Here is a 57,671-nt window from a genome sequence, read left to right on the forward strand (position 1 = left end):
CGTCGTAGTCGACGGTCAAGGTGGCGGAGGCCGGGAAGGACTGGCAGGTCAGGATGTAACCCGCGTCGACCTCGGCGGATTCGAGGGCGAAGTTGCGGCGCATGTCGGCCTCGCCCTCGGTGACGCGGGCGCGGCAGGTGCCGCAGACGCCGCCCTTGCAGGCGAAGGGGAGGTCGGGGCGGACGCGTTGGGCCGCGTCGAGGATCGTCGCGTCGGTGGGCAGGGCCGCGGTGGAGCTGCGGCCGTCGAGGGTGACGGTGACCTGGCTGACCGGGCCGTGGGTGGTCTCGTCGGGGTGGCGCAGCGGGGTGATCGGCTCGTCGTCGGCGAAGAACAGCTCGCGGTGGACCCGCTCTTCCGGGACGCCGAGGCCGGCCAGCACGCGCTGGGCGTCGGTGATCATGCCCTGCGGGCCGCACAGCCACCAGTGGTCCGCGCCGGGGACGTGGACCAGGCCGTCGATGAGTGCGGCGAGCCGGTCCGCGTCCAGCCGCCCGGACAGCAGTTCCGCCTCGCGCGGCTCGCGGGAGAGCACGTGGCCGATCTGGAAGCGGGCCGGATACGCGTCCTTGAGGTCGGCGAGGTCGTCGGCGAACATCACCGTGCCGGTGCGCCGGTTGCCGTAGAAGAGCGTGACGCGCGAGCGCGGGTCCGCGGCCAGTACGGACTCGGCGATGGACATCATCGGGGTGATCCCGGACCCGGCGGCGATCAGCACATGGTGGCCGGGGGTGCTGAGGTCCGGGGTGAAGGCACCGGTCGGCGGCAGCACCTCGACGGTGTCGCCGGGGCGCAGGCCGTGCACCAGCCAGTCGGAGAACAGCCCGCCTGGCACCACCCGCACGCCGATCCGCGGCGGTGAACCGGCGGGCGAGCAGATGGAGTACGAGCGCCGCTCGTCCCGCCCGTCGACGGTGCGGCGCAGGGTGAGCGACTGGCCGGGGCGGTGGGCGTACTCGGCTGCCAGCTCGCCGGGGATCTCGAAGCCGACGGAGACGGCGTCCTCGCACAGCGGGCGGACGTCGGCCACCCGCAGCGCGTGGAAGACCGGCCGGCGGCGCGGCCGTACGGCCCCGGCGGCGGCGGTGGTGGTCGGGGCCATCACAGCTCCTTGACGTGCTCGAAGGGTTCGCGGCAGGCGCGGCAGCGCCACAGGGACTTGCAGGCGGTGGCCGAGAAGCGGGACGTCTCCTCGGTGTCGGCCGAGCCGCAGCGCGGGCAGCCGACCGCGAGCCGGGGAGCGCCGAGCACCAGCGGGACGGGGCCCGGGGTCCGGCGGGGCGCGGGGCCGGGCGGCGCGATGCCGTACTCGCGCAGGGTGCGCCTGCCGTGCGCGGTGATCAGGTCGGTGGACCACGGCGGGTCGAGGACGGTGCGGATCTCCACCTTGGCGAAGCCGGCGCCGCGCAGCCTCGCGGCCACGTCGGCGCGCATCTCGGCCATCGCGGGGCACCCGGAGTAGGTGGGCGTGAGGCTGGCGACGACCGTGCCGTCGGACGCGAGCCGGACGTCCCTGAGCACCCCGAGGTCGGCGAGGGTGAGCATGGGCAGCTCGGGGTCGGGCACCTCGGCGGCGACCCGGCGGGCGGTGTGCAGCGACGGGGCGGTCACCACGTCGCCTCCGGGTGTGCGCGGGCCACGCTCTGCAACTCGGCCAGCAGCGGGGCCAGATGGCCGGTGTGCTCGCCGCGCCGCCCGGAGCCCGGCAGCGCGGGCACGGCGGGCAGGTCGAGCCCGGCGGCCGACAGCACCTGGCCGAGCACGTCCAGCGTCTCGCGCCGGACGGCGTCGGCGTCGCCGGTGTGACGGGCATCGCCGGAAGGGCCGGCCTGGTCGGCTCGCACCGCGAACGGCGGCTCGGCTTCCAGCACTTCGTCCAGGTAGGGCGCCACCTCGGCGAGCGCCGCACGCATCCTGCGGTGCGACTCCTCGGTGCCGTCGCCGAGCCGCAGCGCCCAGTCGGCGGCGTACTGCCGGTGGTAGGCCAGTTCCGCCACGCCCTTGGCCGCCACCGCGGCCAGCACCGGGTCCGCCGCGAGGGCCAGCCGGCCGAAGAGCGCGAGCCGCCAGCTGGAGAGCACCAGCAGCCGCACGACACAGAAGGCGAAGTCGGTGTCGGGCAGTTCGGCCAGCCGCACGTTGCGGAAGTCGGCGGCGTCACGGGTGTAGGCGTACGCGTCCTCGCCGCGCCCGCTGCCGTCGACCTGGCCGCAGCGGGCGTACAGCAGCCGGGCCTGGCCGAGCAGGTCGAGGCCGATGTTGGCGAGCGCGACCTCCTCCTCCAGCTCGGGGGCGCGGGTGCACCACTGGGCCAGCCGCTGCGCGCTGACGAGCGCGTCGTCGCCCAGCGCCAGGCACACGGCGGCGACTTCCGCGGGGTCCACGCCGTCGGGCACGGAGGTGTCGACGCCGTGCAGCGGGTCCTCGAAGCCGGTGCCGAACGCCCAGCGGGAGTCGCCGTCGTCGTGCCCCTCGGCGAGGGAGAGGTAGACGTGGTCGTCGGTGTCGTCGCTCATGGCGGCCGGCTCCTAGATGTGCGGGACGTCGTCGGGGATGTCGTAGAAGGTCGGGTGGCGGTAGACCTTGTCGGCGCTGGGCTTGAAGAAGGGGTCCTTCTCGTCGCGGGTCGAGGCGGCGATGAGGTCGGAGCGCACGACCCAGATGGACACGCCCTCGTTGCGGCGGGTGTAGAGGTCGCGGGCATGGGTGAGGGCCATGCGGTCGTCGGCGGCGTGCAGCGATCCGACGTGCACGTGGTTCAGCCCGCGCTTGCCGCGGACGAACACCTCGTACAGCGGCCAGTCCTGCCCGGCCGCGCCCTGGGTGTCACTCATACTCCGACGCCTTCCTGCTCGCGGGCCGCCTGCCCGGCCCTGGCCGCCTGCTTGGCCGCGTGGGCGGTAGCCGCCTCGCGGACCCAGGCGCCGTCCTCGTGTGCCGTACGGCGGCGGGCGACCCGCTCGGTGTTGAGCGGACCGTCGCCGCTGATCACCCGCTGCAGCTCCGACCAGTCGGGGGTGCCGAAGTCGTGCCGCCCGCGCTCCTCGTTCCAGCGCAGTTCGGGGTCGGGCAGGACGACGCCGAGCCGCTCCGCCTGCGGCACGGTCATGTCGACGAAGCGCTGCCGCAGCTCGTCGTTGCTGTGCCGTTTGATCTTCCACGCCATGGACCGGGCGGAGTTGGGCGAGTCGCCGTCGGGCGGGCCGAACATCATCAGCGACGGCCACCACCAGCGGTCCACCGCGTCCTGCACCATGGCGCGCTGGGCGTCGGTGCCGCGCATCATCGTCATCAGCAGTTCGTAGCCCTGCCGCTGGTGGAAGGACTCCTCCTTGCACACGCGCACCATGGCGCGGGCGTAGGGGCCGTACGAACTGCGGCACAGCGGCACCTGGTTGCAGATCGCGGCGCCGTCCACGAACCAGCCGATCACGCCGACGTCGGCGTAGCTGGCGGTGGGGTAGTTGAAGATGGACGAGTACTTCTGGCGACCCTCGATGAGCCGCTCGGTCAGGTCGGCGCGGTCGGCGCCCAGTGTCTCGGCGGCCGAGTAGAGATACAGGCCGTGGCCCGCCTCGTCCTGCACCTTGGCGAAGAGGATCGCCTTGCGGCGCAGCGAGGGCGCGCGGGTGATCCACTCCCCCTCGGGCTGCATGCCGATGATCTCCGAGTGGGCGTGCTGGGCGATCTGCCGGATCAGCGTCTTGCGGTAGCCGTCGGGCATCCAGTCGCGCGGCTCGATGCGCTGGTTGCCGGCGATGGTGGCGTCGAAGCGCTCCTGGAGCAGCGGGTCGGCGGGGGCGGCACCAGGGCCGTCCCCGGGGCGGCCGTCATCCCGGCCGCCACTCCCCCGGGCGGCGCCCGGCGAGCCTTCCACTGGCATGCCTGCCTCCTCGTCCCGGCCCGCAGCCCCTGCGGGCATCGCCAACCGACCGTTCGTTCGGTACCAAGTGTGCGGATCTTTCGCCGCCGAGGCAAGCCCCCGCGGCACCGGCCCGGCGAAGACCCGTGGTCAGACCCGCTCCACCAGCATCGCGACCCCCTGCCCGACGCCGACGCACAGCGTGGCCAGCCCGCGGCTGCCGCCCTCGCGCTCCAGCCGGCCCAGCAGGGTGAGCAGGATGCGCGCCCCGGAACAGCCCAGCGGATGGCCCAGCGCGATGGCGCCGCCGTCGGCGTTGACCCGCTCCTGGTCGAGGCCGAGGCGGCCGATCACGGCGAGCGCCTGGGCGGCGAAGGCCTCGTTCAGCTCGACCGCGTCCAGGTCCGAGGTCTTCCACCCGGCCCTGGCCAGCGCCTTCTCGGTGGCGGGCACCGGGCCGAGCCCCATCAGGTGCGGCTGCACCCCTGCGGATGCGGAGGTGACGACACGGGCGCGCGGCGTCAGCCCGTACCGCTCGACCGCGTCGGCGCCGGCCACCAGCAGGGCGGCGGCGCCGTCGGACAGCGGTGAGGAGGACCCGGCGGTGACGACACCGCCGTCGCGGAAGACCGTGCGCAGCGCGGCGAGCTTGTCCAGGGAGGTGCCCGGGCGCGGCCCCTCGTCGCGGGTGACCGAGCCGTCGCCGACCGGCACCGGGACGATCTCCCGGTCGAAGTGCCCGGCCTCCTGGGCGGCGACCGCCCGCCGGTGGCTGCGCAGCGCGAAGGCGTCGCTGTCGGCCCTGGTGATGCCGTCGAGCGCGGCGACCTCCTCGGCGGTCTCCCCCATCGACAGCGTCACCTTGCCCGCGTCGGCCCCCCTGCCGCCGGACGCGGCACGGTCGGCGGCGGTGAAGCGCGGGTTGGTGAAGCGCCAGCCCAGTGCCGTGTCGTGCACCTGGCCCGGCTTGGCCCAGGGGGTGCCGGGTTTGGCCATCACCCAGGGCGCCCTGGTCATGGACTCCACACCGCCGGCGACCACCACGTCGGCCTCGCCCGAGCGGATCGCCTGGGCGGCGGAGGCGACCGCGGTCAGGCCCGAGGCGCACAGCCGGTTGACGGTGTAGCCGGGGACGGTCTCGGGCAGGCCCGCGAGCAGCACGGCCATCCGGGCGACGTCGCGGTTGTCCTCGCCGGCCTGGTTCGCGGCGCCGAGCACGACCTCGTCCACCGCACCGGCCGGGACGCCGCCACGCCGCACCGCCTCGGCGACGACGAGCGCGGCCAGGTCGTCGGGCCGCACCGGGGCGAGCGCGCCGCCGTACCGCCCCTGCGGGGTGCGCGCGCCGTCCACCAGGTAGACCTCATCGGACATGGCTCTCCTCGGTGTCGGCGGGACGCGGGACGACGCTACCGCGGCACCAGTTCCTGCGGGGCGTACGGGACATGTACTCCTCCTCTTGACAGGCTGCGGCGGCCCTTGCTTACGTGGCGGCACGCTAACCGAATGGTCGGTCGGGAGACAAGGCAGGTGCATCCGTGGGCCAGCTGGACGACGCCGAGCGCATGACCCGCGAGGAACTGCACGCGCTGCAACTGGACCGGCTGCGGGCGACGCTGCGGCATGCGTACGCGCATGTGGAGCTCTACCGCCGCAAGTTCGACGCCGCCGGTGTGACGCCCGAGGACTGCCGCAGCCTCGCCGACCTCGCGCGCTTCCCCTTCACCACCAAGGCGGACCTGCGCGACAGCTACCCGTACGGCATGTTCGCCGTGCCCGTGGACCAGGTGCGGCGCATCCACGCCTCCAGCGGTACGACGGGCCGCCCCACGGTGGTGGGGTACACCGAGGGCGACCTGTCGGTGTGGGCCGACGTCGTGGCGCGCTCGATCAGGGCCGCGGGCGGCCGTCCCGGCCACAAGGTGCACATCGCCTACGGCTACGGGCTCTTCACCGGCGGCCTCGGGGCGCACTACGGCGCCGAGCGGGCCGGCTGCACGGTGATCCCCGCCTCCGGCGGCATGACGGCCCGGCAGGTGCGGCTCGTCCTGGACTTCCGGCCCGAGATCATCATGGTGACCCCGTCGTACATGCTCACCCTGCTGGACGAGTTCGAACGTCAGGGCGTCGACCCGCGGTCCACCTCGCTGAAGGTGGGCATCTTCGGGGCCGAGCCGTGGACGGAGGCGATGCGCGCGGAGATCGAGGAGCGGGCGGGCCTCGACGCGGTGGACATCTACGGTCTGTCCGAGGTCATGGGTCCCGGTGTGGCGCAGGAGTGCGTGGAGACCAAGGACGGCCTGCACGTGTGGGAGGACCACTTCCTGCCCGAGGTCGTCGACCCGCTCGGCGACGGCGTCCTGCCGGACGGCGAACGCGGGGAGCTGGTGTTCACCTCGCTGACCAAGGAAGCGCTGCCCGTCGTCCGCTACCGCACCCGCGACCTGACCCGGCTGCTGCCGGGCACCGCACGCCCGGCCTTCCGGCGGATGGAGAAGGTGACGGGGCGCAGCGACGACATGATCATCCTGCGCGGGGTGAACGTCTTCCCCACGCAGGTCGAGGAGATCGTCCTCGGCGTGCCCGGGGTGGCGCCGCACTTCCGCCTGGACCTGACCCGGCGCGGGCGTATGGACCACATGACCGTCGTCGTGGAGGCCAGGCCCGACGCGGCGCCCGCGGACCGCGACGAGGCGGCCCGCCGTATCGCGCAGGGCGTCAAGGACGGTGTCGGCGTCACCGTGGAGGTCACCGTCGTGGAGCCGGAGAGCCTGGAGCGCTCGGTCGGCAAGATCCAGCGCATCAGGGACCTGCGCCAGGCCTGACCTGGCGATCCGAAGCCGGGGCGGGCCGCCGGAAGCCGGGCCGGGGTCAGTCCAGGTGGCCGTGGTCGGCCAAAATGCGGTCGATGCGGGCGCGGTGCGCGGCCTCCCACGCGTCGAGGCTCTCGTCGGCCTCCTTGGCCAGCTTCCGCTGTGCGTCGGCCAGCACCTCGCCCGCGCGCCCGGCCGGGACGACGGCGACGCCCTCCTCGTCGGCGACCACGATGTCGCCGCTGCGGACCTCGACGCCGCCGCAGCGCACCGGCTCGCCGAGCGGCAGGACCGCCGACTTGCCGCCGGGGCAGGGGGCGATGCCGCGGGCCAGGACCGGGAAGCCCATCGCGCGGACCTCGCCGAGGTCGCGGATGACCCCGTCGATGACGAAGCCGGCGATGCCGCGCCGCTGGGCGACGGCGCAGACGTTGCCGCCGGCCACCGCGTAGTCCGTGTCGCCGGCCTCCATCACGATCACCGAGCCGGGCGCCGCCCGGTAGATGGCCGCGTGCAGCATCAGGTTGTCGCCGGGCGGGCAGCGTACGGTGAAGGCCGGTCCCCCGATCCGCGGCGCGGGTCCCCACAGCGGCCGCAGACCGGCATCCATGACCTGGCCGCGGCCCAGGACGTCGGCGAGTGTGGTCGGGGGGATCTGCTGGAATTCGCTCACGTTCGCACGCTACCGGACGGTACGGGTCCCGCCCCCGCCGGGCGCGAGCGGCGGGGACGGGACCGGCGGCCCGCCCGCACTGTCCGTACCCCTTGTTACATTGCAGGGGTGAGGGGATCGCGTCCCGGTGCCGAGGTCCGCGCCTGGCGACCGGCCGTGGCGGGGATCAGCGAGGTGCTGCACGCGAACTTCGCCGAGCACGCCTACCCGGTGCACACCCACGACACCTGGGACCTGATGCTGCTGGACGACGGTGTCGTCGACTTCGCCCTCGACCGCAGGCGGCACGACGCGACAGACGCCGGGCGGGTCGTGCTGCTGCCGCCGGGGGTGCCGCACGACGGGCGCTCCGTCGGCGGGCTCGGCTTCCGCAAGCGGGTGCTGTACCTGTCGACCGACGTGCTGCCGGAAAGGCTGGCGGGCACCGCGGTGGACGGGCCGATCCTGCTGGACCCCGCGCTGCACGACCGGGTGCACCTGCTGCACCAGGCACTGCGCCCGCCGGAGGACGGCGGTGACGTCCTGGAGGCCGAGTCGCGGCTGGCGTTCGTACGCGAGAGGCTGCTGACCCACCTGGACCGGCGCCGCCCTCCCCCGCGGGACCCGGCCGACCACCGGCTGGCGGCGCGGCTGCGCGAACTGCTGGACTCCCGCGTGCAGGCCGGCCTGTCGCTGGACGAGGCGACCCGGGTGCTCCATGCCCACCCGACGCATCTGATCCGCTGCTTCACCCGGGCCTACGGGCTGCCCCCGCACACCTACCTGACGGGGCGCCGGATCGACCGGGCCAGGGCGCTGCTGCTGGCCGGCGAGCGGCCGGTCGACGTGGCCGGTGCGGTCGGCTTCTACGACCAGGCGCATCTGAGCCGGCACTTCACCCGGCACATGGGGGTCCCACCGGCCCGCTTCGGGCGGCGCGGCGCGTAGTCGTACGGCACGTGGTCGTACGCGGGCGTGCGCCGCCCTCAGCGGACGGCGGGGCCGGCGCCCGTGCGGGGGTCAGCCGGTGGCGATGGCCGGGTCGCTCACCCCGGGCCTGCCGTTCTCCACGTGCCCGGCCAGCCGGCGCAGGTATGCGGGGTCGTGGTCGGCGGTCACGGTGATGTCGTACCAGCGCTTGCTGCGGGCGAGGTCGACAGTGTGGATCTCGCGGCGGCCGGCGCGGACGGTGTACGTGGCGTGGTGGCCGTCGTAGGCGTTGCGGACGGTCAGGCGTACGTCGTCGCGGCCCGAGTTGGTGAAGGTCAGCTCGATCCGCCCGGTGGCGTCGTGGCGGGCTGTCACCTCGGGGCCGGCGTGGGCCGCGGAGCCCTTGAAGGTGCGCAGGAAGCCGGCCGGGCCGTACGCCGTCAGGTCGTAGGACCCGCCCTGCTCGGCGGTGTCCCAGCTGCCGGAGAGCTTCTTGCCGGCCTCCGCGGTGTACGTCCACGGGCCGTCGGTGCGGCCGGCGGCGGTGACGTGGAAGCACACGCCGGCCGCGACCCCGCCGCCGAAGGTGAGGGTGACGCGCTCGCTGGAGGGTGTCACGGCCGCGTCGACCTGCGGGGCGTAGGGCAGCGGGCGGGTCGGGCGGCTGCCCTTCTCCTGCACCGGCAGCACCTGGTGGGCGGGCGGCACCGGCACATAGCTGTCGTGCCGGTCGCGGTCCTGCGGCCGGTAGCCGTCGGTGTCGGGCAGCGGCGCCGGCCTGCCGTGCGTCAGGCCGAAGTCGAAGGCCGACGTCAGGTCGCCGCACACGGCACGCCGCCAGGGCGAGATCTGCGGCTCGTGCACACCGAAGCGGCGCTCCATGAAGCGCACGATCGAGGTGTGGTCGAAGACCTCGGAGCAGACGTAGCCGCCGGTGCTCCACGGCGAGACCACCGTCATCGGCACCCGCTGGCCCAGCCCGTAGGGGCCGGCCGCGTAGGTGCTGTTGCCAGGGAAGACCTCGAGGCCGGTGTCGGCGGTCGAGGCTCCGCGGCCCGCCGCGGGCGGCGCGAAGGGCGGCACCACGTGGTCGAAGTAGCCGTCGTTCTCGTCGTAGGTGATGAACAGCGCGGTCCTGCTCCACACCTCGGGGTCGGCGGTCAGCGCGTCGAGGACCTGGGAGATGTACCAGGCGCCGTAGTTCGCGGGCCAGTTGGGGTGCTCGGAGAAGGCCTCGGGTGCGGCGATCCAGGAGATCTGCGGCAGCCTGCCGCCCAGCACGTCGGACGTGAGGATGTCGAAGAAGCCGTCGCCCGCCTTGGCGTCGGTGCCGGTGCGGGCCTTCTCGTACAGCGCGTCGCCGGGCTGCGCGTTGCGGTAGTTGTCGAAGTACAGCAGCGAGTTGTCGCCGTAGTTGCCGCGGTAGGCGTCCGGGATCCAGCCCCAGGAGTTGGCCGCGTCCAGGCCGTCGCCGACGTCCTGGTAGATCTTCCAGGAGATACCGGCCTTCTCCAGCCGCTCGGGGTAGGTGGTCCAGTCGTAGCCCTTCTCCGAGTTGTCCAGCACAGGGCCCGCGCCCTTGCCGTCGTTGCCCGTCCAGCCCGACCACATGTAGTAGCGGTTGGGGTCGGTGCCGCCGATGAAGGAGCAGTGGTAGGCGTCGCAGACCGTGAAGGCGTCGGCCAGCGCGTAGTGGAAGGGGATGTCCTCCCGGGTCAGGTACGCCATGGTGGCCGCGGACTTGGCCGGGATCCAGCGGTCGTAGCGGCCGTCGTTGAAGGCGGCGTGGCTGCCGGTCCACTCGTGGTTGAGGCCCTCGATGAACTGCATGCCCAGGTCGCCGGCGTCCGGGTGGTAGGGCAGCACGTCCTTGCCCGTGCCGTCGGGCTGGTACCAGACCGGCTTGCCGTTCCCGAGCAGCACCGGGCGGGGGTCGCCGAAGCCGCGCACTCCGCGCAGCGAGCCGAAGTAGTGGTCGAAGGAGCGGTTCTCCTGCATCAGGACGACGATGTGGTCGACGTCCTTGATGGTCCCGGTGCGGCGCCCGGCCGGGATGGCGGCGGCGCGGTTGATGCTGTTGGTCAGCGCGGTGAAGCCGGCAGTGGCGCCGGCGATCTGCAGGAAGCGCCGCCGGGTGGGTTCGGCCATGGCTCGGAGTACCTCTTCGCAGGTGGAGGGTGGCGGGGCGGGAAGACCCGCCCCAAGCGCAGCGACACCGGGCGACCTGCCCGTGTCGCCCGGGTGACGGGCCGCGGTACGCGTCGCGAACAGCGGAGTCCGGTGGGACGAAAGCGGAACGGGCCGCGGCCGGGACGGGCATGCGCTCGAACACCTTGCCGTCTCAGGCGACTTCCGACGCGATCAGGACAGGCACTGTTCAACTGGCCGTCGCCGGCGGGCGCGAGTCTTCACGCGTTCGCAGCCCATGCACCAAGCAGCCTTGCACCAAGGAGCAACGATGGTCGCACAGATGGACACACCGGAGCCGTCGGGAGACCGCCTCAGCCGGCGCACCGCGGTCGGCATGCTGGGGACCGCGGGAGTCGGCGCCGTCGCCGTACCGCTGCTGAGCGCGGGGACCGCCTCCGCCGCCGCGCCGGCCGGCGCACCCGCCTTCCACCCCACCCCCGACGCCGGGGGCGCCTCCCCGGTGCAGGGCCTGCACCTGACCTTCGGCCGGGACCCGTCCAGCCAGATGGTGGTCTCCTGGCTGACCGACGCGCCGGTCAAGCGGCCCCGCGTCCTGTACGGCACCCTGGAAGGGGGCCTGGGCTCCGGCGCGTCGGCGCAGACCCGGGTGTACGCCGACGGCAAGTCGGGCCGGAAGGTCTACGTCCACCACGCGCCGATCAGCGGGCTGCGCCCGGACACCGACTACTACTACCTGGTCTCGCACGACGGTGCCACGCCCGACAGCGGCACCTTCCGCACGGCGCCGCGCGGCCGCAGGCCGCTGACCTTCACCAGCTTCGGCGACCAGTCGGCGCCCCAGGTGACCTGGGCGAGCGACGGCACGGCGGCCTTCGACGCCAACTCCACCCCGGCGACCAAGGACATCGTCACCGGCATCGAGCAGGTCGCGCCGCTCTTCCACCTGCTCAACGGCGACCTGTGCTACGCCAACCTCGACGTGGACCGGGTGCGCACCTGGAACAACTTCTTCACCAACAACACGCGTTCCGCCCGCTTCCGCCCGTGGATGCCCGCCGCCGGCAACCATGAGATCGAGTCGGGCAACGGCCCGCTGGGCCTCGGCGCGTACCAGACGTACTTCGACCTGCCCTCGACCGAGACCGACGACGAACTCGCGGGCCTGTGGTACGCCTTCACCGCGGGGTCGGTGCGGGTGATCGTGCTGCAGAACGACGACATCGCGCTGCAGGACGGCGGCGACGTCTACGTCAACGGCTACTCCGGCGGGCGCCAGCTGGCCTTCCTGGAGCGGGAGCTGAAGGCCGCCCGGCGCGACACCGGCATCGACTGGGTCGTCGTGGCGATGCACCAGGTGATGATCAGCTCCTCCGACGCCAACGGCGCCGACCTCGGGCTGCGCGCGGCCTACGGGCCGCTGTTCGACCGCTACCAGGTCGACCTGGTGGTGTGCGGCCACGAGCACAACTACGAGCGGTCGCTCGCGGTGCGCGGCGTCGTCAGCGGCAGTGAGACGCTGACCCCGAACCCGGCCTCGGCCAGGACCGACGACATCGACACCGGCCTCGGCACGGTCCACATGGTGCTGGGCGGCGGCGGTGTCTCCGGCACCACCAACCAGGCCTTCTTCAAGGACGGCACCGCCAAGGTGATCACCGCGGTGGCCGCCACCCGCCCCGCGGGCGGCAAGCGGGCCGCGACCTACGTCAAGGAGGAGGCGGTCTGGACCGGGGTGCGCGACATCGAGCACCCCTACGGCTTCGCCGCCTTCACCGTGGACCCGGGGCGCTTCCCCGGGGACACCACCCGGATGCACGTCACGTATTACAACGTGAACAAGCCGAACGGCGAGCTGTCGGTCTTCGAGCGCTTCACGCTGCACCGCAAGCGGTCGGACGGCCGCGGCTGACCGGCCGGCTGCCGACAGGCCGGCTCTGACGGGCCTGCACCGGGCTGTATCTCCCGGAGGACGACCCGCGGGAATTCTCCCGCGGGTCGTCTTCCGCGTTCGTGTATACCGGGTATGATACCGGGTATACAGATGGACGGGGAGGTCGATCCGATGAGTGTGCGCCATGCTTTGCTCGCCCTGCTGAGCGAGGGACCCAAGTACGGACTGCAGCTGCGGCAGGAGTTCGAGGCGCGGACCGGAGAGGTGTGGCCGCTGAATGTCGGCCAGGTCTATTCCACGATGCAGCGCCTGGAGCGGGACGGGCTGGTGGAGTCCGACCAGGACGAGCCGGGCGAGGCCGGGCCGCAGAAGAGCTACCGCATCACACAGGCAGGCGGCGCGGAGCTGGCCACCTGGCTGCGCACACCGCCCACCGCCGACGCGCCGCCGCGCGACGAGCTGCTGATCAAGGTGCTGGTGGCACTGCGGCTGCCCGGGGTCGACGTGCCCGGGATCCTGCAGGCGCACCGCAGGGCCACCATCGAGCGGATGCAGCAGTACACCCGGCTCAAGGAGCATGCGCAGGACGACCTGTCGCTGCTGCTGGTCGCCGATGCCCAGCTGTACCGCCTGGAGTCGGTGGTCCGCTGGCTGGACGCGGCACAGGCCCGGCTCCGCCACCAGGACCCGGGGCAGCAGGCCGCCGCACCCGCCGTGCCGCAGGCCGCACCCGGGACCGCCGCGACCGCCCCGGCGTCCGCCGCACCGAGCGGAAGGGGGTCGGTCCGGTGACCGCGCCGCTGGAACTGCGCGGGGTGTCCAAGACCTACGGCGAGGGTCCCGCCGCCGTGCGGGCGCTGGCAGGCGCCGACCTGACCGTCACCGCGGGCGAGATGGTCGCCGTGATGGGGCCGAGCGGGTCGGGCAAGTCCACCCTGCTGACCATCGCGGGCAGCCTGGAGGAGCCCACCAGCGGCGAGGTCTTCATCGAGGGCACCGCGCTGTCCGGACTGAGCCGCGACGACCGGGCCAGACTGCGCCGCCGCCATATCGGCTACGTCTTCCAGGACTTCAACCTGCTCGCCGGGCTCACCGCGGTCGAGAACATCACGATGCCGCTGGAGCTGGACGGCGTCAGGACTCGGCAGGCCCGCCGCGCGGGGCTCGCCGCGCTGGAGGAGCTGGGTCTCGCCGACCGCGCCGACAGCTTCCCCGACGAGCTGTCCGGCGGGCAGCGGCAGCGGGTCGCGCTGGCCAGGGCGCTGGTCGGCGAGCGCAGGCTGCTGCTCGCGGACGAACCGACGGGCGCGCTGGACTCGCACAGCGGCGAGGGTGTGATGCGGCTGATCAGGTCCGCCTGCCGCGGTGGCGCCGCCGCCGTGCTGGTCACCCATGACGCCCAACTGGCCTCCTGGGCCGACCGGGTGGTCTTCGTGCGGGACGGCGAGATCGTCGACACCACCAGCCCGCTGGCCGGCCCCGAGTCGCTGCTGTCGGCCGGCGGGCCTGCGTCCGGCGAGGAGGCCCGCTGATGGCCGCCCCCCATCCGCAGGCAGTCCCTGCGGCGGACCGGCGCCCGGGGGTCCCGCTGCTGCCGAAGGGCGCGGGGACGGGCGGGCTGCCCGCCAGGCGTGCCGTGCTGCGCTGGTCGTGGCGGCTGCTGCGCCGCGAAAGGCGCCGTCAGGTGCTGCTGACCGCGCTGATCGCCCTCGTGGTGGGGGCCGCCGTGTGCGGGCTCGCCGCGATGCACGCCTATGTGCAGACGCCGGCCGGCATCTTCGGGTCCGCCGCGCAGCGGCTGCATGTGGACGGCGGTGCGCGCGGCGCCGCACTGCCGGCGGCGGTGGCCGAGGTGCGGGCGCGGCTGGCTCCCGCGGACGTCACCGCGCACCGGCAGGTGCCGGTGCCCGGGTCCGTGAACGGCCTGGACATCCGCGCCGAGGACCCGCACGGGCACTTCACCGCAGGCCGGTTGCGGCTGCTGTCCGGGCGCTATCCGGCCGGCAGCGGCGAAGTGGCCCTCACCCCGTCGGCGGCTGCGCTCTTCCACACCCGTACCGGCGCCGACGTCGTCCTCGGCGGCCAGCGGCTGACGGTGACCGGCATGGTGGAGAACCCCGGGCTGCTCGCCGACACCTTCGCCCTGGCCGCCCCGGGCACCGGAAGCGCCGCCGGGAGCACGGTCGCCGGGCTGCCCGCGGCCTCCGCCGACGTCCTGACCGACGCACCGGCGAGCGCGGTCGACGCGCTGCGCAGATCCTCGCCGGGCGGCGCGCCCGTGGTGAACCAGCAGCGGGACGACTACGGCAGGACCGCGTCCGACACCTTCGTCGTGGCCCTGGCCACGGTGGCCCTGCTGCTGGTCTCCCTGGTGGCCGCCGCGGGCTTCGCCGCCGCGGCCCACCGCAGGCTGCGGCAGATCGGGATGCTCGGCACGATCGGCGCCACCGACCGCCAGCTGCGGTGGGTGCTGCTCGGGCACGGGGCGCTGACCGGCGCCGTCGCGACGGCGTGCGGTGCGGTCCTGGGCGCCGCGGCGTGGATTCCGCTGGCCCCGCGTCTGGAGTCGGCCGCCGAGCACCGCATCGACCGCCTCGACCTGCCCTGGCCGATGCTGGCGCTGCTGCTGGTGATGGGGGTGGCCGCACCGACCGCCGCGGCCTGGTGGCCGGCGCGGGCGATGGCCCGCATCCCCACCGCCCGGGCGCTGTCCGCCCGGCCGCCGCGGCCGCTGCCCGCACGGCAGTCGGTGTGGGCAGCGGCCGCCCTGCTGGCGGCCGGGGCGGGCGCGCTGGTCCCCTCGCACCGCACCAACGGGCTGCTGGTGGTGCTCGGCATCGTCGGCGTGGTGCTGGGCATGCTGCTGCTCAGCGCGCCCGCGGTGCGGATGATGGCCGCGGCGGCAGGGCGTGCGCCCTTCACCACCCGGCTGGCGCTGCGGGACCTGGGCCGGCACCAGGCCCGGTCGGGCGCCGCGCTGGCCGCGATCACCCTGGCGATCGGTGTGCCGGTGGCGATCAGCGTGCTGGCCGCGGCCAGTGAGCACACCGCGGACGGCGGGAACCTGTCGGACCGCCAGGCGATGGTCCGGGTGGGTGCGCACGACACGGTCGTCCCGCTGCTGTCGGACGCCGCCAGGCGCGCCCAGCAGTCCGCCGTCGACCGGTGGGCGGCGTCCGTCGGGGGCAGGGCGACGCCGCTGGAGATGGCGTACGACCCCGCCGTCCCGCACACCACCGCCCGCGGCGGGCTCGAAGGGCAGCCGGTGGCCGAGACCGGCCGCAGGACCGGGGAGAACGTGTGGGCCAGCATCCCGCTCTACGTCGCCACGCCTGACGCGGTGCGGGAGTTCGGCCTCGGCCCGGCGCTCGCGGCGGCACCGGACGCCCGCATCCTGTCCTCGCTCCCCGGTTCCGACGCGCGGCCGCTGGACGTGCTGGGCACCACACGGCGTGGAGGGCCGGGCGAGGACCCGGTCGCGGTGCACGTGCCGGGCAGCGCGTACACCGCGGTGCCGCACGCCTTCCTCACCCAGGCCGCCGTCCGGGAGCAGGGCCTGCGCACCATCGCGGTGGGCTGGCTGGTCACCGCGGGGCAGGGGCTGACCGGTGAGGACCGGGCCGCTGCCCGGGACATGGCGGCGTCCGGCGGCATGTCCACGGAGTTCCGCGACCGGCAGGGCGGGCTGCGTACGGTGCGGCTGGTGTCGGTCGCCGCGGGGGCCGCGCTGGCGCTCGGCGTGCTGGCGATGACGGTGGGCACCCTGCGGGCGGAGTCCGCGGACGACCTGCGCACCCTCACCGCGACCGGCGCCACCTCGGGTGACCGGCGGGCGCTGACCGCCGCGACGGCCGGTGCGCTGGCGCTGGCCGGTACGGTTCTGGGCGCGCTCGGCGCGTATCTGGTGCTGCTGAGCGCCTACAGCGACGACCTCTCGCCGCTGGCCCATGTGCCCGTCGTGCCCTTGCTCATGGCCTTCCCCGGGATACCGCTGCTGGCGGCGGCCACCGGCTGGCTGTCGGCGGGCCGCGAACCGCCGGGGCTGGCGCGGCGGCTGCCGGAGTGAGCCGGCTGTGGCCGCGGCCGACACACCCGGTGCCGCCGCTGTGTCGGCCACGGCCATGCACCACGTGGCAGGGTGGCACCTAAGCTGCTCGGGCCGCACGGACGGCGTGCGGCCTGCGGGGCTGATGCGGGGCGGGGCGGCATGAGGGATTTCACGGACGTCGGTGTCGAGGTGCGGGGCGGCACCCTGGCGGTACGCCACTGGCCGGGGGCGCCGGGCGCCGGCACGGTGCTCGCGGTGCACGGTATCGCGAGCAACGGCCTGTCGTGGGCGGCGGTCGCCGAGGCCCTGGACGGGGTCGAGGTGATCGCGCCCGACCTGCGCGGGCGCGGGCGCAGCGGGGATGTCACCGGCGAGAGCAGCATGGCGGCGCACGCCGACGACCTGCTGGCGGTGCTCGACCACGTCGGGGTGGAGCAGGCGGTGCTCACCGGCCACTCGATGGGCGGCTTCGTCGGCTGCGTCGCCGCGCAGCGCGACCCGCACCGCTACCGGCACCTGGTGCTGGTCGACGGCGGCCTGGGCTTCCCTGTGCCCGCGGACATGGACATCGACCAGGTGCTGCACGCGGTGATCGGCCCGGCGATGGCCAAGCTGGACATGGAGTTCGCCGACCGGGCCGCCTACCACGCCTTCTGGGCGGCGCACCCGGCCTTCGCCGGGCTGGGCGGCGAGGTGGTGCGGGCGTATCTGGACCGTGACCTGGTCGGTGCGGAGCCGCATCTGCGCTCGGCGTGCCGGGCGGCGGCGATCCGCGAGGACGCCGAGGACGAGCTGCGCAATCCCGCGGTCTTCGCCGCGATCCACCACCTGCGGGTCCCCGCCGAGATGCTGTGGGCCGAGCGCGGACTGCGCGACGAGCCGACGGGCCTCTACCCGCCCGAGGTGATCGAGGCCGCCGCCCCCACCACGGTGGCGACGCACTTCGTCCCCGGGGTGAACCACTACTCGATCCTGCTGGGAGCCGCGGGTGCGGCCACCGTGGCGGGGCACCTGCGTGCCGCGGTGGCCTGCGGGTGAGGACGGCCGGTGAGCCGGCGCAGAGGGGCGGGGCGGTCCTGGCGGGCCGCCCCGCCGGCGCGTTCCGCGGCCGGGGTGCCGCCATGGTCCTCGCCGACATGGCGGTGTCCGGGGCTACGTGGTCCGGCCACATGTCCTGCGGGACGCCGCGATCCTACGGTGTGCGCAACCATCCACCGTTCCGGGAGCCGGTCACCATGCGTCGCAGCAGCACATCGAGCACGTCACGAAGCAGATCCGTCCCCGCGCTTGCGCTGCTGGCCTCCGCCGTCCTGCTGGCGGGGCTGACAGCATGCAGCAAGGCGGGGACCGCCGGGAGTTCGCCGGACGGCGGCAAGGGCGGCAGCGCGGCCGTCGACGTCGGCCTGGTCTACTCGCGCAGCGGCCCGCTCGCCGCCTACGGCAAGCAGTACCTGGAGGGCTTCAACGCCGGTCTGGCGTACGCGACCCACGGCACCGGCAAGGCGGCCGGGCACGAGATCCGCGTGACCGAGCAGGACGACGCGGGCGATCCGGCCAAGGCGGTCGCGGAGGCCAAGACGCTGATCGGCAAGGGCACCAAGATCATCGCGGGCACCACGGACTCGGGGGTGTCCCTGCAACTGGCGCCGCTGGCCGCGCAGAACCGCGTGCTGTACATCGCGGGACCCGCCGCGACCGACGCGCTGACCGGCCTGAACGCGTATACCTTCCGCTCGGGGCGGCAGTCGTACCAGGACATCATGACGGCGGGTTCGCTGCTCGGTGACTCGCACGGCAAGAAGGTCGTGGTGCTGACGCAGAACTCGGCCTTCGGCCAGGCCAACGTGGCCGCGGTCAAGGCGGTGCTGGGCGACGGGCAGGGCGCGGCGGTCGACTCGGTGCTGGCGCCGCCGAGCGCGGGCGACCTGACGCCGTTCGCACAGCAGGTCAAGTCCAAGAAACCGGACCTGGTGTTCGTGGCGTGGGCCGGGGCGAGTGCGCCGGCGCTGTGGACGGCGCTCGACCAGCAGGGCGTGGTCGGCTCGACCAAGGTCGTCACGGGCCTTGCCGGCATCGCCTCCTACCCGCTGTTCGGCGCGGCCGGCTCGAAGGTGTCGTTCCTGGCGCACTACTTCCCCGGTGCGGGCAACAACCCGGTGGAGAAGGCGATGCTGGACGGCATCACCAAGGCCGGCGGCACCCCCGACCTGTTCAGCCCTGACGGTTTCACCGCGGCCCAGATGATCGTGCACGCGGTGGAGGCCGGCAGCGCGACCGACCCCACGGCGATGGCCAAGGCGCTGGAGGGCTGGTCTTTCCAGGGTCCCAAGGGCGACGACCAGATCCGCGCGGTGGACCACGCGCTGCTGCAGCCGATGTTCACCGCGACGCTGACCGGGACCGGGGCCGCCGCCAAGCCGCAGCTGGACAGCCGGCTGCCGAAGGACGCGGTCACCCCGCCGTCGAAGCAGATGGCAGGCTGATCCGTGACCCCCGTACTGCGGCTGCGCGGCCTGGGCTGGTCGGTGGGCGGCGCGACCATCGTGGACGAGGTGTCCTTCGATGTGCACGAGGGCGAGTTCCTGGCCTTCATCGGCCCCAACGGCGCGGGCAAGACGTCGCTGTTCAACCTGATCAGCGGGCTCGTGCCGGCCACCCGGGGGTCGATCGGTCTGGACGGCGCCGACGTGACGGCCGAGAGCGTGCCCGCCAGGGCGCGGCGCGGGCTCGGCCGCACCTTCCAGACCTCCAGCCTGTGGCCGGCGATCACGGTCGCAGGGCATGTGCGGCTGGCCGCGCAGGCGGCGGCCGGCGGCTCCTACCGGATCTGGCGGCGGGCCGGCGACCACCGGGAGCGCGTCGGGCGGGTGCTGGAGCGCACCGGTCTTGCGCACCGGGCCGACGTGCCCTCCGCGGAGCTGTCGCACGGCGAGAAGCGGAAGCTGGAGCTGGCGGTGCTGCTGGTGGGCGAGCCGCGGCTGATGCTGCTCGACGAGCCGATGGCCGGGGTGAGCGCGGAGGAGGTGCCCGCGCTGACCGAGCTGATCCGCTCGCTGCACCGCGACGAGGGCAGGACGGTGCTGATGGTGGAGCACCACATGGACGTACTGCTGGGCCTGGCCGACCGGTTGGCGGTGATGCACCACGGCACGCTGCTGGCGCTGGACACACCGCGGGCGGTCACCGCGGACCCGGTGGTGCAGCAGGCCTATCTCGGGGAGGCGCTGTGAGCACGGAACCGCTGCTTGCCGTGCGGGACCTGGCGGTCGTCATCGGCGGCCGGCACATCCTGCACGGCGTGGACCTGGACGTGGCGCCGTCGGGTGTGACCGCGCTGCTGGGCCGCAACGGCGCGGGCAAGACCACGACGGTGCGCGGGGTGCTGGGCCTGGTGCCGCGCACCGGGAGCGTGCGCTTCCTCGGCGAGGAGACCGTACGGCTGCCCACCCATGCGCTGGTGCGCCGCGGTATCGGCTACGCGCCGGAGGACCGCGGGGTCTTCTCGGCGCTGACCGTCGCGGAGAACCTGCGGCTGGCCGAGCGCCCGGGCGCAGGCGAGCCCGCCTATGCGCTGGTGCACGAACTCTTCCCCGAACTGAAGACCCGCGCCCGGCAGTTGGCGGGCACCCTGTCGGGCGGTCAGCAGCAGATGGTGGCCATCGGCCGCACCCTGCTGAACGGCAACCGGCTGATCATCGCCGACGAGCCGACCAAGGGCCTGGCGCCCAAGGTGGTCACCGAGGTGGCGCAGGTGCTGGAGCGGGCCGCGCAGGCCGTGCCGGTGCTGCTGGTCGAGCAGAACCTGGCGATGGTGCGCAGGCTCGCCGAGCACTGCGTGGTCCTCGCCGACGGCCGCACCGCGCACCGCGGCCCCGCAGCGGGCCTGCTCGCCGACCCCGAGGCCACCCGGCGGCTGCTGGGCGTGGGCCGCCGTACCGACGCCGTACCCGAGGAGCACCCGATGGCCCCGCACGACCCCGGGGCTGCCGCAGCGGCAGCCGACAGCGCGAAGGGCGGTGCGTGATGTCGACCGTCGTGCTGCTGGCCGTCACGGGACTGGGCCTGGGCGCCCTGTACTTCCTGGTGGCGGCGGGGCTCTCGCTGATCTTCGGGCTGATGGACGTGCTCAACTTCGCCCACGGGGCGCTGCTGTCGGTCGGAGCGTACGGCACCTGGTGGGCGGCGGACGGGCATCTGCCGGGTGCGGGCTCCGGCGGTCTCGGCTTCGTGCTCGCGGTGTGCTTCGGCACGGCCGTCGGCACGGTGGCCGCCGTGCTGCTCGAACTGGCCCTGATCCGCCCGCTGTACGACCGGCCGCGCGAGCAGGTGCTGGCGACCGTCGGGGTGGGGCTCGCCGTCCCGGCGCTGCTGTCGGCGATCTGGGGACCCGACGCGCGGCCCTTCCCCGGGCCTGCCGCACTGTCGGGCACCTTCGGGCTGCTGGGCGCGCACATCCCGGTGAACCGGCTGGTGCTGATCGGCGCCGCCGCCGCGGTGCTGGTGGCGCTGCGGCTCTTCCTGGGCGGCACCCGGCACGGCCTGGTGGTGCGGGCCGGGGTGGAGGACCGGGCGATGGTCACCGCGCTGGGCATCGACGTGCGCAGGGCCTTCACGCTGGTCTTCGCGATCGGCGGGGCCGCGGCGGCCCTGGGCGGGGCGCTCGGCGGGCTGTACTACGGCTCGGTCGACCCGGGCCAGGGCACCTCGCTGCTGATCTTCGCCTTCGTGGTGGTGGTCATGGGCGGTATGGGCTCGGTTGCCGGTGCCGCGCTGGCCGCGGTCGGGGTGGGCCTGGTCCAGCAGTTCGCCAACTACTACACCGCGTCGGGCCTCGGCGACCTCGCCGTCGTCGTGCTGCTCGCCGCCCTGCTGCTGCTCAAGCCGCGCGGCATCACCGGGAGGCTCGCATGACCACCGCCACGCCCGCCCGCGAGGCGGCCACGGCCGCCGACGCGGCCGCGCCCGCCGGGTCGTTGCAGCGCTACGGCCGCTGGTGGCCGGCCGCGGGGCTGGCCGCGCTGCTCGCCGCGCCCTACAGCTCGCTGCCGCTGCCGGGGCTGCTCGACGGCCCGATCGGCAGTGCGGGCAATCTGCAACTGCTGGCGCTGTGCCTGGTCTTCGGGGCGCTGGCCACCGGGTACGACCTGCTGCTCGGGCGTACGGGGCTGCTCTCCTTCGGGCATGCGCTGTACTTCGCCGCGGGCAGCTACGCCACCGAACTGATCATGGTGGAGGCCGGGCTGCCCTTCGCGGTGGCCGCGGTGCTCGGCCTGTGCTGCGGGATCGCGCTGGCCGCCGCGCTCGGCTCGGTGGCGCTGCGCGTCGGCGGCATCGCCTTCTCGATGGTCACCCTGGCCTTCGCGCAGGCCGGTTCGATCCTGGTGGAGCGCGACCCGGGCGGTGTCACCGGCGGCGAGGAGGGCCGGGCCATCCCGGCGGACAAGCTGCCCGGCTCGCTCGCCGGTATCGGCAACACCGTCAACCTCTACTGGATCGCACTGGCCTACCTGGTGCTGACCCTGGCGGTCGTGCACTGGGCGGTGAACTCCCCCACCGGGCGGGTCTGGGAGGGCATCAAGGAGAACGAGCGCCGGGTGGAGGTGCTGGGCCTGCGGCCCTACGGCTTCAAACTGGTCGCCTTCGTGCTGGCCGGTGCGCTGGCCGCGGTCGGCGGGATCGTGCACCTGCTGCTGACCGGCGGGGCGACCCCGCAGACCACGACGTCGGACTTCACCTTGTCGCTGCTGGTGATGGTGGTCCTCGGCGGTTCCGGTTCGCGCTGGGGGCCGCTGATCGGCGGTGTCCTCTACACCTGGGCCGACCACCGGCTCGGCGACCTGGCGGGCTCGCAGACCGTCTCGGGGCTGCCGTCGGTGCTGCGGGTGCCGCTGTCGCAGCCGCTGTTCCTGCTCGGCGCGCTCTTCGTGGTCACCGTCGTCGCGCTGCCGGGCGGCCTGACCCGGCTGCCGGCCCGGCTGCGCCCCGCCCTGACGGCGCGTCAGCGCAAGACGGCGGTCAGGCTGCGCCCGTAGAGCCGACCGGTGTCCGCGACCACGCTCGTGCCACCGGGTGCGGGCACGATACGCAGCCCGGGGTCCGCGGTCACCGGGCGCAGGCGGCGCCCGCCCAGGTGGACGGTCACGGTGCCGCGTGCGGTCGTCGGGTCGGCGAGCGCCAGCGACGCGGTGCCGTCGCGGGCCTCCCGCAGCAGCACGGAGGCCGGTCCTTCGACGGTGAGGCGGCCGGCCCTGTGGGTGCCCGCGGTGAAGGTGTTGGCCGCGAGCAGGCCGAGCCCGCGGTGGCTGACGGCCTGCACGGAGGTGGTGTTGGCGAGGACCTCCAGCGGGCCGCGGGCGTAGCGGCGCAGTGCCTGCTCGGTGGCGCCGGGGACGATGGCGTAGGCCAGTGCGGTGTGCCGGGCGCCCGGCTCCTGGTGGAAGGCCAGGGTGAAGACCTGCTTGGTGACGGGCGTGTCGGGGTTGGTCAGCCGGACCGCGCGGCGGCTGCGGGTGACGGTGTCGAGTGCGACGGTCGGCTGCGGCTGGTGCGGGTCGAGCAGGACGTAGCCGACCGCGGTGCCCTGCGCCGGGTCGGCATAGCGCAGCCAGGCCAGCGGGGCGGTGCCGGTCCCCGACCAGGGGGCGCCGCCCAGCAGTTGGCCGGTGAGGTCCACCGGGTCGGCGGCGCCGGCGATCCTGGCGTCGGCGGTGGTGGTGACCGCGCGCCCCGCGGAGTCGCCGACGCCGGCCGCGAGCACCACGACCTCGTCGTCGAGCATGAACCAGGACTTCGTGGCGTCGGCGCTGCGGTAGGCGACGAAGTCGGCGGGGAGCTGCCCGGCCTGCTTGGCGGCCCAGGCCGCGTCGGGGGCCAGCACCATCGCCGCGGCGCCGTACGTGCCGAGGACCGCGCCGCCTGACAGGGTGTTGGTGCCCAGCGGGAAGTAGACGTACGCGTTCTGCGACACCGAGGAGGAGGTGAAGCCCGCGGCCGGGTTGTCGTACCACTGGGTGCCGTACAGCTCGGGGACGCTCAGCCTTGTCTCGACGGGGGCGGTGACGCCGGCCAGCCGGTCGGGGGGCACCGCGGTGAAGTAGTCGACGCCGAAGGCCTGCGTCTGGTCCTGCCCCGCGAGGTAGAGGTAGTGGGCGCCGGCGCCCTGGAACCAGGGTGTGAGGTTCTCGCCGCTCATGTACTCGTAGCCGCTGATCCGGGTGGAGCTGCGGGCCAGCGCGAAGGTCCAGCCCGGGCGGCGGTGGACGCTGCGGTCCATGGCGGGGTAGGCGCTGTGCAGGGCCTCGGGGTTGATGTCGCGGGCCGGGACCGCGGGGTCGGCGAGGAGGTCGGCGTAGCGGGCGACGCTGACCGGGGAGACGAAGGCCGCCGGGTCCGGCGGGGTCCTGGTCACCTGCCGCAGGTGCTTGGCGTATCCGGCGAGCGCGGTCGCGGACTCCCCCGTGGCGTAGCCCGACAGGTCCACGACGGCCTCGACGACGGCGGCCACGTCGGCGTATCCGGTGCCGGTCCTGGACACCGCCCGGCCCTTGACGGCCTCCGCCATCCAGCCCTCCACGATCAGCGGCGCGAAGCTGTCGGCGACCCAGCCGGTGACGCCGCCGACAAGGCCGCCGTCACCGGTGGCGTAACCCGTGCCGTCGAGGATCTTGACGGTCTGCACCACCCGGGTGAGCAGCCCGGTGCCGTAGGAGCCGGTGTAGGCGACCGAGGAGTGCTGCAGGAAGGACCCGTCGGCGTAGAAGCCGTCGGTGACGCCGTGCTGGGGTGCGTAGGGGTCGACGGCCGCGTACACGGTCAGCTGGTCGGCGACCGCCTTGCTGATGCGGGCGGTGTCGCCGAGTGCCGCGCCCTGCAGGATGCGGTTGGTGGTGATGTCGGCGAGGTTGGCGCCGGTGTGGAAGCGCGAGTCGAGGTCGACGTCGCCGTCCTTGCCGTTGCGCAGGTAGCCGTCCATGGCGGCGACATAGGTGGCGGTGAGGCCGGGCGCGGCCTGGGCGAGGACGTCGGCGAGCAGGACCAGGGTGCGGCTCGCGTAGCTGGAGATGCCGATCTCCCAGGTGAACCAGTTGCCGTAGTATCCGGCCGCCTGGTCGCCGTAGTAGCCGTCGTAGAGCCAGGTCAGGCCGTCGATGACGCGCTGCTGCACCGCGGTGTCGCCGAGCAGGGCCGAGCCGGGGGCGCGGGTGGCGAGCGCGATCTCGTACAGGTACTGGAAGGACGTGGACAGGTGCGGGTCGCTGCTGCCCAGGCCCACGCCGTGGAAGAGTTCGCCGCTGCCCGCGGTGTCCATCGCGGCGAGCCGGGACCTTGCCGTGGCCTGGAGGGCGGCGAGCTTGCCGGCGACCTCGGGGCGCGCGTTGGACTCGGCGGTGCCGCAGAAGATCGCGGTGACGTTGCCGAGCAGGGTCGCCCGGTCGGTGCCCGCGGTCGCCGTGCCGCCGCCCTCCGCGGCACTGGCGCGGAGGGAGCCGGCCAGGGCCAGCAGGGCGCCGGCCGGGGCGATCGACAGCAGGGCACGACGGGATATCTGCACGGCGGACGCTCCAGGCGGTCGGCGGGCGGCGCCGTGACCGGCGCCCCCCGCATTGAAGCAACCCCGCTCCCACCTGTCACCGGCAATGACACACGTCCCACAGCCCATACCGGGCACTACGGCTACGGCTACGGCTACGGCTACGGCTACGGCTACGGCTACGGCACCACGATCACCGGCCACCGCCCGGTCTTGACCAGCCGGACGCCCGGTGAGCCGAACAGCCGGTGGCGCAGGCCGCGCGAGGCGCCGATCACCACGGTGTCCGCCCGCATCGCGTCGGCGGTCTCGGCCAGCCCGGCGACCACGTCGGCGGCGCGCAGGATGTGGAACTCCCAGCGCGGAGCCGGATGGCCCAGCGTCCCGGCCAGCCCGACGGCCACCCGGTGCCGCAACTGCCTGGCCACCGCCAGGTCGTCGGCGGCCAGCATCCACGACAGGCCGGCCAGCATGGCCGTCGGGTGCACCGGCAGCACGTGCACCATCACCAGCAGCGCGTCCTGCCTGCGGGCGAGCCCGACGGCGTAGGCGGCGGCCCGCCACGAGGAGTCGGAGTCGTCCAGGCCGACCACGACGGTACGGCCGCCACCCCGCGGGGCGGCGGCCCGGTCGACATCCACGGCCTTGCCGTGCCGGCTGCTACGCCGCCGAGCCGTCGGCCGGCTGACCGCCGCCCGCGGCGCTGTCCGCGGCGGGCCTGCCCTCCTCCGGGTCGGCGAAGGCGGCCGCGGTGGTCCGCAGCGGCACCTCCTTGAGCAGCGTGGAGAGCAGCAGCGCGAGCACCAGGACGCCCGCGCCGACCAGGAAGGCCACGTTGATGGCGCCGGTGAAGCCGACCTTGAAGGGGTGGCCGAGCGCCGGGTCGACGTGGTTGAGGAAGGACGTGTCGTTGAGGCTGCCCGAACTGCCCGAGGTGAGCATCTTCAGCTGGTCGGGGTGGGCGGCCGCGGCCTTGTCGAAGGCGGCGGTGCCGCGCGCGTCGGCGTAGGCGGAGCTGATCCGGCTGCCGACGACCGAGTAGACGATGGACAGGAAGACGGCCACTCCCAGGGTGCCGCCCATCTGCCGGAAGAAGGTGGTCGAGGAGGTGGCCACACCGATGTCCCGCGGCGGCACCGCGTTCTGCATGGCCAGCACGATGGTCTGGAAGTTCAGCCCGAGTCCGGCGCCGACGACGAACATCGCGGCGTCCACGTACGGCAGGCTGCTGTCGGCGTCCATCTGCCAGAACATCAGCATGCCCGCGACCAGCAGCACGCAGCCGATGATCGGGAAGACCTTGTAGCGGCCGGTGCGCGAGGTGATCAGGCCCGACGCCATGGACAGCACCATGATGCCGAGCACCAGCGGCAGCGTCAGCAGGCCCGCCTTGGTGGGCGAGTTGCCCTTGACCAGCTGGAGGTAGAGCGGGATCAGGGTGATGCCGCCGAACATCCCGATGCCGATGATCGCGGACTGGGCCGAGCCCAGCGCGAAGACGCCGTTGCGGAACAGCCGCAGCGGCAGCAGCGCCTCGTCCCCCGCCCTGCGCTCGGCCAACAGGAAGCAGACGATGCCGACGGCGCCGACGACGTAGCAGGTCAGTGCGGTACCGCTGCCCCAGCCCCACTCGCGGCCCTGCTCGGCGACGATCAGCAGCGGCACGAGCGCGACGATGAGCGCGGCGGCGCCGAGCGAGTCCACGCGGTGGGCGCGGCGGTCCTGCTTGACGTGCAGCACCTTGGCCACCACGACCAGCGCGGCGATGCCGATCGGCACGTTGACCAGGAAGATCCAGCGCCAGCCGTCGATGCCCAGCAGCGAGTCCTGCCCGGCGAGCGCCCCGCCGATGACCGGGCCGAGCACACTGGAGGTGCCGAAGACGGCCATGAAGTAGCCCTGGTACTTGGCCCGTTCGCGCGGCGGGATGATGTCGCCGATGATCGCGAAGGCCAGCGAGAACAGGCCGCCGGCGCCTATGCCCTGGAAGGCGCGGAAGCCGGCCAGCATGTACATCGAGGTCGACAGCATGCACAGCGCGGACCCGACGACGAAGACCGAGATCGCGAAGAGGAAGAAGGGCTTGCGGCCGTACTGGTCGGAGAGCTTGCCGTACAGCGGGGTCGCGATGGTCGAGGTGATCAGGAAGGAGGTGGTCACCCAGGCCTGTGCGGTCAGGCCGTTGAGGCTCTCGCCGATCTTGTAGATGGCGGTGGAGACCACCGTCTGGTCCAGAGCGGCGAGGAACATCCCCAGCAGCAGACCGGACAGGATGATCATGATCTGCCGGTGGGTGTAGCCCGTCGGGGGTGCGGCGGTGCCGGTCTGCGCGGCGTCTGCTTGGGCGCTCATGGGGACTCTTTCTCCGTAATCTTGCTTGCCCTGGGCAACGATACCGCCGGATGCCGGATGCCCATAGAGCGCGCCCGCACCTGACGACGGCGATCGCGGGCCGGATGCGCACGGCCGCCGGGCGGTGCAGGGCCATCGCGGGCGGCACACGCGGCGGGCATCTTAGGCCAACTCCCCGCATGTACCGCAGGAAAATGCCAGAAGTCCCCGAAAAGGGCTGCACGGAGCGTAACTTGCTCGTCACCGCCCGGCCGGGCGGCCACGCGGCGGCGTGGACCGAGGGGAGCGGTGTGTCCGGGATCGACGAGTGCCTGCTACGGGCGATGGCGCTGCCGGGGGCACGCGGTGCCGCGCTGGTGGAGTGGGTCAGCGGACTCGCCCTCGGGGTGGTCGGCGAGGCGGCGGGCGGCGACCACGAGGTGGTGGCCGCCGAGACCGCGGCATACGCCAGGGCTACCGCGGAGCACCCGGTCTTCACCGCGGACCAGGACGGCCCGGGACCCGCGGCGCAGGAGGTCGTGGTGGTCACCGGCACCGGGTACCACCTGCTGCGGTTCACCGAAGCACCCTACGAGGGCGGGGTGTTCCTCTACCTGTGGCTGGACCGGGAGCAGGCCAACCTCGCCCTGGCCATGCGCGGCCTGCGCGCACTCGCCGAAGGGCTGGTGCTGGTATGAGCCAGGCCGCCGCCCACTCCCCCGTGTCCCCGATGCTGTCGCGGCTCGCGCAGGAGCGCGCCACGGGTGTGCTGATACGGGACACCGGCACGCTCTACCTGGCCGACGGCGAGGTGGTGCACGCCGAGAGCCCCGCGGCGCCCGGCATCGAGGTGCTGCTGACGGCCGGCGGGCGGCTGTCGCCCGAGGCCTTCCAGGAGGCGGTGGCCGCCGCGGGCGCCGAGTGCGCGACCGGCCGCTGGCTGGTCGAGCACCGCAGGCTGGCGGCGGGCGAGTTGGAGATCAGCCGGCTCGGCGCGCTGCACGACGCCGCCTACTTCGTGCTGTCCCCCGGCGCCGGCGGCCAGAGCCGCTTCCGGCACGGGGTGCGCCACTGGTTCGGCTCGCCGGGCGGCGTCCCGGTGGCCGCGGTGGAGGGCGAGGCCCGGCGGCGCCGGCTGCTTCTGGAGTCGCTGTGGCCGCACCCGCGGCTGGACGCGGCGCCGGTGACCGCGGCCAGGACCGCGCTGCGGCCCGGCGCCCGGCCCTTCCTGCCGCGCCGCCAGGCGGCCCTGCTCGGCCTCGCCGACGGAGTGCGCACCCCGTCGGCGATCGCCGCGCTGCTGGGCCGGCCGGCCTTCCACGCGCTGGTGGACGTACGCCGGCTGGCCGCACTCGGGCTGGTCGAGACCCCGCGCGGCAGCGCGCGCACACCAGGCAGGGCGCCTGCCTGGTTCCAGAACATCGGCGACGACCCGGACGCGGCGCTGCTGCGCCGGCTGCGGGTCGCGCTGGAGCGGTTGTGAGACGGGCGCTGCAGCGGCACGCGCTGCGTGCCGAGCGGAGGAGGTCGACGGTGCACGAAGCAGCGGTACGTACCGAGTTGGAAGGGCTGCGAGCGCGGCTGCCGGAGGTGACCGGGGCACTCGCGGCGACCGCCGACGGGCTGCTGCTGGCCGCGGACGCGCCGGACGTGCAGGCCGAGGGCTTCGCGGCGCTGACCGCCGCCGCCCTCGGGGTGGGCCTGCGGCTCACCGAGGGCGCGGGCCAGCAGGCGCTGCGCGAACTGGTGGTCCGCAGCGAGACCGGCTGCGTCGTGCTGCACGCGGCCGGCCGGGACGCGGTCCTCGCGGTGATCGCGGGGCCGCGCGCCAACGTCGGCCGGCTGCACCTGGAGGCCCGCCGCAGCTGCACCCGGCTCGCCGAACTGCTCGGCGCCGCCCACGCGGCACCGGAGGGCGGCGGTGCGCGATGACCGACCAGCCGCCCAGGCCGCGCGCGGGACGGGCCAGGAGCCGCGCGCAGGACCCGGCCGGGGACCGGACCGCGAACCAGACCACACAGCAGACACCGGCGAAGGGAAGCACGAAGATCATGGCCAACACCGAAACCGCGCTCAAGGACGCGATGACCTCCATCGAGGGAGTCATCGGCGTGGCGCTCGTCGACTACACCAGCGGCATGGCGCTGGGCACCCTGGGCGGCGGCAAGGACCTCGACCTGTCGGTGGCCGCCGCGGGCAACACCGACGTCGTGCGCGCCAAGGCCCGCACGATGGAACTGCTCGGGCTCAAGGACGAGATCGAGGACATCCTGATCACCCTGGGCGGGCAGTACCACCTGATCCGGCTGCTGCACGGCCGCGGCAAGTCCGGCCTCTTCCTCTACCTGGCGCTCGACCGCGGCCGGGCGAACCTGGCGATGGCCCGCCACCAGCTCAAGTCCATCGAGAACGACCTGGAGGTGTGACCCGGGGCGGGCGGGACATCCCGCCCGCCCGCCGCCGACTGGTCCATTCGGGTGACCTGCGCACCGGGGCGGCCGGCCGGCGGGCGCCCGCCGTGGTGTGCTGGGCCGTGAAGGACCGTCGGCCACCCGGGCGGGCGAGCCGAGCGCAGAGGGTGTGACGTGGACAGCGGGGCGCAGCAGGCCGAGCCGGAGGACCGCGGACCCGGCGGTCCCGGGCTGCACTGCCTGGTGACCGGGGCGACCGGCTACATCGGCGGCCGACTGGTGCCGGAACTGCTCGACGCGGGGCACCGGGTGCGCTGCCTGGCCCGCACCCCGGTCAAGCTGCGGGACCACCCGTGGGTGGGGCGCACCGAGGTGGTCGCGGGCGACGTGACCGACGAGGCGTCGGTGGCGGACGCGCTGCGCGGGATCGACGTCGCCTACTACCTGGTGCACGCGCTCGGCACCGGCAAGGACTTCGAGCGGACGGACAGGACGGCGGCCCGGATCTTCGGCGAACAGGCGAAGGCGGCCGGGGTGCGCAGGGTCGTCTACCTCGGCGGCCTCACCCCGCGCGGGGTGCCCGCGCGCGAGCTGTCGCCGCACCTGCGCTCGCGCGCCGAGGTCGGCGACATCCTGCTGCGGTGCGGCGTCCCGGCGACCGTGCTGCGGGCCGCGGTCATCATCGGGTCGGGCTCGGCGTCCTTCGAGATGCTGCGCTACCTCACCGAGCGGCTGCCGGTGATGGTCACCCCGCGCTGGGTGGGCACCGCGATCCAGCCGATCGCGGTACGGGACGTGCTGCGCTACCTGGTCGGCAGCGCCACCATGCCGGACAGCGTCAGCCGGGCCTTCGACATCGGCGGCCCCGACGTCCTGACCTACCGCGAGCTGATGCAGCGTTACGCGGCCGTGGCCGGGCTGCCGCGCCGGGTCATCGTGCCCGTACCCGTTCTGACCCCGCGGCTGTCCAGCCACTGGATCGGCCTGGTCACCCCCGTTCCCGCCGCGGTCGCCAAACCGCTGGCGGAGTCGCTGCGGCACGAGGTGGTGTGCGACGAGCACGACATCGCGGGGCTGGTGCCCGACCCGCCGGGCACGCCGATCGGGGTGGACCGGGCGCTGGCACTGGCGCTGCGCCGGGTGCAGGAGGCCCAGGTCAGCACCCGCTGGTCGTCGGCCGCGGTGCCCGGCGCCCCCAGCGACCCGCTGCCCACCGACCCGGACTGGGCGGGCGGCAGCCTGTACTGCGACCGGCGGCAGACCCTGGTCGAGGCGAGCCCGGCGCAGCTGTGGCGGGTGATCGAGGGCATCGGCGGCGAGAACGGCTGGTACTCCTTCCCGCTGGCCTGGTCGGTGCGCGGACTGCTCGACGGGCTGGCCGGCGGGGTGGGATTGCGCAGGGGGAGGCGGGACGCGGCGCGGCTGCGGGTCGGTGACTCGCTTGACTTCTGGCGGGTCGAGGAGATCGAACCCGGCCGGCTGCTGCGGCTGCGCGCCGAGATGCGACTGCCGGGCCTGGCGTGGCTGGAGATGTCCGCCGACCGCGACCCCGAGGGCCGCACCCGCTACCGGCAGCGTGCGCTCTTCCACCCGCGCGGCCTGCTCGGCCACGCCTACTGGTGGGCCGTATCCCCTTTCCATGCCGCGGTCTTCGGCGGCATGACCCGCAACATCGCCCGGGCGGCGGCCCGTTCGTCCGCGGCGGAGGACGCCGGATGAGACGGCGGACCGGCATCGGGGGCGACCGCGCGGGGCGGCGGGCGGGCGACCGCGCGCGGCGGGACATCCGATGTGTCCGTCAGTGGCGGCGAGCGGACGCCGGGGGTGCCGGATGAGGCGGGCGGTGGTGCTCTTCACCGGGGACCTGCGGCTGCACGACCACCCGGCACTGCGGGCCGCAATCGCCGGGGCCGACGAGGTGGTGCCGCTCTTCGTGCTGGACCCGGCGGTGGCACGGGCCGGTTTCGCGGCCCCTGTGCGGCAGGACTTCCTGGCCGGGTGCCTGGCCGACCTGGACGCCGGGCTGCGCGAGCGCGGCGGGCGACTGGTGGTGCGGTCGGGCGAACCGGCCGCGGAGGTGTGCGCGGTGGCGGCGGAGTGCGACGCCGCCGAGGTCCATGTGGCCGCCGCCGACAGCGGTTTCGGGCAGCGCCGCGAGGACCGGCTGCGGGCGGCGCTGGCCGGCGCGGGGCGGCGGCTGCACGTCCACGACACGGTCGTCACGGCGGTGCCGCCGGGTGCGCTGACCCCGCAGGCATCCGACCATTTCGCGGTGTTCACGCCGTACTTCCGGCACTGGTCGGCGCAGCGGCTGCGCGACACGCTGCCGGCGCCGCGCACCGTCCGGGTGCCCGACGCGGTGGGCTCGGCCGGCCTGCCGGAAGGCGGCGCGCGGGGCGCGGGGGAAGGCGCGGCCAGGCGCCGGCTGTCGGCGTGGCTGCGCGGTGGCCTCGGCTCGTACGGCACGGGGCAGGACGACCTGGCCGCCGACGCGACCTCCCGGCTGTCGGCGCACCTGCACTTCGGGACGCTGTCGCCGGTCGAGACGGTGCACCGGGTGCGGTCGGCCGGCGGCCCCGGCGCGGCGGCGTTCGTACGGCAGTTGTGCTGGCGGGACTTCAACCGCCAGGTGCTGGCCGCCAGAACCGGGGCCTCGGTGGCCGACTACCGCACCAGGCAGGACCGTTGGCGTACGGGCAAGGCGGCGGACGCAGACGCCGACGCGTGGCGGGAGGGGCGTACCGGCTACCCCATGGTCGACGCGGCGATGCGGCAGTTGGCGGCCGAGGGCTGGATGCACAACCGCGGGCGGCTGCTGGTGGCGAGCTTCCTGACCAAGACGCTGTACGTCGACTGGCGGGTGGGCGCGCGGCACTTCCTGGACCTGCTGGTGGACGGCGACGTGGCCAACAACCAGCTCAACTGGCAGTGGGTGGCGGGCACCGGCACCGACACGCGCCCCAACCGGGTGCTCAACCCGGTGCTGCAGGCCCGCCGGCACGACCCGGACGGCGAGTACGTCAGGCGCTGGGTCCCGGAGTTGGCGGCGGTGCCGCCGGGTGCCGCAGTGCACGAGCCCTGGAAGCTTCCGGAAAAGTACCGCAAGGGATACCCCGCTCCGGTCCTCGCGCTGTCCGACGGCCTGGCGCGCTTCCGCCGCGCTCGCGGCCTGCACTGACCCCGCCCCCCGGACAAACCGGCAGCATCGGTTCCGTCCTGGGTGTTGACCGCCCGGAATGCAGGCCTTAGGTTGCGACCGCAAGTTGCGTAATCGAGTCCGAAACATTCGGTAGCTCGCTCTGCCGGAACGACGCCGTTCCGCCTGCACGAAGGACCCTGCATGATCAAAATGACCCGCGTTGCCACCGTGGGCGCCGCCGCCGCCGGGCTGATGGCCTTCCTGGTGCCGAACGTCATGGCCAGCTCCCCCGGCCAGCAGCAGGCAGCCGCGCCCGCCAAGGGCGGCTCGCACACCAAGCCCGCCCCCTCGCCCCAGACTTTGCGGGCGCTGGCGGACCGGGCCGGTATCCACATCGGCACCGCAGTGAACGCCGACGCGCTGGCCGGCGAGCCGCAGTACGCCGACCTCGTCGGCGCGCAGTTCAACTCGGTCACGCCCGAGAACGCGATGAAGTGGGACGCCGTCGAGCCCACCCGCGGCACGTACAACTACACCCAGGCCGACCAGCTGGTGGCCTTCGCCAAGGCGCACGGCCAGCTCGTCCGCGGCCACACCCTGGTCTGGCACAACCAGCTGCCGTCCTGGGTGACCGCGGGCGACTTCAGCGCCGACGAGCTGCGCGAGATCCTGCACCAGCACATCACCGCCGAGGTCTCGCACTTCAAGGGCAAGATCTGGCAGTGGGACGTCGTCAACGAGGCCTTCAACGAGGACGGCACGCTGCGCGACAGCATCTGGCTGCAGAAGCTGGGCCCGGGCTACATAGCCGACGCCTTCCGCTGGGCGCACCAGGCCGACCCCAAGGCGATCCTCTTCTACAACGACTACAACATCGACGGCGTCAACCCGAAGAGCAACGCGGTCTACGACCTGGTCTCCTCGCTGCGCAAGCAGGGCGTGCCGATCCAGGGCGTCGGCGACCAGGGCCACCTGGACGTGCAGTACCCGGCGCCGCACGACATCGCCACCAACCTGGCCCGCTTCGACAAGCTCGGCGTGCAGACCGCGATCACCGAGGCGGACGTCCGCATCCCGCTGCCCGCGGACAACACCGAGGTCGAGGCGCAGAACGAGGCCTACCAGACGCTGCTGGAAGGCTGCCTGCTGACCAAGCACTGCACCGACTTCACGGTGTGGGGCTTCACCGACAAGTACTCCTGGGTCCCCGGCACCTTCACCGGTGAGGGCCAGGCCAACATCTACGACGAGAACTACCAGCCCAAGACCGCCTACACGGTGATCAGCCAGGACCTCACCCTGGCCGGCCGCTGACCGGCTCCCCCGCCGGGACCGAACACCCGGTCCCGGCGGGGGCCTCCTCCGTACGGCCCAGCCGCGGGGCCCTCCGGTTGCGGGCAGCGCGGCACCGACCTTGACTCGTCGTGACACCCGGTGGACGGCGAGAGGAGAGGCGTGGTGCTGTCGGCGCGCGGTCTTTTCACGGAGATCCTCGACAACGACGAGTCCTTCCGGCTCTTCTGCTCCATCGCCGCCAGCGGCGAATCGCAGGGCGGCTGGGAGAACGGCAGGATCGCGGCCCTGGTGCCGCCGGGACTGGCGGAGCTGGCCCCCAAGATCGCCCGCCACGGGGCGGACGAGGACAAGCACGGCCGGATCTTCAACGGCCTGCTGCACGGGCGCGGTCTGGAGCCGGCCGACGTCCCCGCGGACACGGACTACACGATGCTGCTGGAGCGGGCCGGCATCGGGCTCGCCCACTCCCGGCTGCGGGCCGACCAGCCGCTCAGCGAGCAGGACATCGTCACCTACCTGGCGCACAGCCGGGTGACCGAGCAGCGGGCCTCCGAGCAGATGGCGCTGCTGCTCAAGCACTTCGCCGACCACCCGGAGATCGGCAGGGCGGTCCGGCAGATCGCCCGCGACGAGGACAACCACCTGGCGTACTGCCACGAGGAGTTGCTGCGGCTGGCGGCCGCCGGGCACGCCCGGCAGATCCACCGCACGCTGCGCGAGTGCGCGATGGCCGAGATCCGCGTCTACCGCGGGGTCAGCCTCGCGGTGATGGCGCACATGGGCGAGATCCTGCACTGGTCGGCGGCCAAGTCGGCGGTGCTGCGCGCCGGCATCCACGCGGTCTACCTCTACGAGCGGGCCGCCGGCTGGCGGCGGATGACGTCGCTGGCCATGCCCGCCCGCCGCAACGCCCTCGGCGGCGGCCCGGTCGCGGCCGAGGCCACCACCTGACCTGGATCCCGCCGCTCATCCCGGCGTCGCCGGTGTACGGGAGACCGACACCGCGCGCGGCGCCGGGATAGCTGTTCGTCAGTTCAGCGAATAAACTAATCACCCCTTTCCTTTGCGGCAAGAGGCGGTCAAGAATCGGTCGAACCGGCCACGCGCCGGGGCGGCTTCGGCAAGCCTGGGGCAGTCTCCCGGCAGTCGGGGGGCCGGGGTCGAGTCATGGGAAGTCGGCGCGTAAGGTGCATCCCCGGCATCCGCAGGCGATCGCCGCCGGTCACCCCGGGCGGCCGCCTACGGCTGCCACCGTACGGTCCACCCTCTCCTACAGCCTTCCTGTGAGTGTCTTGAAGGCCGTTGACCTGCGGTGGAGCGTCTATTAGTTTGCTGAATGAATAAATGGGCCAGAGAGGTTCGCCGGGCGGCGCCCCCTGCGGTGCGCATCGGCGGAGAAAGGTCGCAGCGTGATGAACGGCGGCGGGCAGCCGGCGAGCAAGCAGAGCATGCGCCGGCACAACCTGGCGCTGGTACTGCGTCAGGTCGCCGCCAGTGACAGTGCGTCCCGGGCCACCGTCGCCGCCCGGGTGGGCCTGACCAAGGCCACCGTCTCCTCACTCGTGGAGGAACTGCGGCTGGCCGGCCTCGTCGTCGAGCACGTGCCGGAGAACCAGGGCCGGGTCGGCCGCCCCGGTGGCGCGCTCGCCCTCAACCCGCAGGGCGCAGCCGGCGTCGGCGTGGAGGTCAACGTCGACTACACCGCGGTCTGCGTCGCCGACCTGACCGGCGCACCCCGGGTCCGGCTCACCGAGCACGCCGACAACCGCGGCCGGGACGCCGAGGAGACGCTGCACTCGGCCGGGCGGCTCGCCGCCCGGGCCTGCGCCGCCGCCCGGCGGGCCGGACTGACCCCGGTCCAGGTGACCCTGGGCGTCCCCGGCCTCGTCCACGAGGACAAGGTGCTGCACGCGCCCAACCTGGACTGGCGCCATGTCCCCGCGGGCGAGCTGCTGGTACGGGGCCTGGGCCGGCAGCGGCTCGCGGTGTCGGTGGACAACGAGGCCAACCTGGCGGCCATCGGCGAGTTCCAGGCGCGGCCCGCGGGCGCGGGGGCGAGCTTCCTGTACGTGTCCGGCGAGATCGGCATCGGCGCCGGACTGATGGTGGACGGCACCCTCTTCCGCGGCGGCGGCTTCGCCGGGGAGATCGGGCATGTCACCGTGCTCCCCGACGGGCCCGAGTGCGGCTGCGGCGCGCGCGGCTGCCTGGAGCGCTACGCGGGCCAGGACGCACTGCTGGAGGCCGCCGCGCTGGACTCGGTCAGCGCCACCCGGCTGGGCTCGGCCCCTGCCGCGACGGCCACCGCGACCCGTACCGGCGGCGGTCCTGGCGGGGGTGCCGGGCGCTCCGCGCTGCAGGACCCGCCGGCCGAGGCCGACGCGCCCGTGGAGCGGCTCGCGGCGCTGGCTGCCGAGGGCGACGAGGCCGCGGTCCGGGCGCTCGCGGTGGCCGGCCGGGCGCTGGGCGTGGCGCTGTCCGGTGCGGTGAACCTGCTCGACCCGCCGGAGGTGGTGATCGGCGGGATATACGCCCGCCTGGCGCCCTGGCTGATCCCCAGCCTCCAGGTCCAGTTGCACGAGCGGGTCACCTCGGGCCGCTGGCGGTCCGACCGGCTGCAGGTGTCAGGGCTCGGCACCGAGGCCGCGGTACGTGGCGCGGCGGGCGCCGGGGTGCAGGCGATCCTGCGCGACCCGTCGGCGTACATCGACCTGACCAGCCCGATGCTCTGAAGGATCATCAACTCCCGCCCGGGGCCGTCGAATCAGCCGTCGAAGGAGCGATGCAGGCGGGGCGCACGCGCTCGGTGGCTTGTCTGTGACAACCCTTGACGCTCCGCGCCCTGCCAATTAGTTTTTTGAACCAACGAACCAATTCATCACTCCGCTCGCGGTTTGCGCTGATCAGCGCGCCACGTCGGAGCTGAGGCATCCCCTGACCCCACCACGTACCAGGGGCATGCCCGCATCCCCCCGCAGTGCGTCACACGAGGAGCCGCCATGCGCACGCCCCGCCCACGCACCCGTCTCGCCCTGCTCGCGGCACTGAGCCTGTCCGCGGCAGCCTTACTGACCGCCGCCGCGCCCGCGGCGGACGCCGCCCCCGCACGGGCCTTCGCAGGCCCGGCCGCGGCGGCGCCCTTCAAGGTCCTGGTGTTCTCCAAGACCACCGGCTACCGGCACGACTCCATCCCGGCCGGTATCGCCGCGATCCAGCAGCTCGGCCTGCAGAACAACTTCACCGTCGTCGCCACCGAGGACGACACGCAGTTCACCGACGCCAACCTGGCACAGTACGCGGCCGTGGTCTTCCTGTCGGCGACCGGCGACCCGGTCACCACCCAGTCGGAGAAGGACGCCTTCCAGCGCTACATCGAGAACGGCGGCGGCTACGTGGGCATCCACGCCGCCTCCGACAGCGGCTACAGCTGGTCCTGGTACGGCAGCCTGGTCGGCGCGTACTTCAAGCAGCACCCCGCCATCCAGCCGGCCACCGTCGACGTCGAGGACCACACCCACCCGTCCACGGCGGGCCTGCCGAACTCGTACACCCACACCGACGAGTGGTACGACTTCCAGACCAACCCGCGCTCCGCGGTGCATGTCCTGGCCTCGGTGGACGACAGCTCCTACAGCGGCTCGACGATGGGCGCCGACCACCCCACCACCTGGTGCCACGACTTCGACGGCGGGCGTGCCTGGTACACCGGCATGGGCCACACCATCGAGAGCTACACCGAGCCGAACTTCCTGCACCTGCTGCTCGGCGGCATCCAGACCGCGGCCGGCGCCGTGGCCGCCGACTGCTCGGCCGGCTCCACGCCGCCGCCGGTGGAGCACGGCATCCACCTCAAGGCGCACGCCAACGGCAAGTACGTGACCGCGCCCGGCACCACGCAGCCGCTGATCGCCGGCAGCACGACGGTGGGCACCAACGAGACCTTCGACGAGGTGGACCTGGGCGGCGGCAACATCGCGCTGCGCGCCCATGTCAACAACCAGTTCGTGACCGCAGAGAACGCCGGCGCCCAGCCGCTGATCGCCAACCGGGCTGCGGCGGCCGGCTGGGAGACCTTCCAGCTGATCCACAACTCCGACGGCAGCATCAGCCTCAAGGCCGCGGTCAACGGCAGGTACGTGACCGCGGAGAACGCCGGCGCGGCGGCGCTGATCGCCAACCGCACGGCCATCGGGCCGTGGGAGGAGTTCGACCTCTCCACGAGCTGAGACCGCGGCACCAGGGCAGCACGGCCGCACCCGCCATCCGCAGCCGTGATGACCTGTCATGCCCATGATCAGTTGAGCCTCCGTGTTCGACGCGACCACCCATGACCAAGGAGACCCACGTGTTGTCCGTACGACTACGACCACCGCGCCCGCGCGTACGCACCCGGCTGCTGAAATGGCTCACGCTGACGGTGGCACTGCTCACGCTGCCCGTCCTCGGAGTGCTCGCCACCGTTCCCGCCGACGCCGCCCCCGGCGCGTCCGCGGCCGCCGCGGCCGAACCGAACGTCGCCGGCGTCCCCGACAGCAGCTTCCAGAAGGTGCTGCTGAACAACTCGGGCGGGAACCCGCTGCAGTTGGACATCGCCGGTGACGGCCGGGTCTTCTTCATCGACATGCTCGGCGACGTGCGGATCATCAACACCGGCGGCACCACCGTGACCGCCGGGCATCTGAGCGTCTTCACCGCCAACGAGAGCGGCCTGCTGGCGATGGCCCTGGACCCGGCCTTCACCACCAACCACTGGATCTACCTCTACTACTCGCCCTCGTCGGCGAGCGTCGACCGGCTCAGCCGCTTCACCGTCAACGGCTCCACGATGGACATGTCCAGCGAGAAGGTCGTCCTAGAGATCCCCGTCCAGCGCGCCGAGTGCTGCCACCACGGCGCCGGCATGGCCATGGACCACAAGAACGGCAACCTGTGGCTCTCCGTCGGCGACAACACCAACCCCTTCGCCTCCGACGGCTACACGCCGATCGACGAGCAGGCCGGCCGGGCCAACTGGGACGCGCAGCGCACGGCGGGCAACACCAACAGCCTGTCGGGCAAGGTGCTGCGCATCCACCCGGAGGCCGACGGCACGTACACCATCCCCTCGGGCAACCTCTTCCCGCCCGGCACCGACAAGACCAGGCCCGAGATCTACGCGATGGGCTACCGCAACCCCTTCCGGCTGGCCCTCGACCCGAAGACCGGCTTCCCCGTGGTCGGCAACTACGGCCCCGACGCGGGCGCCGCCAACGCCGGCCGCGGCCCGCAGAACACCGTCGAGTGGGACCTGCTGAGCAAGCCGATCAACGCGGGCTGGCCGTACTGCATCGGGAACAACACCCCGTACATCGACTACAACTTCGCCACCAAGACCTCAGGCTCGGCCTTCGACTGCGCGGGCGGCCCGACCAACAACTCCCCGAACAACACCGGGCTGACCAAGCTCCCGCCGGCCACCCCGGCCGACGTCTGGTACCACTACAGCGCGGACCCGAACAACTTCCCGCTGCTCAGCGGCGGCGCCCCGATGGCCGGTCCGGTCTACCGCTACGACGCCGGCCTGGTCTCGGACCGCAAGTGGCCGGCCGCGATGGACGGGCAGGCGATCTTCTCCGAGTGGAACACCAGCAAGGTCTACACCTTCCACGTCAAGTCGGACAACACCGGCACCGACGACATCCAGACCTTCCTGCCGTCGGTGTCGTTCAAGAAGCCGATGGACATGAAGTTCGGCCCCGACGGCGCCCTCTACATGGTCGAGTGGGGCACCGGTTACGGCGGCAACAACGCCGACGCGGGCATCTACCGCATCGACTACCTCAACGGCGGCGCGCTGCCGGTGGCTTCGGCGAGCGCCAACCGCACCAGCGGTCCCGCGCCGCTCGCGGTGAACTTCTCCAGCGCCGGGTCCAGCGACCCGGCAGGCGGCTCCCTGACCTACCGGTGGGCCTTCGGCGACGGCGCGACCTCGACCAGCGCCAACCCCAGCCACACCTACAGCACGGTCGGCAACTACACCGCCGTCCTGTCCGTCACCAACAGCGCGGGCAAGATCGCGACCGCGAGCATCGACATCACCGCAGGCAACACCATGCCGACCCTGACCATCAGCGCCCCGCCCAACGGCGGCGTCTTCGAATGGGGTGACAAGGTCGACTTCGCGGTCAGCGTCACCGACCCCGAGGACGGCACAGTCGACTGCGGCCAGGTCAAGATCCAGGCCATCCTGGGCCACGACACCCACGGCCACCCGCTCGACCAGTACTCCGGGTGCAGCGCCACCGTCAGCACGACGCTGTCCAACGGCCACAGCGACGGCGACAACGTCTTCTACGTCATCGAGGCCAGCTACACCGACAAGGGCGGCAGCGGCGGTGCCGCGGCCCCGCTGACCGGCCGGGCGCAGATCACCCTGCAACCCAAGCACAAGCAGGCGGAGTTCTTCACCGACACCGGGCGGGCCGGTGACGGCCAGGGCACCGACACCCCGGGGGTCACCGTCGAGAACGGCGCCGACAGCGCCGGCGGCGGCCAGGACATCGGGTTCATCGAGGACGGCGACTACTGGAGCGTGTCACCCATCGCGCTCACCAACATCACCTCGATCGGCTTCCGCACCGCCTCGGCGAATGCCGGCGGGCGCATCGAGGTCCGCTGGAACTCCCCCACCGGCACCCTGCTCGGCACCGCCACCGTCCCGGCCACCGGTGCCTGGCAGACCTACACCGACGTCACCGCCAGCCTCGGCAACGTGCCGGGCGGCAGCGGCAAGGTGTACTTCGTCGCCCGCAACCCGTCGGGGCACACCGGCCCCGGTGCGCTGATGAACGTCAACTGGATGATGTTCAACGGCGCCGGAGTCGGCACCCCCGGCACCCCGGGCGGCGGCACCGGCATCAGCCTCAAGGCACACGCCAACGGCAAGTACGTGACCGCGCCGGGCACCACGCAGCCGCTGATCGCCGGCAGCACGACGGTGGGCACCAACGAGAAGTTCGACGAGATCGACCTGGGCGGCGGCAACATCGCGCTGCGCGCCCACGTCAACAACCAGTTCGTGACCGCGGAGAACGCCGGCGCCCAGCCGCTGATCGCCAACCGGGCGGCGCAGGGCTCCTGGGAGACCTTCCAGCTGATCCACAACTCCGACGGCAGCATCAGCCTCAAGGCCACGGTCAACGGCAAGTACGTGACCGCGGAGAACGCCGGCGCGGCGGCGCTGATCGCCAACCGGGACGCCATCGGCCCCTGGGAGGAGTTCGACCTGAACACCGGGTGAGCCACCGGCTGCCGACACGGAGCTGCCCCGGGCTGACGGCCCGGGGCAGCTCCATGCGGGGGTCTTCCACCGGCGCGGCGGCCTCAGGTGAAGGACGTCGGCAGGTACTGGTCCACGTTGTCCTTGGTCACGGTCGCCGAGAAGAGGGTGATGGACGTCGGCACCTCCTGCTCGACCAGGTCGCCCATGCCCTTGCTCTGGCCGATCAGCCGCGCCAGGGTGACCGCGGAGGCCGACATGCTCGACGGGTAGACCACGGTGGCCTTCAGCACCCCGCTGTCCGCCTTGATCTCCTGCATGGCGTGCTTGGAGCCCGCGCCGCCGACCATGAAGAACTCGCTGCGCCCGGCCTGCTTGATGGCCGCCTCGACACCGATGCCCTGGTCGTCGTCGTGGTTCCAGACCGCGTCCAGCTTGGAGCGGGCCTGCAGCACGTTGCTCATCACCTGCTGGCCGCTGTCCGCGGTGAACTGCGCGGCCTGCCGGATGCTCACCGAGAAGCCCGCCTTGGCCAGCGCCTCCTTGAAGCCCAGGCTGCGCTGCTTGGTGAGATCGAGGTTGTCGATGCCGGCGATCTCGCCGATCACCGGCTTGCTGACGCCCTTGGCCTTGAGCGTCTTGATGATGAACTGGGCGGCGTTGACGCCCATGCCGTAGTTGTCGCCGCCGATCCAGGTGCGGTAGGCGAGCGAGTTGTCGAAGACCCGGTCGAGGTTGACCACCGGGATGCCCGCGTCCATCGCCTGCGCGCCGATCGAGGTCAGCGCCTTGCCGTCGAAGGGCAGGATCACCAGCACGTCGACCTTCTTGTCGATCAGCGTCTGGACGGCGCTGATCTGCGCGTTGACGTCGTTGGTGCCCTCGGCTGCCTGGAAGCTGACGTCGGTGAACTGCCCCGCCTGCGCCTTCGCGTTCTTGGTGATCGCCGCGATCCAGCCGTGGTCGGCGGCCGGCGCGGAGAAGCCTATGGTGACGTGCTTGCCCGGAGTGCTGCCCGACGCTGCGGTCGTCGCCTTGACGTTGGCCTTGTCCGCGTCGCCGTTGGAGTTGCTGGTGCACGCCGAGAGCAGCAGACCGCCGCCCAGGGCGCCCGCGCCGAGCAGCATGTTTCTGCGCCCCATGGACGTGGGTCCGGTCTCTTTCATAGGGATGTTCCCTTCGAGGGTGGATGCGGGAAGGAAAAAGAGGAAAAAGGGGCGGCCGTGGGGTCAGGCCGGTGAGCGTGCACCGCGGGTGCGCTGCAGCAGGACGGCGGCCAGGATGATCAGGCCCTTGGCGATCTCCTGGATGTCCGTGGTCAGGTTGTTCAGCACGAAGATGTTGGTGATCGTGGTGAAGACCAGGACGCCGAGGATCGAGCCGAACAGCGAGCCGCGCCCGCCGGCCAGCAGCGTGCCGCCGATGATCACCGCGGCGATGGAATCCAGCTCGTAGAGGTTGCCGAGGTTGCTGGCGCCGCTGGTGGTACGGGCGGTGAGCATCACCGCGGCCACCCCGCAGCACACCCCCGACAGCAGGTAGAGCAGCATGGTGTGCCGGCGTACCGCGATGCCCGCCAGCCGCGCCGCCTCCGGGTTGCCGCCGACGGCGAAGGTGTGCCGGCCGAAGGTCGTACGGTTCAGCAGCAGCCAGCCCAGCACCACGATGGCGGCCATCAGGTAGACCAGCAGCGGGATGCCGAGGAATTTGTCGGTCGCGATCCGGTTGAAGGAGTCCACCGTGACGACCTGCGACTGCCGGTCGGAGATCCGCTCGGCGACACCGCGGGCCGAGGCCATCATGGCCAGCGTGGTGATGAAGGCGACGATCTTGCCGTAGGCGATCAGGATGCCGTTGAGCAGCCCGACGGCCGCGCCGACCACCACGGCGGTGAAGAGCATCCCGGCCAGGCCGTGCGACTGGGTGGCCACCGTGGTGCACCACACCGAGGCCACCGCGACGATCGCGCCGACCGACAGGTCGATGCCGCCGCCGATGATGACGAAGGTCTGGCCCACGGTGATGACGCCGATGACGGCGGCGCTGGTGAGGATGTTGACGATGTTGTTGCTGGTCAGGAAATTGCCGGAGGTCGCGGTGCCGACGACGCCCAGCAGGATCAGCACCACCAGCAGCCCGAGGCTGTGCATCTGGTGCAGCGGGAACAGCCGCAGCAACTGCCGGCCGAGCCCGCCGCCGGGTCCTGCCGCCCCCGGGTCCGGCCCCTCCTTCACCAGCGACGGCCTGGTCGCGACGCCGGCGCCCGACCCGGCTTGCGCGGGCAGCCCGGGGGCGTCCTCCTGCGCGGGTCTCGGCGTGGTCTGGTCACTCATGCGCGCTCTCTTCCATCACGAGGTCGAGTACGTGGGATTCCTTGAGCGAGGCGGCAGCGGCCTCATGGACGATCCGGCCCTCGCGCAGCACCAGGGCGCGGTCCGCGAGGCCGAGGACTTCCGGCACCTCGCTGGAGACGAACAGCACCGCGACCCCGGAGTCGGCCAGCTCCCGCACCAGTGCGTACAGCTCGGAGCGCGCACCGACGTCCACCCCCCGGGTGGGTTCGTCGAGCAGCAGCACCCGGCAGCCGCGCAGCAGCCAGCGGGCGAGCACCGCCTTCTGCTGGTTGCCGCCGGACAGCGTGCGGACCGCGCGCTGCGGGTCGGCGGGGCGCAGGTCGAGCGCGGCGACCCGCTCGGCGGCGGCTGCCGTCTCCCGGCGGCGGTCCAGCCAGCCGAAGCGGGAGAAGCGGCCGAGCGAGGAGATGCTGACGTTGCGTACGACGCTGTCCTGCAGGAAGAGCGCCTGGCTCTTGCGTTCCTCGGGTGCCAGGCCGACCCCGGCCCTGACCGCGGCGGTGACCCGGCCCGGCGGCAGCGCCTTGCCGTCGACCAGGACGGTGCCGGACGCCGGGCGGGTGGCGCCGTAGACGGCGTGCAGGATCTCGGAGCGGCCCGACCCGACCAGGCCCACCAGGCCGACGATCTCGCCCGCGCGGACGGTGAAGCTGACGTCCTCGAAGCTGCCGGGCTGCGTCAGGTGCTCGACCCGCAGCACCTCGTCGCGCTCGGGCGGTTCACCGCCCGGGACGCGCTGCGGGAAGTCGTACGCGCTCTCCCGGCCGGTCATCAGCGCGACGAGCTGGGCGGTGGGCGTGTCCGCGGGCAGGCCGCCGGCCACCGTGCGGCCGTCCTTGAGCACGGTGACCCGGGTGCCGATCGCGCGGATCTCGGCCATCCGGTGCGAGATGTAGAGGACGGCGACCCCGGCGGCGGTCAGCTCCCCGATGACCCGGAAGAGGTTGCCGACCTCGTCCTGGGTGAGGACGGCGGACGGCTCGTCCATCACGATCAGCCGGGTGTCGTGGGACAGCGCCCTGGCCATGCTGACGATCTGCTGCTGGGCCGGGGAGAGGCTGCCGACCTCCGTGCCGGGGGCGATCTCCGGGTGGCCGAGTGAGCGCAGCAGGTCGCGGGCGGCGGTGGCGGTCTCGCCGCGCCGGGTGAGGCCGAAGCGGGCGCGCTCGTGGCCGAGGAAGATGTTGTCGGCCACCGACAGGCCGTCGACCAGGTCGAGTTCCTGGTAGATGGTGGATATCCCGTGCCGCATCGCCGCCGTCGGGCTGGGCAGCACCACCGGTTCGCCGTCCCACGCCAGATCGCCGCTGTCGGGCTGGTGCGCACCGGCCAACACCTTGATGAGGGTGGACTTTCCGGCGCCGTTCTGGCCCAGTAGACAGTGCACCTCTCCTGGTTCGACGTCCAGATCGACACCGTCCAGCGCCTTGGCACCGGGAAATTCCTTGGTAATTCCCCGCATTCGAAGCAGAGGAGAACTCACATTGCCACCTTGGGAGGGGAGAACTGTGCGTGCCGGGAGAGACACAAAGCGTTCGTTCGTCAGTTCAGCGAACAAACTAATAAGGAGCGGGTAGGAGGGCAAGAGTGGGGACGGCACCAGTTTGGAAACCTGACGGCGCTTCACCGGCACCGCACGGGGCCGGCGTACGGCGGCCCCGGCGCCGGGCGCGCGCGGCGGTGTGACGCATCCGACTACCCCCGTGCAGACCGCCCTCCGGCGGAATGCGTAAGGTTTGCCTTGGCTTAGTCGCTGGGGCGGGCCGGACCTGCGGGCGTCGAACGGAACGGGATCAGCAGCATGTGGGACGACGCTTTTCCAAGCTTCCTCATCGGGCTGCGGGAGGGCCTGGAGGCCGGGCTGATCGTGTCCATCCTGGTCGCCACGCTGGTCCGTGCCGAGGCCAAGTCCCGGCTGCCGCAGGTGTGGACGGGCGTGCTGGCCGCGGTCGCGCTCTCGATGAGCTTCGGCGCGGTCCTCACCTTCACCGCGGCGAACCTGTCGGCCACCGCACAGGAGGCCTTCGGCGGCACCCTGAGCGTCGTCGCGGTCGCCTTCGTCACCGCCATGGTGTTCTGGATGCGCCGCTCGGCCCGCCACTTGTCAGGGGAGATCAAACAGAAGGTCACCGCGGCGCTCGCCATGGGCGGCGGGATGATGGTGCTGACCTCCTTCCTCGCCGTCGGCCGCGAGGGCCTGGAGACAGCGCTGTTCCTGTGGACCACCGGGCGTGCCGCGGGCGAGTCCTCGGGTCCGCTGCTGGGCGCCGCTATCGGCCTGGTCATCGCGGCGGGCCTGTGCTGGGGCCTGTACCGCCGGGTGCTGAAGATCAACCTGACCCGCTTCTTCACTGCCACCGGTGTCGTGCTGATCGTCATCGCCTCCGGCGTCCTCGGCTACGGCCTGCGCGACCTGCAGGAGGGCGGGGTGCTGCCGGGCGGGTCGGCCCTCGCCTTCGACCTGAGCGCCCACATCGACGCCGGCTCCTGGTACGCGGCCCTGCTCCAGGGCGTCCTGAACCTCACCCCCGCCATGACCTGGCTCCAGGTCGCGGCCTACGTCAGCTACCTCGCCACCGTCATGACCCTGTTCGTGCACGGTGTGCGGCAGCCGGCAGCCCAGCCGAAGCCCGCGCCCGCGGTCAAGGCCGAGTCCTCCGAGGCCGCTGCCGAGGACGCCACCGAGGTCAGGCCCGAGCCGGCCGCCGGGACCGCCACCCCGGCCGGCCCCGCCGAGCCGTCAGGGGCACGCGGCCGCCCGGTCTGGCTGGTGCCCGCCGCCGTGGTCGCGGTCCCTGCGGTCGTCGCCGGGCTGCTGGTCGCCTTCGGCGACGACAAGCCGGCGGCGGCGCAGACCGTCGCGGTCTCCGAGACCGACTGCGGCAAGGGCTTCACCGCCCCCCAGCCCGGCCGGCAGACCTTCCAGATGCACAACACCGGCACCAAGGCCTCCGAGGTCTACCTGATAGACCCGGCGAGCAACGCGGTCTACGGCGAGATCGAGGGCCTGGCCCCCGGCACCACGCGCGACCTGGTCGCCACCGTCGGCAGCGGCAGTTACGCCTGGCGCTGCGTGCCCACCGGCGGCAAGGCGGTCACCTCGGCCGCGGTGCGTGTGAAGGGCGGCGGCACCACCAAGGCCGTACTCCCGCTGGCCGAGTCGGAGCTGCAGGCGCCGCTGGCGGCGTACCGCTCCTACGTCGACGCAGGTCTCGCCGCCCTCCAGGGGCAGACCGCGAAGCTGCAGGCGGACATCGCCCGCGGCGACCTGGCCGCCGCCCGCACCGACTGGCTCACCGCACACCGCGGCTACGCCTCGCTCGGCGCCGCCTACGGCACCTTCGCCGACTTCGACGCGCGGATCGACGGCCGCAAGGACGGGCTGCCCGGCGGCGTCGCGGACAAGGACTTCACCGGCTTCCTGCGGATCGAGTACGGGCTGTGGCACGGCCAGTCGGCCGCCGTGCTCCGGCCGTACGCCGACCGGCTCGCCGCCGACGTGACCGGGCTGCGCAAGGCCTTCCCCACGCAGGACTTCGACCCCGCCGACCTGCCGCTGCGCAGCCACGAGATCCTGGAGAACACCCTCCAGTTCGAGCTGACCGGCGACACCGACGAGGGCAGCGGCAGCAACCTGGGCACCGCCGACGCCAACCTGGCGGGCACCAGGGAACTGCTGACCGTGCTCCGCCCGCTGCTCACCCCGCGGGCCGCCCCTGGGCAGCTCGCCGCGATCGACGCGGGCGTGGCCCGGCTGCAGGGCCTGCTGGACGCCGCCCGGCACGGCGGCACCTGGACGCCGGTCGAGGACCTCGACCCGGCCGCCCGCGCGAAGATCAACGGCGCCACCGGGCAGCTGCTCGAGGACCTGGCACCGGTCCCCGACCTGCTCGAAGTCCGCAAGTCCGCCTGAGCGGCGGGCCGCCCGCAGGCCCGCCCCCGTACCGCCGCACGCCGCAGGAAGGGAACCGCAGATGTCCGCCGAGACCCCACGCGCCGCCGAGGGAACACAGCCCCGGGGCAGCTGCCCGATGGGCGCGGGCCGCCGGTCCTTCGTGAAGTCCGCGATCGGCGCGGGCGCCGGGGCCGCGGCCCTGGCGGGTGGCGGCTTCGCGCTGACCAGCGCAGTCGGCGGCGACCACGCGGCGGCTGCCGACCACGGCGACGCGGGCCAGGCGCCCGCGGTGCCCTTCCACGGCGCGCACCAGGCCGGTGTCACCACCGCGCAGCCCGCAGCGGCGGCCTTCGTGGCCTTCGACGTCATCGCCGACACCGCGGCGGAACTGACCGACCTGTTCAGGACGCTGACCGAACGCGCCCGCTTCCTGACCGCCGGGGGCGCACCCGCCGACCTCGGCGTCGGCGCCCCGCCGTCCGACAACGGCATCCTCGGCCCGACCGTCCCCGCCGACGCCCTGACCGTGACCGTCGGCGTCGGCGCGTCACTCTTCGACGACCGCTACGGCCTGGCCGCCGCGAAACCCCGCCGGCTGGCACCGATGCGCACCTTCCCCAACGACAACCTCAAAGCCGAGCACTGCCACGGCGACCTCAGCCTGCAGATCTGCGCGGGCAGCACCGACACCGTGCTGCACGCGCTGCGCGACATAGCCCGGCACACCCGGGGCGCGATGCAGATCAAGTGGCGCATGGACGGCTTCCACAGCGCGCCGAGGCCGGTCGGCGCGCAGCGCAACCTGCTGGGCTTCAAGGACGGCATCGTCAACCCCGACGTGTCCTCGGGCCGCGAGATGGACCGGCTGGTGTGGGTCACCGACGCGCTCGGCGAGCCCGGCTGGGCGACCGGCGGCACATACCAGGTGATCAGGGTCATCCGGATGCTGGTCGAGTTCTGGGACCGGGTCTCGCTGACCGAGCAGGAGAAGATGTTCGGCCGCCGCAAGGACACCGGGGCGCCGCTGGACGGCGCGAAGGAGACCGACGCGCCCGACTACGCCAAGGACCCGCAGGGCAACGCGATCCCGCTGGACGCGCACATCCGGCTGGCCAACCCGCGCACCGCGAAGACCGACGACTCGCGCATCCTGCGGCGCGGCTACAACTACGACAACGGCATCGACGCGGTCGGCAACCTCGACATGGGCCTGGTCTTCTGCAGCTACCAGCAGGACGTGGTCCGGCAGTTCGAGGCGACGCAGACCCGGCTGATCGACGAACCGCTGGTCGACTACATCTCACCGGTCGGCGGCGGCTACTTCTTCACGCTCCCCGGCGCCCGCGACGCCCACGACTTCCTGGGGCGCGGCATGCTCGCCGGCTGATCCGCGCGGCGGCAAGGTCTACGGTGTATAGTTTACGCCGTATACCGATGCTGCTGCCGACAGACGGGCCGACGACGATGACAACCCAGACGATCGAGCTCTCCGCCGGGACCATCGACTACCAGGACACCGGCGGCGACGGCCCCGTCGTCGTGCTGCTGCACGGCCTGCTGATGGACGCGACGCTGTGGGACACGGTGACCGAGGAGCTGCGCGGCCGGCACCGCGTCCTGGTGCCCACACTGCCGATGGGCGCGCACGCCCGCCCCATGCACGACGACGCGGACCTCTCACCGCGCGCGCTGGCCCGCCTGGTGGGGGAGTTCCTCGAACGCCTCGGCCTGCGGGACGTCACGCTGGTCGGCAACGACACCGGCGGCGCACTGGTGCAGCTGCTGATCACCGAGGGCACGGAGCGCGTGGGCTCGGTGGTGCTGGCCTCCTGCGACGCCTACGACAACTTCCCGCCGGGCCTGACGGGCAAGACGGTCGTCCTGACCGGCAAGCTGCCGCCGGCCCTCTTCGGCCTGTTCATGCAGCAGATGCGGGTCAAGCCGGTGCGGCGGCTGCCGATCGCCTTCGGCTGGCTGACCAAGCGCGGTGACGCGGTCACCGCACGCTGGATGCGGCCGATCCTCACCCAGGCGGGGGTCAGGCGCGACGCGGTGAAGGTCCTGCGCGGTATCGCCGCGGACCGCCGCGTCCTCGAAACCGCTGCCGAGTCCCTGGCCGGCTTCGACCGCCCCGCCCGCGTCGTCTGGGCGGAGGACGACCGCGTGATGCCCCCGGACCACGGCCGCCGCCTCGCCGCCGCCCTCCCCCAGGCCCGCCTCGTCATCATCCCCGACAGCTACACCCTCCTCCCCCTCGACCAACCCGCAGCCCTGGCGACCACCATCCACGAGGCAGCCACGACCCCCTGACCACTCGTTCTTCCGCCCAAAAGGGGCGACCGCTTCGAGACGCCGCACCCTGCGCCGGCCCCCGGCAAGGGCACCTCACCCCACAAGCCGCTCCGCGGTGGCGTGGACCTTCGCGAGGGTCGCGAGCAGGGCGGCCCGCTCGTCGTCGGTCAGCTCAGCCGTGACCTTCTCCTCAAGGTCACGACGCCCGGCCTCGACCGGCTCGCGCAAAGCGCGCCCCGCATCAGTGAGCCACAGCCGCACGAGCCGGTTGTCGCGCTCGTCGCGGCGGCGTACGAGCAGACCCGACGCGGTCATCCGGTCAGCCATCTTGACCACCGTGGGCGTCGTGACGTGCAGCTTGGCCGCTACCTCGCCCGGCGTCCTGCCGTCCTGCTCCCACAGCGCGGCGAGCAGGTGGTGCTGGCCGTAGTGCAGGCCGTTGGCGCGCATGGCCTCGTCGGCCAGCGCACGCAGCACCTTGGTCGTCCTGCTGTGCAGGTCGAGGAATTCGGGCACGGCCCGCCTCCCGCCACGAATCGATTGACGGCTAATGATTAGCCGACTAGCGTTCCCCTCGGCAGATCATTAGACGGCAAACGACCCGAGGGGTTCCTCATGATACTGGTCACCGGCGGCACCGGAAACGTCGGCCGTGAGCTGGTCAGGCAGCTCGACGCGGCAGGCGCGGACTTCCGCGTCCTCGTACGGGACCCGGCCCGCGCCGCCGCCGTACTTCCGGCCGGCGCCGAGCGCGTCACCGGCGACCTGGCCGTACCGGCCACGCTGGCCGCGGCCTTCGCCGGGGCGGAGCGGCTGTTCCTGCTCACCCCGGGCATCGGCAGCGACACCACAGTGAACGCGGTCGCCGCCGCGCACACCGCGGGCATACGGCACATCGTGCAGCTGTCCTCGACCAACGTGCTGGGCGACCCGATGCCCGCGATGGGCCGCTGGCACCACGAGCGCGAGCAGATCGTCGGCGCCTGCGGCATACCGGCCACCGTGCTGCGGCCCGGCGGCTTCATGACCAACGCGCTGGACTGGCTCCCCACGATCCGCGAGGGCGGCTACGTCCTGGACCCGGTCGGCCCGGGCCGCATCGCACCGATCGACCCGGCCGACATCGCCGCGGTCGCGGCGCTGGCCCTCACCGGCGAGGGCCACGAGGGCCGGCAGTACGCACTCACCGGAGCCGAGGCCCTCACCGTGGCCGAGCAGGTGGCGGTCATCTCGGCCGCCGCGGGGCGGCCGATCGCCGTACGCCCCGCGCTGACCGAGCAGGAGGTGGTGGCCGCCCGCTTCCCCGACGGCGCGCCGCCCGCGCTGGCCGCGGCGCTGGTCGAAGGCTTCGCCCTGCTGCGCGCCGACACCGAGGGCCTGCGCACCGACACGGTGGAACGGCTCCTCGGCCGCAAGCCGGCCACCTTCGCGGACTGGTGCGCCCGCCATGCCGACGTCTTCCGGCAGGGGTCAGCGGGACAGTGAGGCCGCGTCACCCATCACGACGACCGGGTGCAGGGCCGGGTCGAGGGTCGCCAGCAGCTGCTTCATGTGCGTCTCGGACACGCTGACGCAGCCGTGCGTGGGGCCGCCGTGGTCGACGTGCAGCCAGATGCCGCCGCCCCGCGACTCGCCCATCGGCCGCGTCCAGTCCAGCGGCGAGACCCCGGTCTTGCGGTTGTAGTCGATCGCGACGACGTAGTCGAAGGACCCGGCCAGCGGCTCACCGCGGAAGCCGCGCCCGCCGACGTGGAATCCGCGCGAGTGGTGGTAGGGCAGCTTGCTGCCCGGGTCGGCGCGCAGGCCGCCCGCGTCGGAGAGGGTGAACACCCCGATCGGGGAGCGCAGGTCGCCGCCGTGGTGGTCGTCGGTCCAGCCGTCCTTGGCATTGTGCGCGGGCCAGGCGGCGCCCGGCTGCCAGCCGCCGTCCGCGGTCCGCAGGTAGAGGACGACCGTGGCGTCCGAGGAGTCCCGCGACCGCCCGGTCACCAGCACGACCTGCGAGGTCTGCTGCGGTATTCGCGCCAGCGTCTGCGGCCCGACGCCCGCCAGCTGCCGCGGCGGCGCGGTCGTGACGGTCGGCGCCTGCGCGGTCGTGGCGGCCGGGCCCGGCGGCAGGTCGTCGGCGACGGCCGGGGCGGCGGCCCGGTGCTGCGCGGCGGAGCCGAGGTGCGGTGTGCAGCCGGCGAGTACGGCGAAGGCCGCCGCGCCCAGCCCGGTCAGCAGGGCGCGCGGGGTGGGGGAAGGCATGGGTGGAGCCCTTCGGGTGCAAGGAGGGTGCGGAGGAGGGGGTCACGCGGACGGCGGCGGACCGGTGCCGCCCGCGTCGGGACCGCGCGGGGCGCGGCCGGTGCGTGAGTCAGTGCCCATACCTGTCCAACCGCCTGGCACCGCCCGCAGGTTGCCTCCCCATCGGCGCACGCCGGAGGATCAGCCGACGGCGAGCGGTTTGCCGCGTCTTCCCGTGAGGTGGAGCGCGAGCGCGATGTCGTGGACACCGTTGACGCCGTTGGCGCTCTCGGCGGGTGCGCTCCGTTGGATCGGGAGCGGGAGACCAGAGGCGAGCGCAGGCGCGACTCCGCCTTCCTGAGCGCGGCACGCACGGTCGTGTCGTGCACGCCGAGTTCGACTGCGGCTGCGGACACGTCGAGGCCGCGGTCGATCCAGTTCGTGACGACGCCGAGCAGGCGGTCTCCCGTCGCGTCGTCGCCCATCCGTGCCGGCAGGTCTCCGGCCCAGATCTGGAGATGGGCGCGGAGCTGTTCCGGCAGGGGGACCGCCGCCGGGGGCTCCGCGCCGGGTGCGGCTTCGACCAGGCTGTCGATACGCAGGGCGAGGTCCAGCGTCATGCGGGCGTCGAGCCGGTTCAGGTCCAGGCCGAGGGCGTTTCCCGCCATGCCGAACCGGGAGCCGACCGTGTTCCGGTGCAGCGCCAGCACACGTGCCGCACCGCAGGGTCCGAACGGCAGCCAGAACCTGAGCGTTTTCAGCAGGTCGGCCCGGCGCAGGTCCCGCCGGCCGCCCGGACCCCCGGCGCCTCCCAGGGGCGCCAGGCGGGCGGCGGCCCAAAGGCGGGCGGCTGCGGGGTTCAGCAGGATGATGATCTGACTGTCGTCCACGGGACATGCCGTGACCAGGGCCGAGGAGGCGATCGACAGGGGTGCGGCGGCACACTGGGCCGGCAGCACCTGACCGGACATGAGCATCTGCGGCACCGCCGCCCGATAGGGTGTGCCCCGGCATCGGTGCCGCGTTCTTCCAGCCAGGTGCCCAGGACGGACCCGGCTCACCAGGGCGGTCGCCTCGGTGACCGGGGCGGGCCAGGACGCCCGTGCGGGCCGGGCGACGACCAGGACGTGCGGCGGGTTCGGGCCGAGCGCGTACATCCGCAGGCTGTGCGCGCCGACGTCGGCCGCCACGACCTGCACCCGGCCGTCGCCCAGCGCTGCTCCGCCGGGACCGCCAGGCCCGTGAGGTCGGGTTGCCGTTACGGCTCGGTCAGGCAGACGCGGCTGCCCGTGACCTGGGAGAGCCAGTCCACCACGCCCTGCACGCTGTCCACGTTCCAGGTGAGGTACGCGGCACGGGTGGCAAGGTCCTTCAGACGGGCGCCGCCCACCCGGCCCCGGCGGCACCGGAAGCAGCCGGGGCCGGCCCGGGACACAGGGCTGCTCAGTGGGAGAACCCGCAGAAGAGCGAGCCGGCACCCTTCAGCCGCTGCATCATCGGGGCGACTTCGAGGTGCTGGATCTCGTCCATCTTGCCGAGGCGGAGGGACATGTAGTCGTACAGGCCGTCGATGTCCCCGCACGCGACACCGGCGACGAGACTGACCGAACCGGTCGTGGCCGACACGAAGCTGACTTCCGGATGGGTGGCGATCTCCCGTCCGATCCGCTCGACAGCGGACGGGCGGGCGGAGATCCACAGCACCGCCTCCGCCTGCAGCCCCATGAACTCGGACTTGATCTCGACGTCGAAGAAGAGCGCACCCGTGGCCCGCAGATTCTCCACGCGGCGCTGCACAGTTGACGGGGACCACCCGGTCATCTGGCCGAGCTGCGGATAGCTCGCCCGGCCGTCGACCGCCAGTTCCGACATGATCAGGACATCCGCCTCGCTCAGTCTCACCGGTCCGAAGGACTCGGCTGTCGGAAGGCGAAGCTGCTTGACCTGCACCGGGTCAAGGGTGTCCGCTCCGAGGAACCAGTTGACGGCGCCCCCGAGATACGTGCGGAGCACACAGTAGGCCCTCACCGAGACGACCTTGGGGGTGCGCAGGAGCTTGTCGACGAGCGGGGCCTCCGCCAGGCGGAATCCGACGGTGCGGACGGAGCACACGATCTCCGTCCCCGCCGAGGCCAGGCTCACCCAGGCCGTGTCCGAGCGACGGGCGATGACCCCGGCAAGCGAGGCTGCGGCATCGGGAACACACTGGATGCGCAGCAGCCAGACGGCCTGGCCCAGCCGCTGGGCGTTGGGCACGCCGACCACCCGCAGGGCCCCGCTCGCCTGCATCCTGCGGTAGCGCCGTGCCACCGTCTGATCCGAGACACCGAGTACCCCGGCGATCACCTTGAACGACGCCCGCCCGTCCAGATGAAGAGCGTGGACGATCTTTCTGTCGAGCGCTTCGACGTACACCGGATCCATCACAGAGCGGTCCCCAGGAGAGCGAGGGCGGCCCACATGATCTTGTGGTCGTGGGCGAGTGCGCACCCGTGGCGCCGGCACATCCCGGCGACGATGTTCAGGCCGCGGCCCGACTCCGCGGTGTCGTCGGGCGTGCCGACAATCCTCCACTGACGCAGAGCGGTGCGGGTGTGCAGCCGCGCCGCCCTCGCGGACGGCTCGGCCAGGGGGAGCGTGAGCCATCCGGTGTGCCGGGCGCCGGCCTTCGGCTCGGGTGCCGGCGTACCTGCGACGACGGCGTCGTCCGTAATCCCCACAGCTGCGCTACCAGTCACCAAGACCACCCTCCGTGGTGCGTGAGCCATCGACGTTAGGAGCACGCGACCGACATACCAACGTTGTCCGTGCACACTTGGCGGCGCGATCGCGCTCCGTCTGCACATTCGGGCGCCCCGGCTGTGCATGTCGAGCGTCGGCCGCGCACCGGATCCTCCGGATGCACAACAGCGCGCCAGCGACGCACGGGCAGGCCGCGACTCGGGTGGACATGGCATGTCCGGCTGGTTCCTGGATCGCCCGACCGTTCCGGCCACCGGTGCGGCGGCCGGTACCGGGGCGCGGAAGGGGGCGGGGTCGGACATGTGCTCGCACGCGTCGAGCGGGCAGCCCGTGCCACCGCAGGACATACAGCGGTCGCTCGGAGAGCCGCCGCCAGATCGTACGGGGGAACGACTGACGGCGGCCCGCCCGGGGGATGTGCGACATCCCCCCGTCTCACCTCGTCAGGTGCCCTCGGCGAGGCGTTGGATGAATTCTGCCTCCCCAAGATCACGTTCCCGACCGCCACGGAGCGGGAATGCAGGATTTCCCCCGCAGCGTCCGCAGGTTGACGAAAACGGGCGGCCTTCGCGCCGGGAGTGGGAAATTCCGCCCCCGGCCGCACGGGCGCCCCGACTGCCGGCGGGCGGGGCAGGAGCCGGCCGCTCCCGGCCACCGCCGCCGACTGTTTGCGTCAGCTCAGGCTCGCGGGCGTCGGATCCCTGCGGAATTCGATCTGCATCTGGACCTCCCGCCACCGCGAACGGATTCTTCGACCTCGACCGGGCGGCACCCGCGCGGCCATGGAGCCGGCTCATGGCACTTCGATGAGCAGGAGCAGAGACATGCAGCGCAAACTGATGGGAATAGGGGCAACCGTCGTCGCGGCGGTCGGGGCGCGCGTGTTCGCGACGTCGGCGTCTGCCAGCGTCGCCCCTCCCGTCGACCGCCTCGCAGCACGACATCCCCGAGGGCGGAACGCTGGTGCAGGTGTCCGTCTGGGGGCCGGGTGACCAGGCCACCTCCACGAAGTACACCTTCACCAACGACCACTGAAGCACCATACGGCCGGGCTGAGCGGTGGGCCGGGAGACCGGCCCGCCGTCAGATCGTGCGGCTGCGTGCCATCCGTCAGGTGGCGGCCGATGTGTGGGGACATCGCTCGGAAAACGAGGCGCTGGACGCAGATTCCCGCGCTCGGTGACGGGGCCGTTGACGGCGTACAACCCCCTGGTTACGATCCACGGTCGTACGAGATCCGTACTTTATTTTCGCCGTACGAGAGTCCGTCACGCACTGATGTGAATCCAGGAAACGCCGTCCGACCGCCCGGCATGGGCGGTTCCCCTCCGGTCAACGTGAGGCCACACATGCGTATCAGACAGAAAGCTGCCGTCGCGGGGATATTCACCCTGCTTTCGGCAGTCATCGCGGCGGGCACCGCAGGCGCGGCGCCCGGTGCGCAGGCCGGCACACCACCCGGCGGCGCTCCCCCGGCCGCGGCGGCACCGGGGGCGCCCGCGGTGAGGAGCGGGGGTCCTGCGGACCGGGCACTCGCGCCCGACCGCGATCTGGCCAAGGGCTGGAAAAGCTCCCGGGACCGGGCGGTGACCCTCGCACCCGACGCCGACGGCCTGCACGTCCTGGCCGCCGACAGCACGGACGCCTACGCCTGGCACACCGTCACCACCCTGTCGGAGAGCGGCTTCGACACCGACCTGTGGATCGGCAACTACTGCCTCGCCGACCGCGCCCACGCCTTCGTGGTCTACGCGCCACGGGCGTTCACCAACACCGAGAACCTGATGGAGCGCGGCGCCTTCACCGCCGTCGTCGATCTCGACACCGGGGCGGTGCGGAAGCTGCCGCTCAACGGCACACTCGCCTACTTCGACCCGGCCTGCGACACCGCGTCGCACAGCGCGGTCTTCACCCAGGTCGCGGACGGCAGCACCCGCCTGGTCACCGTCGACACCGCCGGCCGGACGGTGGCCACGACCACCGCAGCGGGCGAGATCACCTCGGCCGTTCCCTCGGGCACCGGCCTCCTGGCCGCCGACGGGCACCGGGTGGTGCGGATCGACCGGCAGGGCCGCAAGACCACCGTGGCGACGACGTCCGGCGTCCCGTCCGCGATCCACCAGGACTCCGGCGGCGGCGTCGACTTCCTCGACCGGACCGCGAGCCAGGAGTCCGCCCGCCGCACGGCGGGGGGCACCACCCGGATCCTCGCGACGGGTGCGATCGGCTCGCTGGGGCTGGACCAGGGCCTCGCCGGCCAGGTGTTCCTGACCGGCGCGCCCACGACCACGTCGTCGCTGCCCTCCCAGGTGCGGCGGGTGGCGGCGCCGGCCGGTGGCGACCTGTCCAGCGAGGGCCGGCTCTCGGTGGCCCAGGCGATCTCCCCCGGCCTGCGCACCCACGTCGAACACCCCGTCGCCGGGACGGGGACACCGCCGGCCGACGGCACCGTGCAGATCTCGGCAAAGGTCACCGGCACCGCCAGGACACTCGACTTCGCCGCCGACCCCCGTCCGGCGACGGCCACTGCGGCAGGCGGCGGCAAGGCGCAGTCGCCGTCCCTGACCGGCGGCCCTGGCACAGGCGCAGGCACGGGCAAGGCCAGGGCGGTGCCGAACGCCGGGTCCCCGACCTCGACGGTGGACACCGACCGCACCTGCGCGATCGCCCGCAACGACCCGACGCTGCAGGCGTACCAGCCGACGCCCAACCAGGTGGAGTGGGCCGTCGACATGGCGATCCGCGGCGACCTGACCTCGACGTACCTCCAGGAGACGGACTGGCGTTCCCGGGAGGGCCTGGGCAGTTCCAACCCTCAGGGGATGTTCCCGCTGCCCCCGCTGACCG

The 57,671-nt window shown here is 73.1% G+C and carries 48 protein-coding genes (1 of these 48 running past the window's edge); 28 read left to right on the top strand and 20 right to left on the bottom strand.

The window, feature by feature from the left end; genetic code table 11:
* The 6 genes from paaE to JT723_RS19725 form a co-directional block, all read right to left on the bottom strand.
* On the bottom strand, positions 1–1,102 hold a 1,102-nt coding region (paaE, locus tag JT723_RS19700; RefSeq protein WP_205046027.1), incomplete at its 3' end, for a 1,2-phenylacetyl-CoA epoxidase subunit PaaE.
* Positions 1,102–1,614 (bottom strand): 1,2-phenylacetyl-CoA epoxidase subunit PaaD, encoded by a 513-nt coding sequence (gene paaD / locus JT723_RS19705; RefSeq protein ID WP_205046028.1) that lies wholly within the window; start codon positions 1,612–1,614, stop codon positions 1,102–1,104. The genes paaE and paaD, both read right to left, overlap by 1 nt.
* Positions 1,608–2,516, bottom strand: coding sequence for a 1,2-phenylacetyl-CoA epoxidase subunit PaaC (paaC, locus tag JT723_RS19710; protein WP_205046029.1), 909 nt, complete (start codon positions 2,514–2,516; stop codon positions 1,608–1,610). Before paaC ends, paaD begins: the two co-directional genes overlap by 7 nt.
* 12 nt (positions 2,517–2,528) lie before the next feature.
* A complete protein-coding gene (paaB, locus tag JT723_RS19715) occupies positions 2,529–2,834 on the bottom strand; it encodes a 1,2-phenylacetyl-CoA epoxidase subunit PaaB (protein ID WP_205046030.1) in 306 nt (101 codons plus the stop codon).
* Positions 2,831–3,883, bottom strand: a complete 1,053-nt coding sequence (gene paaA / locus JT723_RS19720) for a 1,2-phenylacetyl-CoA epoxidase subunit PaaA (RefSeq protein ID WP_240165890.1) — start codon at positions 3,881–3,883, stop codon at positions 2,831–2,833. The genes paaB and paaA overlap by 4 nt, the downstream gene beginning before the upstream one ends.
* Positions 3,884–4,012: 129 nt before the next feature.
* A complete protein-coding gene (locus JT723_RS19725) occupies positions 4,013–5,236 on the bottom strand; it encodes a thiolase family protein (RefSeq protein ID WP_205046031.1) in 1,224 nt (407 codons plus the stop codon).
* 191 nt (positions 5,237–5,427) lie between these two features.
* On the opposite strand from JT723_RS19725, the gene paaK reads away from it, so the two are divergent.
* Positions 5,428–6,687, top strand: a complete 1,260-nt coding sequence (paaK, locus tag JT723_RS19730) for a phenylacetate--CoA ligase PaaK (protein ID WP_205046164.1) — start codon at positions 5,428–5,430, stop codon at positions 6,685–6,687.
* A 46-nt stretch (positions 6,688–6,733) separates the two neighbouring features.
* Here paaK and JT723_RS19735 read toward each other — a convergent pair whose 3' ends face one another.
* Positions 6,734–7,348 carry an RraA family protein gene (locus tag JT723_RS19735; protein ID WP_251513177.1) on the bottom strand — a complete coding sequence of 205 codons (615 nt, stop codon included), beginning with the start codon at positions 7,346–7,348 and terminating at the stop codon, positions 6,734–6,736.
* A 108-nt stretch (positions 7,349–7,456) separates the two neighbouring features.
* Here JT723_RS19735 and JT723_RS19740 point away from each other — a divergent pair, with 108 nt between their 5' ends.
* Entirely contained in the window at positions 7,457–8,275 is an 819-nt protein-coding gene (locus JT723_RS19740; RefSeq protein WP_205046032.1) for a helix-turn-helix domain-containing protein, read from the top strand.
* Positions 8,276–8,347: 72 nt separating this feature from the next.
* Here JT723_RS19740 and JT723_RS19745 read toward each other — a convergent pair whose 3' ends face one another.
* On the bottom strand, positions 8,348–10,405 hold the full coding sequence (locus JT723_RS19745) for a phosphocholine-specific phospholipase C (protein WP_205046033.1): 2,058 nt from the start codon (positions 10,403–10,405) through the stop codon (positions 8,348–8,350).
* A 310-nt stretch (positions 10,406–10,715) separates the two neighbouring features.
* Between JT723_RS19745 and JT723_RS19750 the strand changes: the two genes are divergently transcribed.
* The 10 genes from JT723_RS19750 to JT723_RS19795 all read left to right on the top strand — a co-directional run bounded on the left by JT723_RS19750 (position 10,716) and on the right by JT723_RS19795 (position 22,379).
* A complete protein-coding gene (locus JT723_RS19750) occupies positions 10,716–12,317 on the top strand; it encodes a purple acid phosphatase family protein (protein WP_205046034.1) in 1,602 nt (533 codons plus the stop codon).
* A gap of 153 nt (positions 12,318–12,470) precedes the next feature.
* A complete protein-coding gene (locus tag JT723_RS19755) occupies positions 12,471–13,091 on the top strand; it encodes a PadR family transcriptional regulator (RefSeq protein WP_205046035.1) in 621 nt (206 codons plus the stop codon).
* Positions 13,088–13,831, top strand: coding sequence for an ABC transporter ATP-binding protein (locus tag JT723_RS19760; RefSeq protein WP_205046036.1), 744 nt, complete (start codon positions 13,088–13,090; stop codon positions 13,829–13,831). The genes JT723_RS19755 and JT723_RS19760 overlap by 4 nt, the downstream gene beginning before the upstream one ends.
* The gene (locus JT723_RS19765; RefSeq protein ID WP_205046037.1) at positions 13,831–16,365 is read left to right on the top strand and encodes an ABC transporter permease; all 2,535 of its coding nucleotides are present in this window, start codon (positions 13,831–13,833) and stop codon (positions 16,363–16,365) included. Before JT723_RS19760 ends, JT723_RS19765 begins: the two co-directional genes overlap by 1 nt.
* A gap of 141 nt (positions 16,366–16,506) precedes the next feature.
* Complete coding sequence (locus JT723_RS19770) at positions 16,507–17,385, top strand: alpha/beta fold hydrolase (RefSeq protein ID WP_205046038.1); 879 nt, start codon at positions 16,507–16,509, stop codon at positions 17,383–17,385.
* A 197-nt stretch (positions 17,386–17,582) separates the two neighbouring features.
* Positions 17,583–18,830 (top strand): substrate-binding domain-containing protein, encoded by a 1,248-nt coding sequence (locus JT723_RS19775; protein ID WP_205046039.1) that lies wholly within the window; start codon positions 17,583–17,585, stop codon positions 18,828–18,830.
* A 3-nt stretch (positions 18,831–18,833) separates the two neighbouring features.
* Entirely contained in the window at positions 18,834–19,577 is a 744-nt protein-coding gene (locus JT723_RS19780) for an ABC transporter ATP-binding protein (protein WP_205046040.1), read from the top strand.
* The gene (locus JT723_RS19785; RefSeq protein WP_205046041.1) at positions 19,574–20,371 is read left to right on the top strand and encodes an ABC transporter ATP-binding protein; all 798 of its coding nucleotides are present in this window, start codon (positions 19,574–19,576) and stop codon (positions 20,369–20,371) included. Before JT723_RS19780 ends, JT723_RS19785 begins: the two co-directional genes overlap by 4 nt.
* Complete coding sequence (locus JT723_RS19790) at positions 20,371–21,258, top strand: branched-chain amino acid ABC transporter permease (protein ID WP_205046042.1); 888 nt, start codon at positions 20,371–20,373, stop codon at positions 21,256–21,258. Before JT723_RS19785 ends, JT723_RS19790 begins: the two co-directional genes overlap by 1 nt.
* On the top strand, positions 21,255–22,379 hold the full coding sequence (locus JT723_RS19795) for a branched-chain amino acid ABC transporter permease (RefSeq protein ID WP_205046043.1): 1,125 nt from the start codon (positions 21,255–21,257) through the stop codon (positions 22,377–22,379). Before JT723_RS19790 ends, JT723_RS19795 begins: the two co-directional genes overlap by 4 nt.
* On the opposite strand, the gene JT723_RS19800 is transcribed toward JT723_RS19795, so the two are convergent.
* The 3 genes from JT723_RS19800 to JT723_RS19810 all read right to left on the bottom strand — a co-directional run bounded on the left by JT723_RS19800 (position 22,346) and on the right by JT723_RS19810 (position 27,229).
* Positions 22,346–24,898, bottom strand: coding sequence for a polysaccharide lyase family 8 super-sandwich domain-containing protein (locus JT723_RS19800; protein WP_205046044.1), 2,553 nt, complete (start codon positions 24,896–24,898; stop codon positions 22,346–22,348). The two genes, JT723_RS19795 and JT723_RS19800, sit on opposite strands and share 34 nt — an antisense overlap.
* A 158-nt stretch (positions 24,899–25,056) precedes the next feature.
* A complete protein-coding gene (locus JT723_RS19805; RefSeq protein WP_205046045.1) occupies positions 25,057–25,518 on the bottom strand; it encodes a universal stress protein in 462 nt (153 codons plus the stop codon).
* A gap of 19 nt (positions 25,519–25,537) precedes the next feature.
* Entirely contained in the window at positions 25,538–27,229 is a 1,692-nt protein-coding gene (locus tag JT723_RS19810) for an MDR family MFS transporter (RefSeq protein ID WP_240165891.1), read from the bottom strand.
* 323 nt (positions 27,230–27,552) lie between these two features.
* Between JT723_RS19810 and JT723_RS19815 the strand changes: the two genes are divergently transcribed.
* The 11 genes from JT723_RS19815 to JT723_RS19865 all read left to right on the top strand — a co-directional run bounded on the left by JT723_RS19815 (position 27,553) and on the right by JT723_RS19865 (position 41,333).
* A complete protein-coding gene (locus JT723_RS19815; RefSeq protein ID WP_240165911.1) occupies positions 27,553–27,906 on the top strand; it encodes a hypothetical protein in 354 nt (117 codons plus the stop codon).
* Entirely contained in the window at positions 27,903–28,691 is a 789-nt protein-coding gene (locus JT723_RS19820; protein ID WP_205046046.1) for a transcriptional regulator, read from the top strand. The genes JT723_RS19815 and JT723_RS19820 overlap by 4 nt, the downstream gene beginning before the upstream one ends.
* 50 nt (positions 28,692–28,741) lie before the next feature.
* On the top strand, positions 28,742–29,140 hold the full coding sequence (locus JT723_RS19825; protein ID WP_251513178.1) for a roadblock/LC7 domain-containing protein: 399 nt from the start codon (positions 28,742–28,744) through the stop codon (positions 29,138–29,140).
* Between the two features lie 119 nt (positions 29,141–29,259).
* Positions 29,260–29,634 (top strand): hypothetical protein, encoded by a 375-nt coding sequence (locus tag JT723_RS19830; RefSeq protein ID WP_205046048.1) that lies wholly within the window; start codon positions 29,260–29,262, stop codon positions 29,632–29,634.
* A gap of 159 nt (positions 29,635–29,793) precedes the next feature.
* Entirely contained in the window at positions 29,794–31,338 is a 1,545-nt protein-coding gene (locus JT723_RS19835; RefSeq protein WP_205046049.1) for an SDR family oxidoreductase, read from the top strand.
* A gap of 112 nt (positions 31,339–31,450) precedes the next feature.
* The gene (locus tag JT723_RS19840) at positions 31,451–32,797 is read left to right on the top strand and encodes a cryptochrome/photolyase family protein (protein WP_205046050.1); all 1,347 of its coding nucleotides are present in this window, start codon (positions 31,451–31,453) and stop codon (positions 32,795–32,797) included.
* Between the two features lie 162 nt (positions 32,798–32,959).
* The gene (locus JT723_RS19845) at positions 32,960–34,072 is read left to right on the top strand and encodes an endo-1,4-beta-xylanase (protein WP_205046051.1); all 1,113 of its coding nucleotides are present in this window, start codon (positions 32,960–32,962) and stop codon (positions 34,070–34,072) included.
* A gap of 144 nt (positions 34,073–34,216) precedes the next feature.
* Positions 34,217–35,005 (top strand): ferritin family protein, encoded by a 789-nt coding sequence (locus JT723_RS19850; RefSeq protein WP_205046052.1) that lies wholly within the window; start codon positions 34,217–34,219, stop codon positions 35,003–35,005.
* 461 nt (positions 35,006–35,466) lie between these two features.
* Complete coding sequence (locus JT723_RS19855; RefSeq protein WP_205046053.1) at positions 35,467–36,786, top strand: ROK family transcriptional regulator; 1,320 nt, start codon at positions 35,467–35,469, stop codon at positions 36,784–36,786.
* A 267-nt stretch (positions 36,787–37,053) separates the two neighbouring features.
* Positions 37,054–38,280 (top strand): ThuA domain-containing protein, encoded by a 1,227-nt coding sequence (locus tag JT723_RS19860; RefSeq protein ID WP_205046054.1) that lies wholly within the window; start codon positions 37,054–37,056, stop codon positions 38,278–38,280.
* A gap of 101 nt (positions 38,281–38,381) precedes the next feature.
* Positions 38,382–41,333 (top strand): PQQ-dependent sugar dehydrogenase, encoded by a 2,952-nt coding sequence (locus JT723_RS19865; protein WP_205046055.1) that lies wholly within the window; start codon positions 38,382–38,384, stop codon positions 41,331–41,333.
* An 83-nt stretch (positions 41,334–41,416) separates the two neighbouring features.
* Here the strand turns inward: JT723_RS19865 and JT723_RS19870 are convergent, their stop codons facing one another.
* From JT723_RS19870 to JT723_RS19880, 3 genes are all read right to left on the bottom strand, one after another.
* Positions 41,417–42,478: a substrate-binding domain-containing protein gene (locus JT723_RS19870; RefSeq protein WP_205046056.1), complete on the bottom strand. Its 1,062-nt coding sequence runs from the start codon at positions 42,476–42,478 to the stop codon at positions 41,417–41,419.
* Positions 42,479–42,541: 63 nt separating this feature from the next.
* Complete coding sequence (locus tag JT723_RS19875) at positions 42,542–43,645, bottom strand: ABC transporter permease (RefSeq protein WP_240165892.1); 1,104 nt, start codon at positions 43,643–43,645, stop codon at positions 42,542–42,544.
* Positions 43,638–45,128: a sugar ABC transporter ATP-binding protein gene (locus JT723_RS19880; RefSeq protein ID WP_205046057.1), complete on the bottom strand. Its 1,491-nt coding sequence runs from the start codon at positions 45,126–45,128 to the stop codon at positions 43,638–43,640. The genes JT723_RS19875 and JT723_RS19880 overlap by 8 nt, the downstream gene beginning before the upstream one ends.
* A 339-nt stretch (positions 45,129–45,467) precedes the next feature.
* On the opposite strand from JT723_RS19880, the gene efeU reads away from it, so the two are divergent.
* The 3 genes from efeU to JT723_RS19895 all read left to right on the top strand — a co-directional run bounded on the left by efeU (position 45,468) and on the right by JT723_RS19895 (position 49,871).
* Positions 45,468–47,579: an iron uptake transporter permease EfeU gene (gene efeU / locus JT723_RS19885; RefSeq protein WP_205046058.1), complete on the top strand. Its 2,112-nt coding sequence runs from the start codon at positions 45,468–45,470 to the stop codon at positions 47,577–47,579.
* 61 nt (positions 47,580–47,640) lie between these two features.
* Positions 47,641–48,948, top strand: coding sequence for an iron uptake transporter deferrochelatase/peroxidase subunit (gene efeB / locus JT723_RS19890; RefSeq protein WP_205046059.1), 1,308 nt, complete (start codon positions 47,641–47,643; stop codon positions 48,946–48,948).
* 47 nt (positions 48,949–48,995) lie between these two features.
* Positions 48,996–49,871 carry an alpha/beta fold hydrolase gene (locus tag JT723_RS19895; RefSeq protein WP_240165893.1) on the top strand — a complete coding sequence of 292 codons (876 nt, stop codon included), beginning with the start codon at positions 48,996–48,998 and terminating at the stop codon, positions 49,869–49,871.
* A gap of 75 nt (positions 49,872–49,946) precedes the next feature.
* Here the strand turns inward: JT723_RS19895 and JT723_RS19900 are convergent, their stop codons facing one another.
* Entirely contained in the window at positions 49,947–50,369 is a 423-nt protein-coding gene (locus tag JT723_RS19900) for a MarR family winged helix-turn-helix transcriptional regulator (protein WP_205046060.1), read from the bottom strand.
* A gap of 99 nt (positions 50,370–50,468) precedes the next feature.
* Here JT723_RS19900 and JT723_RS19905 point away from each other — a divergent pair, with 99 nt between their 5' ends.
* Positions 50,469–51,338, top strand: coding sequence for an NAD(P)H-binding protein (locus JT723_RS19905; RefSeq protein ID WP_205046061.1), 870 nt, complete (start codon positions 50,469–50,471; stop codon positions 51,336–51,338).
* On the opposite strand, the gene JT723_RS19910 is transcribed toward JT723_RS19905, so the two are convergent.
* The 5 genes from JT723_RS19910 to JT723_RS19925 form a co-directional block, all read right to left on the bottom strand.
* On the bottom strand, positions 51,324–52,103 hold the full coding sequence (locus JT723_RS19910; protein ID WP_205046062.1) for a L,D-transpeptidase family protein: 780 nt from the start codon (positions 52,101–52,103) through the stop codon (positions 51,324–51,326). The two genes, JT723_RS19905 and JT723_RS19910, sit on opposite strands and share 15 nt — an antisense overlap.
* Positions 52,073–53,272, bottom strand: a complete 1,200-nt coding sequence (locus JT723_RS19915; RefSeq protein WP_205046063.1) for a helix-turn-helix domain-containing protein — start codon at positions 53,270–53,272, stop codon at positions 52,073–52,075. The genes JT723_RS19910 and JT723_RS19915 overlap by 31 nt, the downstream gene beginning before the upstream one ends.
* Positions 53,273–53,340: 68 nt before the next feature.
* Positions 53,341–53,472, bottom strand: coding sequence for a hypothetical protein (locus JT723_RS35835; RefSeq protein WP_265749707.1), 132 nt, complete (start codon positions 53,470–53,472; stop codon positions 53,341–53,343).
* 53 nt (positions 53,473–53,525) lie between these two features.
* Positions 53,526–54,497, bottom strand: a complete 972-nt coding sequence (locus tag JT723_RS19920) for an Lrp/AsnC family transcriptional regulator (protein WP_205046064.1) — start codon at positions 54,495–54,497, stop codon at positions 53,526–53,528.
* An 8-nt stretch (positions 54,498–54,505) separates the two neighbouring features.
* Complete coding sequence (locus JT723_RS19925) at positions 54,506–54,802, bottom strand: hypothetical protein (RefSeq protein WP_205046065.1); 297 nt, start codon at positions 54,800–54,802, stop codon at positions 54,506–54,508.
* A 1,371-nt stretch (positions 54,803–56,173) separates the two neighbouring features.
* On the opposite strand from JT723_RS19925, the gene JT723_RS19930 reads away from it, so the two are divergent.
* On the top strand, positions 56,174–57,671 hold the start of the coding sequence (locus JT723_RS19930) for a GDSL-type esterase/lipase family protein (protein WP_205046066.1). Its footprint extends 2,609 nt past the window's final position; the window shows 1,498 of its 4,107 coding nt (coding positions 1–1,498); the start codon lies at positions 56,174–56,176; the stop codon falls past the right edge of the window.

The sequence above is a fragment of the Actinacidiphila bryophytorum genome (assembly GCF_016916835.1).
GTDB classification, from domain to species: domain Bacteria; phylum Actinomycetota; class Actinomycetes; order Streptomycetales; family Streptomycetaceae; genus Actinacidiphila; species Actinacidiphila bryophytorum.

Coding starts and splice junctions, on each gene's coding strand:
- paaC (WP_205046029.1), bottom strand. CDS start 2,516: ATGAGCGACGACACCGACGACCACGTCTACCTCTCCCTCGCCGAGGGG.
- paaB (WP_205046030.1), bottom strand. CDS start 2,834: ATGAGTGACACCCAGGGCGCGGCCGGGCAGGACTGGCCGCTGTACGAG.
- paaA (WP_240165890.1), bottom strand. CDS start 3,883: ATGCCAGTGGAAGGCTCGCCGGGCGCCGCCCGGGGGAGTGGCGGCCGG.
- JT723_RS19725 (WP_205046031.1), bottom strand. CDS start 5,236: ATGTCCGATGAGGTCTACCTGGTGGACGGCGCGCGCACCCCGCAGGGG.
- paaK (WP_205046164.1), top strand. CDS start 5,428: ATGACCCGCGAGGAACTGCACGCGCTGCAACTGGACCGGCTGCGGGCG.
- JT723_RS19745 (WP_205046033.1), bottom strand. CDS start 10,405: ATGGCCGAACCCACCCGGCGGCGCTTCCTGCAGATCGCCGGCGCCACT.
- JT723_RS19750 (WP_205046034.1), top strand. CDS start 10,716: ATGGTCGCACAGATGGACACACCGGAGCCGTCGGGAGACCGCCTCAGC.
- JT723_RS19755 (WP_205046035.1), top strand. CDS start 12,471: ATGAGTGTGCGCCATGCTTTGCTCGCCCTGCTGAGCGAGGGACCCAAG.
- JT723_RS19765 (WP_205046037.1), top strand. CDS start 13,831: ATGGCCGCCCCCCATCCGCAGGCAGTCCCTGCGGCGGACCGGCGCCCG.
- JT723_RS19770 (WP_205046038.1), top strand. CDS start 16,507: ATGAGGGATTTCACGGACGTCGGTGTCGAGGTGCGGGGCGGCACCCTG.
- JT723_RS19775 (WP_205046039.1), top strand. CDS start 17,583: ATGCGTCGCAGCAGCACATCGAGCACGTCACGAAGCAGATCCGTCCCC.
- JT723_RS19790 (WP_205046042.1), top strand. CDS start 20,371: ATGTCGACCGTCGTGCTGCTGGCCGTCACGGGACTGGGCCTGGGCGCC.
- JT723_RS19795 (WP_205046043.1), top strand. CDS start 21,255: ATGACCACCGCCACGCCCGCCCGCGAGGCGGCCACGGCCGCCGACGCG.
- JT723_RS19810 (WP_240165891.1), bottom strand. CDS start 27,229: ATGAGCGCCCAAGCAGACGCCGCGCAGACCGGCACCGCCGCACCCCCG.
- JT723_RS19815 (WP_240165911.1), top strand. CDS start 27,553: ATGGCGCTGCCGGGGGCACGCGGTGCCGCGCTGGTGGAGTGGGTCAGC.
- JT723_RS19820 (WP_205046046.1), top strand. CDS start 27,903: ATGAGCCAGGCCGCCGCCCACTCCCCCGTGTCCCCGATGCTGTCGCGG.
- JT723_RS19830 (WP_205046048.1), top strand. CDS start 29,260: ATGGCCAACACCGAAACCGCGCTCAAGGACGCGATGACCTCCATCGAG.
- JT723_RS19840 (WP_205046050.1), top strand. CDS start 31,451: ATGAGGCGGGCGGTGGTGCTCTTCACCGGGGACCTGCGGCTGCACGAC.
- JT723_RS19845 (WP_205046051.1), top strand. CDS start 32,960: ATGATCAAAATGACCCGCGTTGCCACCGTGGGCGCCGCCGCCGCCGGG.
- JT723_RS19855 (WP_205046053.1), top strand. CDS start 35,467: ATGAACGGCGGCGGGCAGCCGGCGAGCAAGCAGAGCATGCGCCGGCAC.
- JT723_RS19860 (WP_205046054.1), top strand. CDS start 37,054: ATGCGCACGCCCCGCCCACGCACCCGTCTCGCCCTGCTCGCGGCACTG.
- JT723_RS19865 (WP_205046055.1), top strand. CDS start 38,382: ATGACCAAGGAGACCCACGTGTTGTCCGTACGACTACGACCACCGCGC.
- JT723_RS19870 (WP_205046056.1), bottom strand. CDS start 42,478: ATGAAAGAGACCGGACCCACGTCCATGGGGCGCAGAAACATGCTGCTC.
- JT723_RS19875 (WP_240165892.1), bottom strand. CDS start 43,645: ATGAGTGACCAGACCACGCCGAGACCCGCGCAGGAGGACGCCCCCGGG.
- JT723_RS19880 (WP_205046057.1), bottom strand. CDS start 45,128: ATGCGGGGAATTACCAAGGAATTTCCCGGTGCCAAGGCGCTGGACGGT.
- efeU (WP_205046058.1), top strand. CDS start 45,468: ATGTGGGACGACGCTTTTCCAAGCTTCCTCATCGGGCTGCGGGAGGGC.
- efeB (WP_205046059.1), top strand. CDS start 47,641: ATGTCCGCCGAGACCCCACGCGCCGCCGAGGGAACACAGCCCCGGGGC.
- JT723_RS19895 (WP_240165893.1), top strand. CDS start 48,996: ATGCTGCTGCCGACAGACGGGCCGACGACGATGACAACCCAGACGATC.
- JT723_RS19905 (WP_205046061.1), top strand. CDS start 50,469: ATGATACTGGTCACCGGCGGCACCGGAAACGTCGGCCGTGAGCTGGTC.
- JT723_RS19910 (WP_205046062.1), bottom strand. CDS start 52,103: ATGCCTTCCCCCACCCCGCGCGCCCTGCTGACCGGGCTGGGCGCGGCG.